The 56401-nt window shown below is 74.0% G+C and carries 47 protein-coding genes, 1 tRNA gene and 2 pseudogenes (2 of these 50 cut by a window edge); 32 read left to right on the top strand and 18 right to left on the bottom strand.

What is annotated here, in order from left to right; all coding sequences use genetic code 11:
• On the bottom strand, nucleotides 1–1107 hold the 5' portion of the coding sequence (locus P9K36_RS08465; RefSeq protein ID WP_278306902.1) for a hypothetical protein. Its footprint begins 117 nt before the window's first position; the window shows 1107 of its 1224 coding nt (coding positions 1–1107); it begins with the start codon at nucleotides 1105–1107; the stop codon falls past the left edge of the window.
• Nucleotides 1108–1160: 53 nt separating this feature from the next.
• Nucleotides 1161–1439 carry a hypothetical protein gene (locus P9K36_RS08460; protein ID WP_043389298.1) on the bottom strand — a complete coding sequence of 93 codons (279 nt, stop codon included), beginning with the start codon at nucleotides 1437–1439 and terminating at the stop codon, nucleotides 1161–1163.
• Between the two features lie 535 nt (nucleotides 1440–1974).
• Between P9K36_RS08460 and P9K36_RS08455 the strand changes: the two genes are divergently transcribed.
• The 4 genes from P9K36_RS08455 to P9K36_RS08440 all read left to right on the top strand — a co-directional run bounded on the left by P9K36_RS08455 (nucleotide 1975) and on the right by P9K36_RS08440 (nucleotide 6870).
• Nucleotides 1975–2181, top strand: coding sequence for a hypothetical protein (locus P9K36_RS08455; protein ID WP_043354144.1), 207 nt, complete (start codon nucleotides 1975–1977; stop codon nucleotides 2179–2181).
• Nucleotides 2182–2194: 13 nt separating this feature from the next.
• Nucleotides 2195–3067 (top strand): serine O-acetyltransferase, encoded by an 873-nt coding sequence (gene cysE, locus P9K36_RS08450; protein WP_043354143.1) that lies wholly within the window; start codon nucleotides 2195–2197, stop codon nucleotides 3065–3067.
• A gap of 433 nt (nucleotides 3068–3500) precedes the next feature.
• Nucleotides 3501–4934: a family 2B encapsulin nanocompartment shell protein gene (locus P9K36_RS08445; protein WP_043389294.1), complete on the top strand. Its 1434-nt coding sequence runs from the start codon at nucleotides 3501–3503 to the stop codon at nucleotides 4932–4934.
• Nucleotides 4921–6870, top strand: coding sequence for a family 2A encapsulin nanocompartment cargo protein cysteine desulfurase (locus tag P9K36_RS08440; protein WP_278306901.1), 1950 nt, complete (start codon nucleotides 4921–4923; stop codon nucleotides 6868–6870). Before P9K36_RS08445 ends, P9K36_RS08440 begins: the two co-directional genes overlap by 14 nt.
• Before the next feature lie 235 nt (nucleotides 6871–7105).
• Here P9K36_RS08440 and serA read toward each other — a convergent pair whose 3' ends face one another.
• Entirely contained in the window at nucleotides 7106–8329 is a 1224-nt protein-coding gene (gene serA / locus P9K36_RS08435) for a phosphoglycerate dehydrogenase (protein ID WP_081948924.1), read from the bottom strand.
• A 271-nt stretch (nucleotides 8330–8600) separates the two neighbouring features.
• Between serA and P9K36_RS08430 the strand changes: the two genes are divergently transcribed.
• Nucleotides 8601–9620, top strand: a complete 1020-nt coding sequence (locus tag P9K36_RS08430) for an NAD(P)-dependent alcohol dehydrogenase (protein WP_179698534.1) — start codon at nucleotides 8601–8603, stop codon at nucleotides 9618–9620.
• A 25-nt stretch (nucleotides 9621–9645) separates the two neighbouring features.
• Here the strand turns inward: P9K36_RS08430 and P9K36_RS08425 are convergent, their stop codons facing one another.
• The 5 genes from P9K36_RS08425 to P9K36_RS08405 all read right to left on the bottom strand — a co-directional run bounded on the left by P9K36_RS08425 (nucleotide 9646) and on the right by P9K36_RS08405 (nucleotide 12776).
• Nucleotides 9646–9873 (bottom strand): DUF1127 domain-containing protein, encoded by a 228-nt coding sequence (locus tag P9K36_RS08425; protein ID WP_278306900.1) that lies wholly within the window; start codon nucleotides 9871–9873, stop codon nucleotides 9646–9648.
• Between the two features lie 223 nt (nucleotides 9874–10096).
• Nucleotides 10097–10789 carry a helix-turn-helix transcriptional regulator gene (locus P9K36_RS08420; RefSeq protein ID WP_043389287.1) on the bottom strand — a complete coding sequence of 231 codons (693 nt, stop codon included), beginning with the start codon at nucleotides 10787–10789 and terminating at the stop codon, nucleotides 10097–10099.
• A gap of 70 nt (nucleotides 10790–10859) precedes the next feature.
• On the bottom strand, nucleotides 10860–11630 hold the full coding sequence (locus tag P9K36_RS08415) for a zf-HC2 domain-containing protein (RefSeq protein ID WP_043354133.1): 771 nt from the start codon (nucleotides 11628–11630) through the stop codon (nucleotides 10860–10862).
• A complete protein-coding gene (locus P9K36_RS08410; protein ID WP_043389281.1) occupies nucleotides 11627–12169 on the bottom strand; it encodes a sigma-70 family RNA polymerase sigma factor in 543 nt (180 codons plus the stop codon). Before P9K36_RS08410 ends, P9K36_RS08415 begins: the two co-directional genes overlap by 4 nt.
• A gap of 337 nt (nucleotides 12170–12506) precedes the next feature.
• Nucleotides 12507–12776: a hypothetical protein gene (locus P9K36_RS08405; RefSeq protein ID WP_043756560.1), complete on the bottom strand. Its 270-nt coding sequence runs from the start codon at nucleotides 12774–12776 to the stop codon at nucleotides 12507–12509.
• Nucleotides 12777–13273: 497 nt separating this feature from the next.
• On the opposite strand from P9K36_RS08405, the gene P9K36_RS08400 reads away from it, so the two are divergent.
• Nucleotides 13274–13834 carry a hypothetical protein gene (locus P9K36_RS08400; RefSeq protein ID WP_043389277.1) on the top strand — a complete coding sequence of 187 codons (561 nt, stop codon included), beginning with the start codon at nucleotides 13274–13276 and terminating at the stop codon, nucleotides 13832–13834.
• Nucleotides 13835–14092: 258 nt separating this feature from the next.
• Here P9K36_RS08400 and P9K36_RS08395 read toward each other — a convergent pair whose 3' ends face one another.
• Complete coding sequence (locus tag P9K36_RS08395) at nucleotides 14093–14923, bottom strand: porin family protein (RefSeq protein WP_083683394.1); 831 nt, start codon at nucleotides 14921–14923, stop codon at nucleotides 14093–14095.
• 1028 nt (nucleotides 14924–15951) lie between these two features.
• Between P9K36_RS08395 and P9K36_RS08390 the strand changes: the two genes are divergently transcribed.
• On the top strand, nucleotides 15952–16434 hold the full coding sequence (locus P9K36_RS08390) for a DUF2721 domain-containing protein (RefSeq protein WP_043355782.1): 483 nt from the start codon (nucleotides 15952–15954) through the stop codon (nucleotides 16432–16434).
• Nucleotides 16435–16680: 246 nt separating this feature from the next.
• Nucleotides 16681–16860: a hypothetical protein gene (locus P9K36_RS08385; RefSeq protein ID WP_043355784.1), complete on the top strand. Its 180-nt coding sequence runs from the start codon at nucleotides 16681–16683 to the stop codon at nucleotides 16858–16860.
• Between the two features lie 17 nt (nucleotides 16861–16877).
• Here P9K36_RS08385 and P9K36_RS08380 read toward each other — a convergent pair whose 3' ends face one another.
• From P9K36_RS08380 to P9K36_RS08370, 3 genes are all read right to left on the bottom strand, one after another.
• Entirely contained in the window at nucleotides 16878–17135 is a 258-nt protein-coding gene (locus P9K36_RS08380; protein ID WP_043756558.1) for a hypothetical protein, read from the bottom strand.
• A 311-nt stretch (nucleotides 17136–17446) separates the two neighbouring features.
• Entirely contained in the window at nucleotides 17447–17800 is a 354-nt protein-coding gene (locus P9K36_RS08375; RefSeq protein WP_278306898.1) for an energy transducer TonB, read from the bottom strand.
• 219 nt (nucleotides 17801–18019) lie between these two features.
• Nucleotides 18020–18226, bottom strand: a complete 207-nt coding sequence (locus tag P9K36_RS08370; RefSeq protein WP_182593020.1) for a hypothetical protein — start codon at nucleotides 18224–18226, stop codon at nucleotides 18020–18022.
• A 141-nt stretch (nucleotides 18227–18367) separates the two neighbouring features.
• Between P9K36_RS08370 and P9K36_RS08365 the strand changes: the two are divergent.
• The 4 genes and pseudogenes from P9K36_RS08365 to P9K36_RS08350 all read left to right on the top strand — a co-directional run.
• Nucleotides 18368–19329: pseudogene (locus tag P9K36_RS08365) on the top strand (catalase family protein); the annotation flags it as partial.
• 158 nt (nucleotides 19330–19487) lie between these two features.
• Nucleotides 19488–19667 carry a hypothetical protein gene (locus P9K36_RS08360; RefSeq protein WP_043355788.1) on the top strand — a complete coding sequence of 60 codons (180 nt, stop codon included), beginning with the start codon at nucleotides 19488–19490 and terminating at the stop codon, nucleotides 19665–19667.
• Nucleotides 19668–19903: 236 nt separating this feature from the next.
• Nucleotides 19904–20944: a helix-turn-helix domain-containing protein gene (locus tag P9K36_RS08355; RefSeq protein WP_278306897.1), complete on the top strand. Its 1041-nt coding sequence runs from the start codon at nucleotides 19904–19906 to the stop codon at nucleotides 20942–20944.
• Nucleotides 20945–21347: 403 nt separating this feature from the next.
• Nucleotides 21348–21392 (top strand): annotated as a pseudogene (locus P9K36_RS08350) (hypothetical protein); the annotation flags it as partial.
• Nucleotides 21393–21473: 81 nt separating this feature from the next.
• Here P9K36_RS08350 and P9K36_RS08345 read toward each other — a convergent pair.
• On the bottom strand, nucleotides 21474–21617 hold the full coding sequence (locus P9K36_RS08345) for a hypothetical protein (RefSeq protein ID WP_278306896.1): 144 nt from the start codon (nucleotides 21615–21617) through the stop codon (nucleotides 21474–21476).
• A 455-nt stretch (nucleotides 21618–22072) separates the two neighbouring features.
• On the bottom strand, nucleotides 22073–22393 hold the full coding sequence (locus P9K36_RS08340) for a hypothetical protein (protein ID WP_278306895.1): 321 nt from the start codon (nucleotides 22391–22393) through the stop codon (nucleotides 22073–22075).
• A gap of 634 nt (nucleotides 22394–23027) precedes the next feature.
• On the opposite strand from P9K36_RS08340, the gene P9K36_RS08335 reads away from it, so the two are divergent.
• From P9K36_RS08335 to P9K36_RS08285, 11 genes are all read left to right on the top strand, one after another.
• Complete coding sequence (locus P9K36_RS08335) at nucleotides 23028–24137, top strand: AAA family ATPase (protein ID WP_043382316.1); 1110 nt, start codon at nucleotides 23028–23030, stop codon at nucleotides 24135–24137.
• Nucleotides 24134–26434 carry a DUF5682 family protein gene (locus tag P9K36_RS08330; protein ID WP_278306894.1) on the top strand — a complete coding sequence of 767 codons (2301 nt, stop codon included), beginning with the start codon at nucleotides 24134–24136 and terminating at the stop codon, nucleotides 26432–26434. The genes P9K36_RS08335 and P9K36_RS08330 overlap by 4 nt, the downstream gene beginning before the upstream one ends.
• A gap of 48 nt (nucleotides 26435–26482) precedes the next feature.
• On the top strand, nucleotides 26483–30319 hold the full coding sequence (locus P9K36_RS08325) for a DUF4132 domain-containing protein (protein WP_278306893.1): 3837 nt from the start codon (nucleotides 26483–26485) through the stop codon (nucleotides 30317–30319).
• Nucleotides 30320–30333: 14 nt separating this feature from the next.
• Nucleotides 30334–34173, top strand: a complete 3840-nt coding sequence (locus P9K36_RS08320) for a DUF4132 domain-containing protein (protein ID WP_278306892.1) — start codon at nucleotides 30334–30336, stop codon at nucleotides 34171–34173.
• The gene (locus P9K36_RS08315) at nucleotides 34170–35300 is read left to right on the top strand and encodes a VWA domain-containing protein (RefSeq protein WP_043350094.1); all 1131 of its coding nucleotides are present in this window, start codon (nucleotides 34170–34172) and stop codon (nucleotides 35298–35300) included. The genes P9K36_RS08320 and P9K36_RS08315 overlap by 4 nt, the downstream gene beginning before the upstream one ends.
• 9 nt (nucleotides 35301–35309) lie before the next feature.
• Complete coding sequence (locus P9K36_RS08310; RefSeq protein ID WP_278306891.1) at nucleotides 35310–37250, top strand: SWIM zinc finger family protein; 1941 nt, start codon at nucleotides 35310–35312, stop codon at nucleotides 37248–37250.
• A gap of 195 nt (nucleotides 37251–37445) precedes the next feature.
• The gene (locus P9K36_RS08305; RefSeq protein ID WP_278306889.1) at nucleotides 37446–40577 is read left to right on the top strand and encodes a hypothetical protein; all 3132 of its coding nucleotides are present in this window, start codon (nucleotides 37446–37448) and stop codon (nucleotides 40575–40577) included.
• The gene (locus P9K36_RS08300; protein WP_278306888.1) at nucleotides 40574–42238 is read left to right on the top strand and encodes an SWIM zinc finger family protein; all 1665 of its coding nucleotides are present in this window, start codon (nucleotides 40574–40576) and stop codon (nucleotides 42236–42238) included. The genes P9K36_RS08305 and P9K36_RS08300 overlap by 4 nt, the downstream gene beginning before the upstream one ends.
• Nucleotides 42239–42566: 328 nt before the next feature.
• A complete protein-coding gene (locus P9K36_RS08295; RefSeq protein WP_278306887.1) occupies nucleotides 42567–44417 on the top strand; it encodes a reverse transcriptase family protein in 1851 nt (616 codons plus the stop codon).
• Nucleotides 44414–45163, top strand: a complete 750-nt coding sequence (locus P9K36_RS08290) for a sel1 repeat family protein (RefSeq protein ID WP_182592951.1) — start codon at nucleotides 44414–44416, stop codon at nucleotides 45161–45163. Before P9K36_RS08295 ends, P9K36_RS08290 begins: the two co-directional genes overlap by 4 nt.
• Nucleotides 45160–45534, top strand: a complete 375-nt coding sequence (locus tag P9K36_RS08285; protein ID WP_278306886.1) for a hypothetical protein — start codon at nucleotides 45160–45162, stop codon at nucleotides 45532–45534. Before P9K36_RS08290 ends, P9K36_RS08285 begins: the two co-directional genes overlap by 4 nt.
• Nucleotides 45535–45599: 65 nt before the next feature.
• Here the strand turns inward: P9K36_RS08285 and P9K36_RS08280 are convergent, their stop codons facing one another.
• The 3 genes from P9K36_RS08280 to P9K36_RS08270 all read right to left on the bottom strand — a co-directional run bounded on the left by P9K36_RS08280 (nucleotide 45600) and on the right by P9K36_RS08270 (nucleotide 47541).
• Complete coding sequence (locus P9K36_RS08280; protein WP_278306885.1) at nucleotides 45600–46703, bottom strand: adenylate/guanylate cyclase domain-containing protein; 1104 nt, start codon at nucleotides 46701–46703, stop codon at nucleotides 45600–45602.
• A gap of 338 nt (nucleotides 46704–47041) precedes the next feature.
• A tRNA-Ile gene (locus tag P9K36_RS08275) sits at nucleotides 47042–47117 on the bottom strand.
• A 37-nt stretch (nucleotides 47118–47154) separates the two neighbouring features.
• The gene (locus tag P9K36_RS08270) at nucleotides 47155–47541 is read right to left on the bottom strand and encodes a hypothetical protein (RefSeq protein WP_236952902.1); all 387 of its coding nucleotides are present in this window, start codon (nucleotides 47539–47541) and stop codon (nucleotides 47155–47157) included.
• Nucleotides 47542–48012: 471 nt separating this feature from the next.
• Here P9K36_RS08270 and P9K36_RS08265 point away from each other — a divergent pair, with 471 nt between their 5' ends.
• From P9K36_RS08265 to P9K36_RS08255, 3 genes are all read left to right on the top strand, one after another.
• Nucleotides 48013–48570 (top strand): metallophosphoesterase, encoded by a 558-nt coding sequence (locus P9K36_RS08265; RefSeq protein ID WP_075379960.1) that lies wholly within the window; start codon nucleotides 48013–48015, stop codon nucleotides 48568–48570.
• Nucleotides 48571–48637: 67 nt separating this feature from the next.
• Nucleotides 48638–48955: a hypothetical protein gene (locus P9K36_RS08260; protein ID WP_278306884.1), complete on the top strand. Its 318-nt coding sequence runs from the start codon at nucleotides 48638–48640 to the stop codon at nucleotides 48953–48955.
• Nucleotides 48956–49028: 73 nt separating this feature from the next.
• On the top strand, nucleotides 49029–49274 hold the full coding sequence (locus P9K36_RS08255; protein ID WP_278306883.1) for a hypothetical protein: 246 nt from the start codon (nucleotides 49029–49031) through the stop codon (nucleotides 49272–49274).
• Between the two features lie 238 nt (nucleotides 49275–49512).
• Here P9K36_RS08255 and P9K36_RS08250 read toward each other — a convergent pair whose 3' ends face one another.
• Entirely contained in the window at nucleotides 49513–50274 is a 762-nt protein-coding gene (locus P9K36_RS08250) for a sigma-70 family RNA polymerase sigma factor (protein WP_043382349.1), read from the bottom strand.
• A 371-nt stretch (nucleotides 50275–50645) separates the two neighbouring features.
• Here P9K36_RS08250 and P9K36_RS08245 point away from each other — a divergent pair, with 371 nt between their 5' ends.
• The 6 genes from P9K36_RS08245 to P9K36_RS08220 form a co-directional block, all read left to right on the top strand.
• The gene (locus P9K36_RS08245) at nucleotides 50646–51827 is read left to right on the top strand and encodes a YihY/virulence factor BrkB family protein (protein WP_091994787.1); all 1182 of its coding nucleotides are present in this window, start codon (nucleotides 50646–50648) and stop codon (nucleotides 51825–51827) included.
• Between the two features lie 407 nt (nucleotides 51828–52234).
• Nucleotides 52235–52945, top strand: a complete 711-nt coding sequence (locus P9K36_RS08240) for a Crp/Fnr family transcriptional regulator (RefSeq protein ID WP_043355518.1) — start codon at nucleotides 52235–52237, stop codon at nucleotides 52943–52945.
• A gap of 111 nt (nucleotides 52946–53056) precedes the next feature.
• Nucleotides 53057–54376: a LarC family nickel insertion protein gene (locus tag P9K36_RS08235; protein ID WP_278306882.1), complete on the top strand. Its 1320-nt coding sequence runs from the start codon at nucleotides 53057–53059 to the stop codon at nucleotides 54374–54376.
• Nucleotides 54373–55194, top strand: coding sequence for an adenine nucleotide alpha hydrolase (locus P9K36_RS08230; RefSeq protein ID WP_278306881.1), 822 nt, complete (start codon nucleotides 54373–54375; stop codon nucleotides 55192–55194). The genes P9K36_RS08235 and P9K36_RS08230 overlap by 4 nt, the downstream gene beginning before the upstream one ends.
• Entirely contained in the window at nucleotides 55191–55871 is a 681-nt protein-coding gene (gene larB / locus P9K36_RS08225; protein ID WP_043355532.1) for a nickel pincer cofactor biosynthesis protein LarB, read from the top strand. The genes P9K36_RS08230 and larB overlap by 4 nt, the downstream gene beginning before the upstream one ends.
• Nucleotides 55872–55926: 55 nt before the next feature.
• On the top strand, nucleotides 55927–56401 hold the start of the coding sequence (locus tag P9K36_RS08220; RefSeq protein ID WP_053609750.1) for an aldo/keto reductase. It continues 635 nt past the right edge of the window; only the first 475 of its 1110 coding nucleotides appear in the window; the start codon lies at nucleotides 55927–55929; its stop codon lies beyond the right edge, outside the window.

Here is a 56401-nt window from a genome sequence, read left to right as displayed (position 1 = left end):
GGCGGCGCAATCCGCCGACCGGGCGGCGTCCGGGGCTGCCGCCTCCGCATCGTCCGGCCGCCCCGCCTGCGTCCGGGCGAGGAGCGGTGCGAGCCCGCGCGACGCCGGCCGCTCGGCCCGCAGCCGCGCATCGAGCGCCACGAGGTCGCCGGCCGCGAGGATGCCGCAGGCGGCCGTATTCTGCGATCCGGCACTTCGCATCATCGCCAGGATCCGGTGTCCCAGGGCCCGGACGACCCCGTCATCGGCCGCCCGGAAGCGCCGCTGCAGGTAGCTGGCGGCCATCCGCCTCAGGCCTGCCGCGGCCTCCGCCTCGGGTCGGCCGGCGGCGTAGCCGTCCCTGTACCACCGGGCGATCGGGTCGAGCCCCGCCGCGTCGGCCTGCTGCAGGATCGGCAGGGTTCGCAGGATCGCGGCCCGGGCCCCGGCCGCGCTCGGATCCGCGTCCAGGGTCGAATCGGGGAAACGGTCCGGCCCGACGACCTCGGTGACGATGCCGGCCGCGCGCAGCTCGGCCGCGGCCGGGATCCAGATCCCGGCCGGAGGCACCGCCAGGGCCCGCGCCACGAAGGCCGCCGGCAGGCCGGCGGCCCGGTAGGCCGCCCGTTCCGGCGCGGAATCCACCGGGCGCATCCGACCCTGCGCCCCGATCTCGTAGGGGGCGTGGAAGCCGAGCCGGCCGCCGGTCGCGAGGTAGCGCGTCCGGCCGCGGACGAAGATCAGCGTGCAGGCCGAGGCGCAGGCGTCGGGGACGTAGGTGGCGAGCCCCCGCGCCGCCACGAGCGCCCCGATCGCCGCCCCCTCCTCCACCAGGCCGCCGTCGCTGGTGAGATGGAGGCGCGCGATCTGCGGGTGCGCGGCGAGGAGGGCCGCGACCCGTGCGGCCACACCCTCGGTGAGATCGCCGGCGAGTCGCAGGTCCCGGCCGCCCGGCCCGACCGTGAGCCGGGCCGGGACGGCCGGCCCATCGGCGGCAGACGCCGCGGAGGCCGCGCCGCGGCCCTTCGGCGGGTGCGCGGCGGCCGGGCCGGCGGCTCCCAGCGCCAGGGCGAGGGCGCAGGCAGCCGTCCCCGTCCGGCGCCTCCACCCGGGGGGGAAGACCGACATGACAGGTGTCCATCGTTCGTGTTCGGGGAGGCCGGCGTGGCCGGACGGCGCGCCTACTGGAGGTAGGCGACGAACATCTCGGACACGGCCCGTGACGCGTAGGCTTCCGGGCTCTCGCCCCGGCGGATCGGGAAGGCCTCGGCCACCCGGCGGCCGGCGAGGATCCGGTCGACCTCGTCGGGCATCAGGCCGTCGTCGAGGGCGCTCGCGAGGGCGGCGCGTTCATGGGAGGGATGGGAGCGGACGCTCCGGGTCAGGATTCGGCCGAGGGAAACGGCCGCTTCGGCGCTCAGGTCGGGCTGGGTGCTCCGGCTCGTGTCATAGGTCAGCATCGGTGTTCGCCTTTCGTGTCTGATGTTGTGCGCTCTCCTCGTCCTGGATGCGGCAACACGGCAGACACGGCGCAGTCGTCCCGGCGATCCGTTTCTTGCTCACGATCACGGCAAACCTCCATTCGGCTCTGCGTCGACTGAGCGCCGACGCCGTCAATCTAGAGGCCGGGGCCGAGAATGTGCTGCCAAATTGGCGAGGACTTGCAGCGCAGGTCGTTCGTCGAAGGCGCATCCTGGAGCAGAAGCTCAGGTCCGGCCCGGGCAGGCCGGCATCGTGGCCGCGATCGAGGACGCCCGTTCCAGCCCGAGGCCGGGCACACGGGGCTTGCCAAGGCAGGGGCGATGCGTAAATATCAATATATAACAAGGGCTTAGCGAAGATGATGCTCCCGTTTCGCCCGCGCACGGTCGAAACCTTCTCCGCCGGACCGGGGTGCCCGGAAAAGACTTCCCGCCAACGCCGCCGGCCCGGTTCCGGCGCCGTTGGCCGCCGAATCAGGCCGCCGCGACCGGCCGTTCAAGGAGAGCCGACACCATGACCCCAGGGCGGATGATGCAGGGCGACGAGGTCGTGTTCGCGCGGATCGACCTCGCGGAGATTCTGGGGATCTGGCGGCATGCCCGGGGCCGTGTGGTGGGCATCCACCCCCCGGGCAATGCCCCGGCCACCGTGGACGTGAAGTTCCAGGGGCACGACACCCTGAAACGTTATCTGCCCGACCTGTTCCGCCCGGTGCGGTGACCGGCGGCGCCCGATGCATCACGCCGCCCTGCCCCCCGCGGGGGCCACGATGGCCGTGGTCCAGCCGCCGCTGCGCGTCACGAGCCGCGGCACGGCTGAGGCCGAGGTCTGGGCGGGCCTGCGCGCCGAGGCCGAGGCGGCCCTGATCGAGGAGCCGCTCTATGCCGGCATCATCCAGGCCACGATCCTCGACCAGCGCTCCCTGGCCCAGGCCTTCGCCTACCGCCTCGCGCACCGGCTCGGGGACGGCGACCTTGCCCGGCTGTCGATGCGCGACCTGTGTCTCTCGGCCTTCGAGGCGGATCCGCAGGCGGGCGCCCACGCGGTGCGCGACCTCGTGGCGATCCGCGAGCGCGACCCGACCTGCCGCCGCTTCCTCGATCCGTTCCTGTTCTACAAGGGGCTGGCGGCGCTGGAGGCCTACCGGGTCGGCCACTGGCTCTGGCACCAGGGCCGGGCGACCCTGGCGCTGCACGTCCAGAGCCGGATCTCGGAGGTGTTCGGCTGCGACATCCACCCGGCGGCCCGGATCGGCTCGGGGGTGTTCATCGACCACGCCACCGGGGTGGTGATCGGCGAGACGGCGGTGATCGCCGACGACGTCTCGATCCTCCAGTCTGTGACGCTCGGCGGCAACGGCAAGGAGAGCGGCGACCGGCATCCCAAGATCGAGCGCGGGGTGCTGCTGAGCGTCGGGGCCAAGGTTTTGGGCAATATCCGGGTCGGCGCGGGTGCCAAGGTGGCGGCCGCCGCGGTGGTGCTGCAGGACGTGCCGCCCCACACGACCGTGGCGGGCGTGCCGGCCCGGGTCGTCTCGCGCCTGCCCGTCGGCGAGGAGCCGGCGCTCAGCATGGACCAGTCCTTCGGTTACGGGGACGGCATCTGAGGCGCGCCGGAAAATCCTTCCCGTGAAACAAAGTCGCCCGGCCTGCGCCGCGCGCCCCGATGGGATGAAACTAAATTCTTCGATCCGGCGATCGCACGATCGCTATGTCCTTTGTGTCGGGTATGCCAAAGGTGCAATTCCTATGAAGCGGCCTAAAATAGGGAAATCATTCCGTTGACCCTTGGGCGAGTCGGGCCTTATCCAGATCCTGTCGGGCCGAACAAGAACTGAGGCCGGATAAGCGGCGGACAAGGATTATCCGATCGCTGGAAAATACATCATTCGACTGGCGGTCATGCGGTCTACCGGCCCGTGATCATCATCAAGTCATGATCAAGACGTCTCGCGCCGACCCCGCATACGCTGCGGGACGAACCGCTGCTTGCGGATGGATGCGGCGCGCCTGCAACCCTGAATGGAGTGAGGACGAACGATGAGCGGACCGGGTCTGAGCGTGAGCGCCACGGCGGCACGCAATCTCGCGACGGCGACCGTCACCTCGGTCCAGAACGCGGCCAACACGCCGCGCTGGCTGCTCCGGCTCCTGCCCTTCGTGGACGTGGCGGGCGGGGTCTACCGCGTCAACCGCCGCGCCGTCGTGCTGGCGCGCCCCGGCCGGATCGATCTCGCCGCCGAGGAGAAGGGAGACGGCAAGGGAGAGGGAGACGGCAAGGGAGACGGCAAGCGCCGGGTGATCCGCCCCGCCTCCCTGCGGGCCGTGCCGTTGTTCAGCCGGCTGGGCGATGCGGAGCTCGCGGCCCTGGCGGCTCAGTTCACCGAGAGCCGGCACAAGGCCGGCGATGTGATCCACGAGGAGGGCGCCTCCGGCCGCAGCCTCACGGTGGTCGCCGACGGCACCGTCGAGCTGACCCTGTCGGGCCCCTACAAGGGCCGCCTGCGGCAGGGCCTGGCCACGAAGGGCGACTATTTCGGCGATGCCGGCTTGGCCGGCGAGCGTGCGCCCGCCCCGGCCGTGAAGGCCCTGTCGGCGGTGACCCTCCTGACGCTGGACGCCGCCGCGGTGGAGAGCGAGGAGATCCGCGCCAGGATCGCCCAGTACCGCGAGGAGCGCGACCGCCTCACGGGCCACACCAACTCCTACGGCGAGCAGGGCATCGAGCTGCTGGCTGTCCATACCGGCGAGCCGCGCCTGCCCACGACCTTCGTGGATTACGAGGTCGATCCGCGCGAGTACCACCTCTCGACCATCCAGACGATCCTCAACACCCATACACGGGTGACCGACCTCTACTCCAACGAGATCGACCAGCTCCGCGAGCAGATCCGTCTCACGGTCGATGCCGTGAAGGAGCGCGAGGAGTGGGAACTCCTGAACAATTCGCAGTTCGGCCTGCTCCACGAGGTCGGTCCGCGCCAGCGCATCCCGACCCGCGGCGGCCCGCCCACCCCGGATGATCTCGACGAGCTGCTGACGCTGGTCTGGAAGAAGCCCGCCTATTTCGTGGCCCATCCCCGCGCCATCGCGGCCTTCGGCCGGGAGGCGACCCGCCGGGGCGTGCCGCCGGTCGTCGTCCACCTGTTCGGCGCGCCGTTCATCACGTGGCGCGGCGTGCCGCTGGTGCCGAGCGACAAGCTGCCCATCGACATCGACCCGGTGACCGGCGCGCAGACCACCTCGATCCTGCTGCTGCGGGTCGGCGAGGGCGAGCAGGGCGTGGTCGGCCTGCAGAAATCCGGGGTGACCGGCGAGATCGAGCCCGGCCTGTCGGTGCGCTACATGGGCACCAACGACCATTCGATCGCCTCGCACCTCGTGACCCGCTACTTCTCGGCCGCCGTGCTGGTTGAGGACGCGATCGCCCGCCTCGATAACGTGCTCCTAGGCAACTACCATGACTACGCCTGAGGCGACGGCCCTCGCGGTGCCCGGAGCGAGCCCGGGCGACCTCGCGCACGCGGATCTCGTCGGGCGCCTCGCCCGCGAGATCTACGGTCAGGGGCAGGCGGCGAGCCAGCCCTTCGCCCCCACCCTCCCCGCGGGCCCGCAGGTCCCGCAGGCGCTCGACAGCGTGCCTCAGGGGTTCGGCGGCGCTCCGCTGCCGAGCGGTGCCGTGGGCGTGCCCTCGGCGATCCAGCCCGACCTGTCCGCCCTCGGGGCCCGCGCCTTCGGCGCGTCGCCGGCCGGCGTCCCGGGCCTCACCGGCCCGGGCCTGCCGAATCTCGCCCCCGCCGGCCCGGCCTTCGCCGGGACCGCCACGATCCCGCCGGTCCACCCGGTGAGCCCGCTTCCGGCCCTCCCGGACATCTCGTTCCCGGGCGGGCCTGAACTGCACCGGCAGGTCGCGGCGGATCACCCCCGCGCCCAGGCCTTCGCGCATGCGCTCGCCCCGCACCTCGTCCCGGCCGACCCGTCGCAGGCGGGCGTGGACGAGGCGCAGGAGAGCTTTCGCAGGACCGGCCGCCTCTCGCGGGCGCCCGAACCGGCCGCCGACAACCTGTCGGACTATTACTTCCTGACCCTCGGCCCCCGCCCGGCCCGGACGGCTCCCGCGACGCCGCGCGTCGAGCCGAGCCGCGCGCCGGGCCCCGCGCCGCGGGCGCTCTCGCACGGGTCGAGCCCGGTCGCGGCGCCCTTCGACGTGGCGTCTATCCGCCGGGACTTCCCGGCCCTGCACCAGAGCGTCAACGGCCATCCGCTGGTGTGGCTCGACAACGCCGCGACGACCCACAAGCCGAAAGCCGTGATCGACGCGACGAACGCGTTCTACGCCCGGCACAATTCCAACATCCACCGCGCCGCCCACACCCTGGCGGCGCGCGCCACCGACCTGTTCGAGGGCGGGCGCGAGGCGGTGCGCCGCTTCCTCAACGCGCCCTCCAAGGACGACATCGTCTTCCTGCGCGGCACCACGGAGGCGATCAACCTCGTCGCCCATTCCTACGGCCGGGCGCAGATCGGCCCGGGCGACGAGATCATCGTCTCGACCATCGAGCACCACGCCAACATCGTGCCCTGGCAGATGCTGGCCCAGCAGACCGGGGCGACGCTCCGGGTGATCCCGGTCAACGACCGGGGCGAGATCATCTTCGAGCAATACGCGGCCTTGCTGTCGGGCCGCACCAAGATCGTCTCGGTGACGCAGGTGGCCAACGCGCTCGGCACCGTGAACCCGGTGCGGGAGATCATCCAGCTCGCCCATGCCTACGGGGTGCCGGTGCTGGTCGATGCGGCGCAATCCGCGCCGCACATGCCGCTCGACGTGCAGGCGCTGGACGCCGACTTCCTGGTCTTCTCCGGCCACAAGGTGTTCGGGCCGACGGGCATCGGCGCGCTCTACGGCAAGGCGCACCTGCTCGCGGCGATGCCCCCCTGGCAGGGCGGCGGCCACATGATCGAGGACGTCACCTTCGCGAAGACGGTGTACAAGGGCGCGCCGGAAAAATTCGAGGCCGGCACGCCCGACATTGCCGGGGCGGTGGGGCTCGGGGCGGCCCTCGACTACCTCGCGCGGATCGGCCTGCCGGCGATCGCCGCCTACGAGCACGACCTGCTGGACTATGCGCAGGCCGGTCTTGCCGACGTGAAGGGCCTGCGCCTGATCGGCACGGCTCGGGAGAAGGCGAGCGTGATGTCCTTCGTGATCGAAGGCCAGGAGAACGAGGCGGTCGCCCACCACCTCGATGCCCGCGGCATCGCGGTCCGTTCGGGCCATCACTGCGCTCTGCCGGCGCTCCGCCGGTTCGGGGTCGACCAGTCGGTGCGGGCGTCGCTGGCCTTCTACAACACCCGCGCGGAGGTCGACGCCTTCCTGACGGCGCTGCACACCCTGCCGCGGCACTGACCCCGGGGGCGATCGGATCCGTGCCGCGCTCGTCCTCTGCAGGGCGGCGACGCGATCTCGGGTCTCGCCCATGGGTCTCAGGACGGGGCGCGGGTCCCCTCGCCCGTGCGGGCTTGCCAGGAACAGATCTCGGGCGAGCCCGAGCTCTGTGGGAGGCGCACGCGCAGCGGTCGCAGTGGTGTGGACCTCGTCGCCCGCACGGGGCGACGAGGTGGGGCAGCCGTCGGCGTCAGCCTCACGCCACCGCCGGCCGGAGGTGCCGCGTCCGCACCGTACCGTCGATGGCCCGCAGCGCGCCGAGTACCGCGTCCGCCTCGCCAGGCCCCACCGACGCGTCCACCACGACGTAGCCGTACTCGCCGTCCGTCTGCAGGTACTGCGCGTCGATGTTGAGCGACCGGCCCGAGAAGACCGCGTTGATCTGCCCGAGCACGCCGGGCACGTTCCGGTGGACGTGGAGGAAGCGGGCGCCGGACCGGCGCGGCGGCAGCTGAACCTGCGGGAAGTTCACCGCGCCGAGCGTCGAGCCGGTCTGGGCGTAGTCGACCAGCTTGCGGGCCACCTCCGCGCCGATCCGATCCTGCGCCTCCTCCGTCGAGCCGCCGATATGCGGGGTGAGGATGACGTTCGGCAGCCCCTGCAGGGGCGAGACGAAGCGCTCCGCGTTGGAGGTGGGCTCGACCGGGAAGACGTCGATCGCGGCTCCGGCGAGATGGCCGTCGCGCAGGGCCGCCGCCAGGGCGTCCAGGTCCACGACCGTGCCCCGGCTGTTGTTGATGAGGTAGGCGCCGGGCTTCATCGCGCGGATGCGCTCCGCGCCCATGAGCCCGTGGGTCAGCGGCGTCTCCGGGACGTGCAGGCTGACCACGTCGCTGGCGGCGAGCAGCGCGTCGAAGCTCTCGGCCGGCTCGGTGTTCCCGTGACGCAGCTTGTCGGTCAGATCGTAGAAGATCACGCGCATGCCCATCGCCTCCGCGAGGTTCGAGAGCTGCGCGCCGATGTTTCCGTAGCCGACGATCCCCAGCGTCTTGCCGCGCACCTCGAAGGCGCCGGAGGCCGACTTGTCCCAGCCGCCGGCATGGGCGGCGATCGAGCGCGGCAGGATGCGCCGGAGCAGCATCACGATCTCGCCGATCGTGAGTTCGGCGACGCTGCGCGTGTTCGAGAACGGCGCGTTGAAGACGGGCACGCCCCGGGCGCGCGCCGTCTCGAGGTCGACCTGATTGGTCCCGACGCTGAAGCAGCCGATGGCGGTGAGATCGGGCAGGGCGTCGAGCAGCGCGGCGGTGACGTGCGTGCGGGAGCGGATGCCGAGGACGGTGACGTCGGCCAGATCCCGGGTATCATCGGGGCTGACGGCACGAGGCAGCTGGCGGATGTCGCCGATCCCGGCCTGCGTGAAGATCCTGGACGCCGTCGGCGCTATGCTTTCGGTCAGAACGACGCGCTCGGTCGACACGGTCTGTGCTCCTTCCACGGACGGGATGCGATCCGCGACCTTGCCGCTGGCGTCGCGGAGCGGCAAGGGCGGGAGGGGCATGCGCCCGGCTCCTGCGCCCGGCTCCTGCGCGCGGCTCCTGGGCGCGCCGGTCCCGGACCGGAGCGCCCTTTGCGGGCCGTCCGCCCCGGCCCCCGCGGCGGACGGTCCCCGTCCGTCGTCTCGACGCCGGGCGTGGGGCCTGCCAGTGTCCGCCTCCCGGCGGCCGCGGCCGCGGAGCGACAGGTGCATCATGACCGGATCGACAGCCCGGGCCGTCATCGTCCAGCCGGGCGGCGGCTTCGACAAGGTGACTTTCGGGGAGCGGCCGGTGCCCGAGCCGGGCCCCGGCGCGATCACCGTCCGCCTGCGGGCGAGTTCCCTCAACTATCACGACTATGCCGTGGTCAGCGGGATGTGGGGGCCGAGCGAGCCGCGCGTCCCGATGTCGGACGGCGCCGGCGAGGTCGAGGCCGTGGGACCCGGCCCGAACGACTTCGCGGTCGGCGACCGGGTGGTCAGCACGTTCTTCCCGACCTGGACCGAGGGCACGCCGCGGGTCGAGGGCTTCGCCACCGTGCCGGGCGACGGGGTCGACGGCTATGCCCGGGAGCGGGTCACCGCGCCGGCCAGCGCCTTCACCCACGCGCCGAAGGGCTGGGACCACGCCGAGGCGGCGACCCTGACCACCGCGGCGCTCACCGCATGGCGCGCGCTCCACGCCGATGCCGGCCTGAAGAGCGGTGACGTCGTGCTGGTGCAGGGGACCGGCGGCGTGTCGCTGTTCGCCCTGCAATTCGCCAAGGCGGCGGGGGCCACGGTGATCGCCACCTCGTCCAGCGACGACAAGCTGGAGCGCCTGCGCGGGCTCGGCGCCGACCACGTCATCAACTACCGCGCCGACCCGGCCTGGGGCGAGACCGCCCGACGGCTGACCGATGGGCGCGGCGTCGACCACGTCGTCGACGTCGGCGGTCCGGCGACGCTGGAGCAGTCCATGGCCGCCGTCCGCGTCGCCGGCCACATCTCGGTGATCGGCATCCTGTCGGGCGTGGCCGGGGAATTGCCCCTGGTGCCGGCGCTCCTGAAGCAGATCCGCCTGCAGGGCGTGCTGGTCGGCAGCCGCCGCCACCAGATCGAGATGGTCCGCGGCATCGACGCCTGCGGCCTGCGGCCGGTGGTCGACAGCCGCTACCCCCTCGACGAGCTCGTGGCGGCGTTCCGCCACCAGGAAAGCAACCGCCACTTCGGCAAGATCTGCATCGCGATCTGAGCGGGCCTGAAGGGGTCTGGCCGGTTCAGCGGACGGCGATCCCGAGCGTCGTGGGCAGCGCGACCGTCCGGGATGCCTCCGGCTGGCTCGGCCGGGCCAGCATGTGCGAACAGCCGTTCTCGCAGAAGGCGCGGAGCGTGCGCCGGTCGAGCCCGATATCGCTCAACATATCGTCGTCGAGGGCCGATAAGATGCGCATGTTTCGCGCGGCGATGCGGTTTTTTCGAATGTATCTAACGAACGAGAGGATCATGATCTGGTCTCCGTTGTGCCGAAAAATCGGTTCTTTATCCAATTTCGGCCGGATCAGTGTCGATGAATCGTCTCTTTCTCGCGTCATCTGTTCAGGTTACTGCGTGTTGTCGAAGTAGACTTGTTTGCCGGGGGCGAGCCTGTTGCGGCCTGCCGCCTGACAGGGCAGGCTCTGCCGGTCCAGACGACGCCCCTCCGTCCCGCACGGGAAACCGAGGACGGCTCTACACACCCGCGATCGGCTGCGGGCAGAGCAGGAGCAGGCGCATCAACTCGGCCTGGCGGCGCGTCCCCGTCTTCTCGAAGAGGTGACGCAGGTGCACGCGTGCCGTGTTCCGGGTGATCTGGCGGCGCGTCGCGCTCGCCGCGAGGTCGTTCCCCGCCAGGATGTCGATGGCCAGGGCCGCCTCCGCGGGGGTAAAACCGAACTGGTCCTGCAGAACGCCGGGATCCGGCAGGCGTGGCGCCGCGGGGTCGATGAGGCGCAGGAGAACCGCGCCCTCGGCGATCGGGCGGAAGGCCCCGGGGATCGCGCAGGCGGCGACCAGGAGTGTCCCGTCGGGGCCGTCCAGGCGCACCGCGGCGCCGCGCTGGCCGGCGGCGCAGCGGTCGATGACGCGGCGGAGCGTCGCGCTGTCCTCCGGCCCCGCGCCGCGCAGGCCGCCGTGCTCGAGGCGCAGAAGGCCCCGGTCGATGAGGGATTGCGCAGCCCGGTTCAGGAAATAGGGCCGACCGCTCCGGTCGGTCACGGCCAGCCCCTGTTCGAGATGCTCCGCCAGGAGGTGGAGCGCGGCCTCCACCACGAACGCGTCCGGGACGGTGGGGGCGCCGCCGGACTGGGACCGCCGCGCGTGCACCGGGCCGGCCTCCGGCATGCCCCCGGTTCTGCGGATGTTCATGTGCGATTGACTGATCACGCCAGGTTCCTCGCCGCATCGACTCCCCGATATCAGTAACAACCCGTCGGAAATGCCGATTATTCCCGTTTCAGCTCGGGCGTCCGCCGGCCCGAGACCGGAACAGGTCGGCGAAGGCGCGCAGGTCGCGCGGGTTGAGGTCCGACACCGCCCAGTAGGTGAGGTCGCCGAGGTGCCAGCGCTCGATCGTGGACCCGTCCCGCCGTCCCTCGCCGTCCGCAGCCCCGTCGGCGGCGGAGACCACCGTGACGCTGATCACGTGCCGGTCGCGGCGATAGACCAGGGTCGGCACGGGGGTGCCGGCGACGATGTCGACCCGGCCGCCGATCAACGGGAAGCCCCGGTCCGACAGGTCCGGAGCCTCGGGCGCGATGGTGGTCCGTCCATTGAACCAGGGTTTCACCACGTGCCGGTCCGAGGAGGCGACGTCGAAGGGCTGGGGCGCCGCGAGGCCGCGGAGGTGGCCGGCGAGCACGGACGCGCCCGTATCGGGGGCGCCGCCGGGGCGGTCGAGATAGACGGCCCCGGCGCCGAGCGCGGCGCCGCCGGCGAGACCGAGGAGCAGCGTCGCGGCCAGCACCTGCCAGGAGCCGAGCCGGGTGCGGGATGGGGGCGGATCGGAGAAGCCGATCTGCTCGATCACGCCCGCCCGCAGGGTCTCCGGGGCCGACGGTCCCGCCAGAGGGCCGCGCAGGGCGCGCGAGAGGTCGCGGAGGCGCTCTGCCATCGCCCGCGCCGCGGGGTCCGCGGCGAGACGGCGCTCCATGGCCAGGACTTCGCCAGGGGACAGTTCGCCGTCCGCGTAGGCGCTGAGGAGCTGAAGGGTCTCGTCGTCGGTCATCGCCCGTCCTTCGCGAGCCGTACAAGCAGATGCTGCCGCGCGCGGCCGAGGCGCGACATCACGGTTCCGATCGGGACGCCGGTCACCGCGGCGATCTCCCGATAGCTGAGGCCGTGGTACTCGCGCAGGATCAGCGCCTCCCGGAAGGCCACCGGCAGGGACCCGACCGCCCGGGCGAGCTGCCCCGCCTCGTCGCGGGCGATGAGGGTCGACTCGGGCGTCTCCGGGGCCTCGGCCAGGGCGCCTCCGGTCTCCAGTTCGGCGCGGGCTTCGGGGGCGAGGTCGTCGGCGAAGACCACCGCCCGCGGCCGGTGCCGCTGCAGCCAGGAATAGCCGGTGTTGCGGACGATCGTCAGGAACCAGGCGCGGGCATTGCCTTCGGCGAACCCCTCGATCGCCCGGTACGCGCGCAGACACGCCTCCTGCATCACGTCCTCGGCGTCGGTGGCATTTCCGGTGAGCCAGTGCGCGAGCCGGTAACCCTCGTCGAGGCGCGGCAGGACGAACTGGCTGAAGCGCGCCCGCGCCAGGGTCGTCATGTCGGCGGCCGGGCCGGGCCCGCCCCGTCGAGAGCCTGCGAAGCCATGGGGTCCCGACCCTCGTGCTCCAGACCGCAGCGTCGTGCCACACGATCAGGAACCGGTGGGCGGCGGGATTTATTCCCGCCCCGCGCCGGGACTTTCGGTCCGACGGCGCGCGGCTCTGCGGCCGGGCCCCGGCCTGCCTGGCGGCACGGGCCGGATGCGCGATCCCGGGCGTCCGCGTCCCTTCCAACGGGAAGGGGCAGGGCCGCCTCCTCGGAGACGGCGCCTGCCCCTGGATCAGCTCGCGGCTCGCGTTACGGTTCGGTGCCGCGATCGATCCCGAGCCGTCGGATCAGTAGCGGCAGACCCGCCGCGGGCCCCAGGGAGTCGGGCGGAAGAAGCAGCGGGGGCCGTAGAAGCGCGGACGACGGTAGATCGGCCGGCAGCGCCCGTACGGGCCGGGCGCCCAGCCGGGTCCACAGCCGAAGGCGACGGTGCTGACAGACGCGGGGCCGGTGATCGCGGCGGCTCCGGCGGGTGCCAGGGGCGCCGCGCTGGCGGAGACGAGGCCGAGGCCGCCGATGACGGCCGCGGTCGCCGCGAACATCTTCACGTGCATCATGATCTGACCTTCTGTTCGATTTGTGCCGGTCGGGACCGACACAAGGCCACGATAGAATGGTCGTCTCGCCTGAATGTGGGCTGACCTCCGCCATAACCGTCCAGAAACAAACATTCCGGAACCCTCCGGCGGCGACCGCCGAGAGCAGACTTCCGGTCCGAACCGGCGTGATCGAAGGTTCCTGAGGCGCTGCGGATGGGGGGCCTCGGCCGCCGACGATGACGCCCTTCGGCTCGCGCAGGGGCTTGCGCAGGGGCTTGCGCCGGATCGGGCTGCTGCGTCTTCCGCTCCCGTTCCCGCGCCTTGAAAGGCGCTCAATCCTGGCCGCCGTCGGGCCGATCCCGCTCCGCTCCGAGACGCGTCCCCTCCCCGGGGATGGCATCGCGGGGTGCCGGGGCGCGGGACCGTACCGGGCGGGGCGCGGGGAGTGAACGCGCCGCAGGAACAGAGCCGCAGGGCTCGTGTTGTCTGCCAAATCTTTTTCACGAGGCGCGACGATGTCGGGTACAGCGAAGAAGACCGACCCCAAGCTGTGGGAGAAGGTCAAGACGCAAGTCACGAAATCGGACAAGGGTGGCAAGCCTGGGCAGTGGTCGGCGCGCAAGGCGCAGATGGCGACCGCCGAATACAAGAAGGAAGGCGGTGGCTATGCCGGCAAGAAGACGGCCGACAACCATCTCCGGCAATGGACCGACGAGGAATGGGGCACGAAATCGGGCGAAGAGAGCGGCAAGACCGGTGAACGATACCTGCCCAAGAAGGCCCGCGAGAGTCTGACGGACAAGGAATATGCCGCCAGCACGGCCAAGAAGCGGGCCGATACCCGCAAGGGCAAGCAGTTCTCGAAGCAGCCGGAGGCCGCCGCCGAAAAGGCCGCCGCAGCGCGCAAGGACGGCAGGAAGGACGGCAGGTCTGCCGGACAGGGCAAGACGTCCGGCAAGGGCTCCAGCCGGTCGGAGCCGACCAAGGCCGAGCTCATGCGCAAGGCCCGCGCTCAGAACGTGCCTGGCCGGTCGCGGATGTCGAAGGCGCAACTGGAACACGCGGTCCACGCCTGAGGCGTGACGCGGAGGGCCATCGCCAGGACGCAAGACGTCCCGGGCAAGACGTCCCGGGCAAGACGTCCCGGGCAAGACGTCCCGGGCAAGACGTCCCGGGAATGACTCCCGGGACGCTCCTCGGCTCAAGCGGCCAGTTTGATCGGGCTGGGGATGCTCAGGTCGAGAAAGGATACGGCCTGCTCAGAGGGCCTCGCGCTGTCCCGGTGGCCGGGACGCAGCCCCCCGCGGCGCGGGGGGCGCGCTCGCGCGAGGATCTCAGTACGAGCCGAACTTGTAGTTCAGGCCGGCGCGGACGACGGCGAACTCGTCATCGCGGCGGCCAATGGTGTTGTACGCCACCGGGAAGTTGTTGGCGGCGTTGATGACGAACGCGCCCTGGTTGCGGGTGTTGCGGTCGAGGTTGACGTACAGGCCTTCGACCTTGAGCGTCACGGCCGACGAGCGGAAGAAGTTCAGGAAGGAGTCGGTGGGCAGGGCATACTCGATGCCGCCGCCGACGGCGTAGCCGGTGCGGAAGCTGTCATTGCCGGCGAAGCCGCCGAAGGAGCGGTCGGCGCTGCCCGAGCCGTAGGCGAAGCCGCCGGTGCCGTAGAACAGCACGCGATCGAAGGCGTAACCGATGCGGCCGCGGACGGTGCCGAAGAAGTCGAGGCTGGAGAGGCCGCGCGGGTCGGTGACGTAGTAGCCGGGAGCCAGCGGGCCGACGACGAAGGCGTTGTTCCGGTTGCGACCGAAGTCGAGGTACTGGGCGTCCGCCTCGATACCGACGACGATGCCGGAGCCGGGGGTGAACTGGAAGTTGTAGCCAACCTGGCCACCGCCGGAGAAGCCTTCCTGGTTGCGCTGGTTGAAGAAGGCGGTGGTGCCGTTGCCGTACGGGAAGGGCACGGCGAAGCTGTTGGTGTTGTTGCTGCTGGCGTCGAAGGCGTAGCCGGCGTTGATACCGAAATAGGCGCCGGTCCAGGTGAAGACCGGGACGGGGGTGAAGACCGGCGGCGGGGCGGCGCGGCGCGGCAGGTCGGCGGCCGAGGCGGCGCCGGTCAGGAGGGCCGTGGCGGCGCTCGCGAGAAGAAGCTTCTTGATCATCTGGTCCTCTGTCTCCCGTTATGCGGGATGTGTGCGGGGCGGACAGAACGACAGGGCGCGCCAGGGCGATAGTGCGTCGCCGCAACAGCCCGGATACGGGCCCTCCCGCCAAGACAGCCAAGTGTGCTGGGGCACATCCCGATCGGGATTGGTCGAAGCGCTCTCGACCATGTGTATCGGAGTGTTTCCGAGAACAAAAAGCCCCGCCGCGCGGTGCGGACGGGGCTGAAGTTCGTTCGTAAACGTTCCCAGGACCAACCAGGAAGCTTCGACATTCACTAGAGCCTACCGGCAGGCGGCCCGCAAGTCCGTCTGCGACCCGAAGAGCGGTTAACATTAATTTACGAACAGCCCAGATCGGGCCCCCGGATTGCCCGCTTGCGCGAGGCGGGAGATCTGCTCCGGTCCGGGAGCGTATCGGATCGTTGCCCGTCGGGTTCGCGCCGGCCCGGCCCTGATCTTCCGGCGTCCGACGGCGGATGCGCCCGCGCGAATAGGGGGCCCGGCCGGATCCGGATCTCGGGCGGACGACCGTGAGTCCGGCCGCGGCCCCATGGACCGATCGATCTCCCGGGACGCCGCAGATCTCGCGCAAGATCCGGCGCCGGCTCCCGGTGCGGACCCGCTCCGCCCGGCCTGTGGGGAAGAACCTGCGGCCGCCGCACGGCCGAACGGCCGCGGCTTTCCCGGCGCATATCAGGCCCTATCTGCCCGGCCTCGTCATCGGTGGAGAGTTCAGGAGACGCGCATGGGACCCGTCGCGCTGCCTTCGATGCCGGTCCTCCCGGCCCGTATCGGGATCGGGCATCTGTGCCCCACGCCCGCCGGGAGGCTTCGGTGACGGACACGCCGGCCCCCTACATCGCGGTCGCGTTCCTCTCGGCGCTGTTCCTGCTGGTGGCCGGGCTGCAGGCGGAGGGGCTCCTATGGTAGGCTGCTCCGCCCGGGACCCGTGCGCACCCGCGCCTCCATCCGCACCGATGCCCGGCCGCGCCGGGACATGACATGTCCGCGAGCGTAGCGCGTCGATGTTCGGCTTCTCCCTCAATGCGACCGAGCCTGACAGCGTCGCGCACATCATCCAGGTGGCGCTCGCGCCCGCCTTCCTGCTGTCGGCCCTGGCGACGCTGCTCAACGTGTTCTCGACCCGACTCGGCCGGATCTCCGACAAGGTCGACAGCCTCTCGGCGGAGACCGCCCGGGCCACGGCCGCCGAGGCTGTCCGCCTCACCCGCCGTCTGACTTTCCTGCGGCGGCGCTCCTTCGTGCTGGACGTGGCGGTGGTCCTGGCCTCGCTCGGAGGCGGGCTGATCGGCCTGGCGGTGCTGACCCTGTTCGTCGGGGCCCTGCGCGACGCGGCGACCGCCTCCGTCCTGTTCGCCTGCTTCGGCGCGGCGCTGATCTGTACGGTGGCGGCGATCGCGGCGTTCATGACCGAGATCCTCATGGCCGGCCGCGGTGTGCGCGACGAGGTCGAGCACCGTCAGGATGCGGTCACGACGCCACGGTGATTCCGCATCCGAATCACCCGGGCCGCGCCGGGGCCGGTCCAATCCTCGAATGCGCCCCGCAACGGTGCGCCAGCGGTGCCCCCGTGGCGCTTCGTGGCGCTTCGGGGCGTTCGGGGCGCCGTTCAGAGTGCAGAACGGTCGATCCGCGGTCGCGCGGACGGCCATGAACGATTGCGGCGTGCGGGAACCGGGCCTTAATCTTCCGACGGCCTGATGCCGCCGTCGGCTTCGCCTGAGTGTTCCGTGATGAGCTTCGCGATTATGATTGCCCTCGTTGCCGGAGCGCTCTGCCTCGGAGTCCTGTCCGCGCTCCTGCCGTTCGGGGGGCGGGAGGCTGAGGAACCGCAGGACCTGCTCCCGTACGAGGATGAGTTCTTCGATCTGGGCGGCCCGGTGATCGATCTCGAGGCGCGCCACACCCCCTGACCCCGCCGGGAGGTGTCCTACGGGATGCCGGATTCCACCGTGCCGGGCGGCGGCGTCTGCCGGGCAGACCAGACGACCCGGCCTGCGGGGTCCCTCAGAGCCGCCGAGCCCGACCGGCCGGAGAGCAGCTGCGTGAAGCGTGCCTTCGCGGTGGCGACCGCCGCTTCGTCGGTGGCGCCGGGAATCTGCTCGTCGTGGATAATGATGCCGCCGGCACTCTCCCGGTGGACGATGCATTGCAGCCGGTAGGGCACCGGGGTCTCGATCGGGGCCATGGCGATCTCCTGGCCGGTCATGGGGGCGGCGCGCCGCCAGAGCCGGCGCGGCGACGCAGGATTCCGGACGGCGGCCCTTTGTCGGTCCGGATGGCGAGGACGCCGCAGGACATCCAGCCGGCCTGGGATCGATGACTGGCTCACCTCCTTACCAGATTCCTTCGGCGCGGGCGGGTCTCCCCGCCGCGGTCTTCGCGCCCGCCCCGGCCGTCGCCGGGGCACCCCGGTGACACGTCTCAAGGCTCTCGAAGCGCGGTTCTCGCCCCTGCTCGCCTGCCGGGTCAGCGGCATCCCGGGCCGGCCATGGGGCCCTAGCCGCGCCGGCGCCCGATGACGCGTGGGCGGTGCGTCGGCCTGTCCGGCAGGCGGGATGGGCTCGATCCGGCCCGGTCGTCGGCCGAGGTCCGGGGCGCGGGCAGCAACAGGGGCGGCGGTCGGGGGCGCTCGACGACGACCGCCTCAAGCAGGACCGGACGTATCGTCCGTGTGGGCCGCGTCACGGGCCCCGGCCGTGTCGCGAGGGTTCCGAGGGCCCAGAGCCCGAGGCAAAGCAGGCCGATGAGGATCCCGTCCCAGGAAGGCTCGGTCCGGCACATCAGGATGCCGGTCCCGGTGAGGGACGCCCCGGCCGCGAGCAGGCGCGGTGTCGGATCGGCGGAGTTCATGCCGTACCCTCCGTGGCGTTCCCTGAAGACGCGTGAACGGCATCGCTACACTTGTCGGCAACCCCCCTGTTCTCCCCGATGCACACAGCGGTCGCTGTGGTCAGTTCCGGCGAGCGCACCTCGATCCGCCGGCCCCGGATGGGATATCGGCGCCGCACGTCCAGCCGCACGTCCAGCCGCACGTCCAGCCGCCTGGCCCGTTGCTCGGCGCGGCGCGGATCAGACCTCCACCTCTTCGACATGGAGGCCTCCGGCCCGCAGGTGGCTCGGGATCCGGGTGCTGTCGCGGAAGCCGGCTGCGCGCGCCATCGCGTCGAGGGCTGCAAGGGGATCGAGCGCGGAGCCGATCCAGAGGATCGCCCCCGTCGCCGCCTGCATGATCCGGAACACCTTCACGCCACGCCCCAGGTCTCGACCTTCGGACAAGCTCGGGGGGCTGCCGGGTGTTCCCGGCGGAAACGGCGCGGCCCGCAGCTCCCGCCGCCCTAAATGCCCGGAACGGCCTGCATCCGAACGGTTTGCGGCTCGGATCCGCTGCCCGGCGCCCCCGAGTCTTCCCCGAGGCCCATGACCGCCTTCATTCGCTACGCGCCCGACCTGGAGGCTCTGCAGCCCGATGAGGCGGTGGTCCATGCGGGCATGGTCGAGCAACTCGCCAAGATCCAGGGCACCACCCTGAAGGATGGCGGCCACGCGGTGCGCGGGGTTCATGCCAAGGCGCACGGCCTGCTGGTCGTCTCCCTGGAGGTGCTGCCCGGACTGTCCCCCGCGTTCGCCCAGGGCGCCTTCGCGGCGCCGGGGCGCCACGATGTGGTTTTGCGCTTCTCGACCAATCCCGGCGACATCCTCGACGACAGCGTGTCGACACCCCGGGGCCTCGCCATCAGGATTCTCGGCGTTGCCGGCGAGCGCCACCGACACCCCGCAGGTGTTCAAGAAGGGCTTCTCGGCCCTGCTGCGCGGCGTCGAGGCGGTGCTTGAGGGACTCGGCACGAAGAGCCCGACAGTCATCGCCCTCGGCGGTCATCCCGAAACCCACATCCTGGGCGAGACCTTCTACAGCCAGGCGCCCCTGCGCTGGGGCGATTACGTCGCGAAGGTCGCGGTGGCGCCGGTCTCGCCCGAACTGACCGCGCTCACGGGCGCCGCCCTGAACGTCAACGGCAAGCCGAACGGCCTGCGCGAGGCGGTCGCGGCCTTCTTCGCCGCGCAGGCGGGCGTCTGGGAAATCCGGACTCAACTCCTCACCAATCGCGAGACGATGCCGGTCGAGGACGCTTCGGTCTCCTGGCCCGAGGCCGAGAGCCCCTATCGTCCTGTGGCGCGCATCACCGTGCCGCGTTAGGAGGCCTGGAGCGACGCGAAGGCGCGGGCGCTCGATGACGGCCTCGCCTTCAGTCCTTGGCACGGCCTCGCCGCCCATCGTCCGCTCGGCGCCCTCATGCGCGCGCCGAGTGGTCTATCCCCGCTCGGCCGGCTTCCGGGCCGAGCACAACGGCTGCCCGATCCACGAGCCGGGCAGCGCGGCCGCATTCCGGGTCTGGATGCTTGCACGGGCATGCCCGAGGTCCGCGGCCGATTCGCGCCGCTCCCGTCCGGGCGGGAACAGGGCGGGCCGGGGGCGGTTCTCGAAGGCAAGCCGGCATGGGCCGGCACGTCGAGAATCCGATCGGGATCCAGGAGAGCCATGACCAGCCGAACCGTTCAATCCGCCCTGCTCGCTCTCGCCCTCGTCGCCGGCAGCGCCGGGATAGCCGCCGCGCAGAGCACGCCCAACGGCAACACCTCGTCCCCCGGCGCCCCTGCGGGCGACAACAGCACCGGCAACGGTGCCACCGGCAGCGGCGCAGCCCCGAGCGGACGGTAACGGGGCTCGACCATCAGGATCGCAGTCCGCGATCCTCACAACCGTGTCCCGTCCCGTCCCGCGGCCGACCGGCCTGCGGGACGTTCCGCATCCGGCACCGGATCCCGCAGGACAGGACGAGCCCGGAGCGCAGAGTCCGGTGTTTGGAACGGAGTGCCACTTTTCTAAGCAGCAGGAATCGCCATACTGGCGGCGGGGCCGATGCCATGTGCGCGGTCCGGACCACAACACGGGCGATGCGACCAAAACCGATCCTGCTGCTCACGGGTGAGAATCCCGGTCATCGTCAAGCCGACGACTGGCGCGACGCCGTCGCGCCGTTCTGGGACTTCACGATCCGCAAGGAAGATCTGTCCGATTTCCGCGGTCAGTCGCGGGTTCGGCACCTCGGCACCGCGATCGTCTGCAGCGCCCGCGCCTCCGGGCTCCGGTTCGTGCGCGAGCGTGGCCTGGTGGCCCGGATGGGCGTCGATCATATCGTCGCCCACATGCGTGTCTCCGGACAATCGAGGGTGGCGGTCAGCGGCAGGGAGCAGGACTGCGCGCCGGGGGACATCTGCCTGTTCGACCTGTCGCGGCCCCTCTCCGCCGCCTCCACGGATTACGAGGCGATCACGGTCGTCCTGCCGCGGCCGCTCTTCGGCGTCCGGCAAAGCGCGCTCGACACCCTGCACGGGGCGGTGATCCGGGGTGCGACGCCGTTCGGCCGGATGCTCACCGACCACCTGCGCTCCCTCAGCACGCACGCGACCGGGTTCTCGGAGCCGGAGGCCGCTGCGGCAGCTGAGGCCACGGCGGCGCTGCTCGGTGTGGCGGCCTTGGGCCTGCCGCAGGAGGATGGGGGCGTCCAGCCACTCGAGCGGGCCCCCCTGCTCGTCGCCATCCGGCGCTTCATCGAGGCCGAGCTTGCGTCCACGGACCTGACCGCCGAGGCGATCGGGCAGCGGTTCGGCGTCTCGCGCAGCGCCCTGTACCGGCTGTTCGTCCCCCTCGGGGGCGTGTCCGGCTATATACGGCAGCGCCGGCTCGCCCGCGCCTATCGGGACCTCGCCGCCGGCGACGGGCGCTTCGCCCGCATCTCCGATGTGGCGTATCGCTGGCGGTTCGAGAGCCCCGCACATTTCACCCAGGCCTTCCGCGCAGAGTTCGGCTGCGCCCCTCGGGATGTCCGCGCGCAGGTCGCGATCGAACCCGGGAAATCGTCGGGCACAGAGCCGCCGGCCCCGTCGGAGACCTGGACCGACTTCTACGATTGGGTTCTCAAGCTGGCGGCCTGAGCGGATTCGGGCCCCGGACCGCGTGCCCCGGCTCCGGCGGGCGCTCTGGAGCCGCGATGACCTCCGGGATTCGGCAGCGGCACCCGCGGGTGTCGATCCCGGCCTCTCAGGGCACCTCCCGTGGCGCTGCCATCGGGCGATCCGCATGGAAGCAGCCGGGATCGCCTCCCCGGCGCCGCGGCTTCAGCCTTGCCCGATCCCGTCCGGTAGCCTGCCGCCGGCCCGGCGGCAGCGTCGTCCAGCCGATGGAGCCGCGCTGCGACGCACTGCCCGCCGGGACCTTCCGGTTCCTGCGGCAGGGGGGCGCCGGTCTGGTGCGGGGGATCGATCCTGGTTCGCTGAATGATGCGGCGTCGCCCCGATCGAGGCCGCCCGCGCCGGTGAGGCGGGCCGTGGCTTCGCCGTGGTCGCCGCGGCGGTGAAGGTGACCGCCGGACAGACCGCCCGGACGACGGACGAGATCGGCGGCTGGATCGCCGCGATCCAGGCGGCGACCGAACGGGCCGGGCCGGGGCGGCGGCGGTCTCGCTCAGGCCGGGAGGATGTGCAGCATCCCGCCGACCATGCCGAGAGCCCCCATGCCGATCAGCCCGACGGTGATGTACAGCCGCATCCGGCTCGCGTCGGCGGCCGACGACGAGGGGATGTCTTCGGGCAGGTCGGACCAATCCATCAGGTGAGTACAGCCGGTCGGGTGGGCGGGAGGCGCCGCCCTAGGCCGGCCCGATGACGGCTGGATGACGGGGCCGCCGCAGCGGCACAGGCCCCGGCCATGCTGCCGCCGCGATGCCGCCGCGGTGCGCCGCCGCGGTGCCGCGACGGCTTCACGAGCAGAACGTTCGCTGCCCGGGCGCGCAGGGGGACGGCGCCGCCGTCCTCGAATCCCGGCGTCTCCGGCAAGTCGACGGCCTTCATCAGGGCCCTGCGACCGGCTCCGCCTCGACCTGGGCCATCGCGGCCCCGCCCTTCGATCACCGCCGCCGTGGCGGGGATATCGTTGCGCGCACCGTGCTCCATGGGGCCGCCGCATTGCGCGGCCCGTCCGGTTGCCGCCCCCGCCTGTCGCGGCTGGGGCTCCGGCTTCAGGGGCGGGATCGTGGGCCGGATCCCGCCCCGGCATGAGGCGAATCAGCGACGGTCCGGGGCTCCGGCCGCGCCGCCGGCCTTGTCGCCGCCCGGCTGGAAGCCGGCCGCATTCGGCGGTCCCTTCATCCGGCCGTCCTGTTGCGGCATCTCCGAGCCCGGTGATCCGATCGTCGTGCCCGTCGTCGTGCCCGTCGTCGTGCCCGTCGTCGTGCCCGTCGTCGCGCCCTTCCCCATCTCGTCCTTGCCCGTATAGCCGGCCGCATTGGGCGAGCCCTGCATGCGGGGGGCGGTATTCTCCGCGGCCGTGGCGGCCGCGCCCGTCGCCAGGAGGCCCGCGACGGTCAGGCTGATCAACGTCTTCATATGTGAATCCTCGGAACGCTTCCCCAGGCTGCCTCTACCGGGCCTGTCGGGAGCAACGCGGCCGGACGGATCCCGTTCACGTCCCCGGGATCGGGGTTGCGCGAGCGCCGGGCCTGCGGGGAAATACTTGCTGCGATGCAATATTTCCGCGTCCGAGAAGGCGCGGCGCGCGTTTCGCGGAGTGATGTATTGATTTATCTTCGGGCTTGGGCGGGTTCGAACAATTGCAATCCACGGCAAAATCTGATTGAATATTCGTATACGTCGCGTCCTATCGTGGTGACTGAATTCGCTTGTGGCCTCTCGGGCTGCGCGAGGAGGTCGAACATGTACGCTTTGGCCAAGACCAAAGAGAGAACCGACTGGGAGCTGGTCGTCGTCTTCGGTGGCTGGATCGTCTTCGAGATCGCGATCCTGACGTTGTGCTTGGTGTCGATGTAGACGCTCTCGGAAAGACATCCGTTCTGGCCCGTCCGGTGCCGTGCGGGCCGGCCGGACGCATGCGCTGGGCCACCAATGCTTGGAGATGCTCGGAGATGCTCGGAGGCGCTTGAGAGACATGCCCGTGCCGGGGCATGCTCTGCCGATCGCAGGACACGCCGACAGGATCGGCGCGACGGCAGGGGACGGGTGCATGGCGAAGGCGGTGCGGGCGGGCGGTGATCGCGAGGCGCGTCAGAGACCCCCCGCCGAGGACGTCCACGCCGCGGAACTCGCGCGCCTGCGCGCCGAGGATTCGGCGCCGCGACCGCCCGGATGGCAGCTCTCGCTCCAGGCCGTCCGGCGCTTCATCTGCGGTGACGGCGCGACGCCCGCCAAGGTGGTCTGCGCGCCCGCGCTGGTGGAGCGGGCCATGGTCACCCTCGCCACCTCCCGGGCCCTCCTGCTGATCGGCGAGCCCGGGACCGCCAAGAGCCTGCTCTCGGAACTCCTCGCGGCGGCGATCAGCGGGTGCTCGACCCTGACGATCCAGGGCGGCGCGTCGCTGACCGAGGACCAGATCCGCTACGGCTGGAACTACGCGCTGCTCGTCGCCGAGGGGCCGAGCCCGCGCGCCCTGGTGCCCGGCGCCCTCCATACCGGCCTCAGCGCGGGGCGGATCGTCCGCTTCGAGGAGCTGACCCGCTGCCCGCTGGAGGTGCAGGACAGCCTGCTCTCGGTCCTGTCCGACCGGGTGCTTGCCGTGCCGGAACTCACCGGCGCGGACGGGATGGTCTACGCGCGCGACGGCTTCAACCTCATCGCCACCGCCAACACCCGCGACCGGGGCGTGAACGAGATGTCGGCGGCCCTCAAGCGCCGGTTCGGCTTCGAGACCGTGTTCCCGATCGCCGATCTTGAGGCCGAACTCGCCCTGGTGCAGCGCGAGGCCACCGCGCTTCTGGCCCGCTCCGGCGTGCCCCGCAGCCCGGATCCGGAGGTGCTCGAACTCCTCGTGACCTGCTTCCGGGAGCTGCGCGAGGCCGTGGATACGGAGGGCACCGGCATGGAGCGGCTCTCCTCCGTGATGAGCACCGCGGAGGCGGTCAGCGTCGCCCACGCCATCGGGGTGAAGGGCCATTTCCTGCGGGGCGATGCCGGCCAGCCGGAGGACATCGTCGCCTGCCTCGCCGGCACCGCCGCCAAGGACGACGCGGAGGATCTCGCCCGCCTGCGCCGCTATCTCGACCAGCGCGTCAGCCGCCGCTCCGGCGCGGCGTGGCGCCAGCTCTACGCGGCGCGGCACCTCCTCACCCCGCAATGAGCGGTCCCGCGCCGGATTCCGGCCGCCTGACCGTCATCGGCGTACGCCACCATTCCCCGGCCTGCGCCGGGCTCGTCCGGCGCAGGATCGCGGCGTTGCGGCCGGCCTTCGTGCTGATCGAGGGTCCGGTGGACTTCAACCCGCACCTGCCCGACCTCGCCCTCGGCCACGACCTGCCGGTGGCGATCTTCTCGTTCCGGGCGGATGCGATCGGCGGCGCCGCCTCCTACACGCCGTTCTGCGCCTTCTCGCCGGAATGGCAGGCGCTGGAGGCGGGCCGGGCGGTGGGTGCGCAGACGCTGTTCTGCGACCTGCCGGCCTGGGACCCGGCCTTCGGACGCCGCGCCAACCGTTACGCCGACCCGCACGGGGCCCGCGCCGAGGCCGCCGAGCGGGCGCTGGCCGCCGCCCTCGGCGTCGCCGACCAGGACGCCCTCTGGGACGTCCTCGCCGAGGCGGCCTCCGAGGCGGAGCTGCCGGCCCGGCTCGACCGCTACTTCGCCCTGCTGCGCCCGCCGGGCACGGACGATCCCGCCGAGGCGGCCCGCGAGCGCTTCATGGGCGCCTACGCGGCCCACGCCCTGCGCGCGGCCGGCGACCGGCCGGTGGTCCTCGTCTGCGGCGGCTGGCACGCGGACGCCGTCCGGCGCCACGCCGCGCAGGCGGACGGGACCCGGCCCGAGCCGGCGCCGCCGGAGCCGGACCTGCGCACCGGCAGCTACGTGGTGCCCTACGCCTATCTCCGGCTCGACCGGTTCTCGGGCTACGCGGCCGGCATGCCGGCGCCGGGCTACTTCGAGCGCGTGGCCGAGGCGGGCCTCGCCCCCGCGGCCGACTGGGCGATGACGGCGATCACCGCGGCCCTGCGTGAGGCCGGGCAGGTCGTCTCCACCGCCGACCGCATCGCCTGGCGGGTCCATGCCGAGGCCCTCGCCCGGCTGCGCGCCCATCCGGCGATCCTGCGCGCCGACCTGATCGACGCGGCTCTCGCCGCCCTGGTGAAGGACGCCCTCGACCGCCCGCCCGCCTGGGCGGCCGGCGGCGCCGCGCCCGGCCACCCCGCGCTCGCCGCGATGCTGCGGGCGCTCACCGGCCGGCGCGAGGGACGCCTCGCTCCCGGCACCCGGCAGCCGCCCCTGGTGGCCGACGTCGCCGAGCGTCTGCGCGCCGCCGATCTGGAGCCGGGGCCGGCGCGCCGCAGCATCGACCTCGACTGGGCCGAGCCGGGCGACCGGGCGCGGGCGCACCTGCTGCACCGGCTGGCGCTGCTCGGGCTGCCGGGGATCGCCCGCGAGGGGCCGGACCGCGCCGAGCCCGGCCTGCCGCGGGAGCGCTTCACGCTCGTGCGCCACCCGCACTGGCTCGGCGCCCTGATCGAGGCCTCGCTCTGGGGCGGCACCCTGGAGATGGCCGCCGCCGCCCGGATCTCCGCCCGGGTCGAGGCGGCGCCGGATTCCCTCGCCGTTCTCACCGGGGCTCTGTCCGACGCGCTGTTCGCCGGGCTGACCCTGGAGGGCGATCTGCTGGCCCGCTTGAGCGCCGGCATCGCGGCGGCACACGACGTGGCCGCTTTGGGCGCCGCCGGGGCCGGGATCGTGCGGCTGTACCGGTTCGGCGACGCCTTCGCGCCTTCGCGGCCCGCCCTCGCCCGCCTCTGCGCCGCTCTGGCGGCCCGGGCGCTCTTCGTCGTCGAAGGCATCCGGGAGCCCCGCGCGGGGCTCGGCGCCATCCCGCTGCTCCTCGCCTGCCGCGACCTGTTCCGCGAGGTCGGCGCCGAGGTTGCGGGCCTCGACGAGCTGCGCGGGCCCTTCGCCGCCATGCTCGGCCGGCGCCTCGCCGACCCGGAGACGCCCCCGGCCCTCGCGGGGGCGGCCCTCGGCTTCCGGGTCGCCTGCGGCGCGGCCGGCTCGGACCCGGAGGCCGCCCTGTCCCGGCTGCGCCGCTTCGGCCTGCCCGCGACGCTGGGCGACTTCCTCGCCGGCCTGTTCGCCCTCGCCCGCGAGGAGATCGCCGCCGACGCCACCCTCGCCTCCGTCGAGGGGCTGGTGGCCGCCTGGGGCGATGAGGATTTCCTGCGGGCGCTGCCGTCCCTGCGGATGGCCTTCGCGTGGTTCCCGCCCCGGGAGCGTGAGCGCATCGCCGTGGCGATCCTGCGCCGGAGCGGCCTCGGCGAGGCCCGGGCCGAGGTCGAGGCCCTGGCCTGGATGCGCCAGCGCGCCCGCCCGGCCGATCAGGCCGAGGCCCTGGCCCGCGAGGCGCGGGTCGCCGCGCGGCTCGCCCGCTACGGGTTGACCTGAGACGCGACAAGGAAAATTTTACCGCCGCGCCACGGGGGAGAGGACTGCATGCAGCGTTACGAGCTGACGGCGGGATCATCGGCGAAGTTCTGGGAGGCCGGGACCGAGGATAGCGTTCTCATCGTGAGATTCGGCCGGCTCGGCACGCAGGGGCAGTCCAAGACCAAGAGCTTCGCGAGCGCGCAGGCGGCTCGGGTCGAGCTCGACCGGCTGGTGCGGGAGAAGACCGCCAAGGGCTATCGCCCCGCCGGCGACGCCGCACCGGCTTCGGCCGCCGGGGCGACAGCCCAGGCCACGGTTGCTCGGGCCGCCGATTCCGAAACCGCCGAGGCCTCGCCCGCCCCCGCCGCCCGGGCGGAGGCGCGCCGCGCCCCGATCTTCTCCGGCACGCCCCTGCCCACGCGCACCCGCCCCGGCCCGCCCCTCGACGCCGCCGCCGACTGGGCGGCCTTCGCGGCGCGGATCCGCCCGCTGCTGGAAACCGCTCCCGACGAGGCCCGCGCGCCGGCCGAGGCCCTCGCCGCCCGGCTCGACGGCGCGCCGCCGGCCCCCGACCACGCCGCGGCCCGGCACTGGCTGGAGCAGCTCGAGGCGGCCTGCCCGGCGCTGAACCAGCGCCTCTGGGGTGCCAAGCCCGGACCGCAGGGGCCGGCGGCCCGGGCGGCGTTCACCCATTTCGCCCGCTGGCTCGTGGCCCGCTCCGGCACCGGGACGCTCGTGGCCCTGTTCGACCGGCTGCAGCCCCGCCCCTCCGGCCGGTACGGCTCCCTGCCGGTCTCGGCCTGGGACATGCCCACCGCCTTCGGCGTCCGGGCCGCCCTGGCCGCCGCCCCCGAGGCGGAATACGCGGAGGCCCTGGAGGCGGCCCTCCGGCTCGCCGCCGCGGAGCCGGAGCCGACCCTCGCCCGCTGGCTCGCGGCGGTCTTCGCGGATGACCGGCCCGGCGCCGACCATGCCCTCTGCGCCCGCGCGGTGCTCGCGCGCTGCGACCCGCCGGATCCCAAGGCCTACGGCAATTCCCACGCCGCCCTGCCGCTGATCGTCGACCTGCCGCCGAGCCAGGCCGCGCCCTGGTACGCCGCGCCGTTCCACCGGGCGACCCTGGCGACCTGCGATGTCGGGGCCGAGGAGGCCGCCGCCACGGTGATCGCCAGCGCCGACGCGGCCGGAGAGCCGGCCACCCCCGCCCTCGTCTGGCTCCTGGAGGGAGCGGTCGGCCCCGAGCGCACGCTCATCGCCCGGGCGCTCCTGGAGACCCGGGCCGCCGACGCCCTCGACGCCCTCCTGCCCTTCGTGGGCACCAAGCTGGTCCGCGACGCCCTCGACGCCGCAGACGCGGCCTTCCCCGACTGGATGCTGCGCGCCTATCTCGGGGCGCTCCATGGCAAGGGGGAGCCCGCCTACGGCCCGCGAGCCGTCACGCTCGCCGAGCGCCACGGACATGAGACCGCCCGCGCCTGGGCGGCGGCCGACGGGGGCCGGGGCGCGGGGCGCCTGGACCGGCTGCTCGCCGCCGGCAGCGGGCCGCAGGCGGCGCCGGAGGCTTTGCCGCCCGTGCTCCGGGACCCGCCCTGGCGGCGGCGCGGGGCCGCGCGCGCCCGGCCGGAACGGGTGGTGGCGCCGATCCCGACGCCCTTCGCGCACGGCTTCGACCCCGAGCAGGCCCTCGACCGCAGCACCTTCTACTTCCAGGCCGGAACGCTTGTGGAGGCCATGACGGACCTCGCGGCGCGGATCCGCGCCACCGAGGCGGAGGCCCTCTACGACATGCCGATCCCGCCGCCGGCCGAGCCCGTGCCCGCCGCCGACGCGGATCCCGCGGCGGCCCTGGCCTGGCTCGACCGCCGGCTCGACCTCACCCGCGAGCAGTTCACAGGCTTCTTCTACTTCAACTACGGGCCCTGGTTCCGGATGGTCGGGTGGCAGCCCGAGCCCCTGGCGCTGATGCTGTGGGAGAAGACCGGGCCGCAGCGCGCCCATTACGTGGCGTGGCGGCGCACCATCGCGGTGATGCTGTCCCGCTTCGGCGAGCGGGCCGTGCCCGGCCTCGTCCGCCTCGTCGCGGCGGATCCGGCGCAGCTCCTGCCGGAGGTCGAGCCGGTGGACGCCGCCGACCTCGCCCCGGTCGCCGCCCGGGTCTTCCACCGCACCCGCAAGCTCCGGCCGGCCGCGGCCGCGTGGCTGCGCGCCCATCCCCGCACCGCGGCGCTGCGGCTCCTGCCCGAGACCCTCGGGCCCGCCGGCCCGGACCGCGACGCCGCCGACGCGGCCCTGCGCTTCCTCGCCGCCGAGCCCGCGGGGCGCGCCGCCCTCGACGCCGCCGTCGCGGCCTATGCGGAGCGGGATCCCGGCGTGACCGAGGCGGTGGCCGCCGGGGTCGACAGCGACCCGCTGGAGCAGGTGCCGGCCAAGCCGCCGAAGCTCCCCGACTGGGTGGTCCCCGCCGCCCTGCCCCGCCCGGTCCTGCGGAGCGGGGGCGCCCTGCCCGACGCCGCCGTCACCGCCCTGTGCGAGATGCTCGCCTTCTCGGACCCACTGACGCCCTACGCGGGCGTCGCGCAGGTCCGCGCCGCCTGCACGCCGGAGAGCCTCGACGCCTTCGCGGTCGCGCTGTTCCAGTCCTGGATCGCCGCCGGCGCCAAGGCGACGGGGGAATGGGCCCTGCAGGCGCTGGCCCTGATCGGCGGCGACCACGCCGCCCGCGACCTCACCCGTCAGATCCGCGCCTGGGGGCAGGCCGGCCTGAAGCCCCGCGGCCGGGCCGGCATCGCCGTGCTCGCCGGGATCGGCACCGACGTGGCGCTGATGAACCTCAGCGCCATCGCCGAGAAGAGCCCGCTGCTGCAACTGCGCGAGGCTGCCCGCGCCGCCATCGTCGACGCCGCCGAGGCGCGCGGCCTCGACGAGGTCGACCTCGCCGACCGGCTCTCCCCCGATCTCGGCCTCGACGCCCGGGGCGGGCTCGACCTGTCCTTCGGGGAGCGCCGGTTCCGGGTCGGCTTCGACGAGACGCTGAAGCCCGTCCTGCGCGACGCCGAGGGCCGGCGGCTCGCCGCCCTGCCCCGCCCGACCAAGGCGGACGATCCCGAGGCCGCCAAGGCGGCGTCCCGGCACTGGGCGGCCCTGCGCAAGGACGCGGAAGCCGCCGCCGGCCTGCAGGTCACCCGGCTCGAGGCCATGCTGGCGTCCCAGCGCCGCGTCGCCCCCGGGGTGTTCTGGCCGTTCTTCGCCGCCCACCCGCTGATCCGCCACCTCGCCGGGCGCCTCGTCTGGGGGCTCTATCCGGACGGTGCGCCCGCGACGCCGCCGGGGCACGTCTTCCGCCTCGCGGAGGATCTCTCGCCGACCGACGCCGCGGACGACGCCCTCGCCCTCGACGTCGCGGCGGCCGAGGGCGTGGTCGGCCTCGTCCATCCCCTGCACCTCGACCCGGAAGCGCTGGCGGCCTGGAGCGGCTTGTTCGCCGATTACGAGATCGCCCAGCCCTTCCCGCAACTCGCCCGCGAGACCTTCGCGTTCACCGAGGCCGAGCGGGGCGGCGCCGAGACCCTGCGCTTCGACGGAATCCGGGTGGGCGGCCGCCGCCTGCGCGGCCTGCGGCCCCAGGGCTGGTCGACCGACACCGGTGGCGAGCACGTCCATGCGGTGCAGCGGCCGGTCGCGCTGCCCGACGGAACCCGCCTCGTCGCGGTCCTGCGCTTCGAGGACGGGTTCTGGCACCGGCCCGGCCCGGAGGGCGACGGGATCCAGACGCTGCGGACCCTGACCCTGTCCGAGGCCGGCTGGCGCGCCGCGGCGACCCACCGGTTCGGCGACCTCGATCCGGTGACCGCCAGCGAGGTCCTGCGCACGCCGAGCCTGCTCGCCGCCGCCGGCGACGCGTGAGAGGGAGACAGCCCATGGAACGCTACGAGCTGGTCGAGGGCAGCGCGGCCAAGTTCTGGGAGGTCGGCGTCTCCGGCCCGACGCTCACCGTCCGCTTCGGGCGCCTCGGCACCCAGGGCCAGAGCAAGGACAAGACCTGCGCCGACGCGGCCGCGGCCGTGAAGGAGAAGGACAAGCTCGTCCGCGAGAAGACCGCCAAGGGCTATGTCCGCGCCGACGGAGCGGCGCCCGCCACGGCGCAGGCGTCCGGGCCGGCCGGCGAGACGGTTGTCGAGCCAGCCGCGGAGCGGGCCGCGGAGCCGGCCGCCCCGCCGCCCGCCGAGCCCCCGCCGGCTGCCCCGGCGGAGCCCGTCCCGCCCCCCGCCCCGGCCGCGGTCTTCGAGGCGGTGCCGCTGCCGACCCGCCTGCGCCCCGGTCCGCGCCCGGACGCGGCGGAGGCTTGGCGGGCGATCGCGGCGCCGTTGGCGGCCGCGCTCGGCGATGCCGAGGCCGCGCGCCTCGCCGGGGCGCCGCCGGACCGGGACGGCCTCGCCGCCTGGCTGGACGCGATCGTCGACGCTGCGGAGGCGCGCCGACAGGGAAATCCGTCCCGGGCCGCCACCGGCGACGCCATCCTGCGGCGGGCGCTGGAGGCGATCCTGCGCTACGCCGTGGCCCGGGGCGGGACGGAGGCCGTCGCCCGGCTGGCCGACCGGCGCCGCCCGACCCCGAAGACGCCGCGCCCCTACCAGCGCCTGTCCTGGGCGGAGCCGCTCCACCTCGCCCTGCGGGCCGCCCTGGTGCACGCCCCGGAGGCCGATTACGACGCCGCGGTCGCGTTCCTGAATGCGCGGATCGCCGAGGATCACGACTGGCCGGCGGCCTGCGCCTGCGCGTTCATCCTGGCCGACGACCGGCCCGCCCCGCACCCGCTCCAGCCCCGCGCCGTGCTCGAAGCCGCCGCTTCCGCCGGGATCGACGTCGCGGCCGACACGGTCTACCTGCCGCTCCTCGCCGACGCGCCGCCGGAGGCGGTCGCGGCCTGGCGCGCCAAGCGCAGCTACCACCTCTACTTCGTCTACTGCGCCCTCGACGCGGCCGAGGCGGCCGCGACCCTGCTGGCGGTGGCCCGCGCCGCCGGTCAGCCGGCCCTGCCGGCCCTCGACTGGCTGCTGCACTACGCCACCGACGACCAGCGCCGGACGGTCGCCCTGGCGATCCTGTCGACGGGGGAGGCCGGCGCGCTGCCGGCCCTGCTGCCCCATCTCCACGAGAAGCCCGTCGCGGCGGCCCTCGACGCGGCGCTGGAGGCGGACCCCGCCGCGATCCTGCCCCGCTGCCTCGCCGCCCTCGCGGGCGGCCGATCGGAGCCGGCCCTGCGCGCCCGGGTGAACCGGGCGCTCGATATCCACGGCCTCGACACGGTCCGCGGCTGGCTCGCGGCGTCGGGCGGGCGCGGGGCCGGCATCCTCGATGCCCTGGCGGAGGCCCGCGCCGTGCCCCTGGCGGAGCCCGCCGCCTGGCCGCGGGTGCTGCGTGATCCGCCCTGGCGGGCCAAGGCCCGGACCCGGGACGACCTCGTCCTCGCCCTCGCGCCGCTGCCGACGCCGTTCGCGCACGCGGTGCCGGAGGTCGCCCCGAGCTACTGGCGGGCGCGGAACGCCGTGACCCTCGACGGCCCGGAGGCGCTGTCGGCCTTCGTGGCGGCCACCGAGCTTTCCCATCCGACTCAGGGCTGGAGCCGGATTCCGCCCCCGCTCTCCGAGCCGCCGCGCGACGACCCGCCGGCCCTGATCGCCTGGGTCGCCGCCCGCGTCGCCCAGATCGACGAGGCCTGCCGCTACTGGGCGAACTCGCCCTATCGCCAACTGGTCGGCAGCCTGGAGCGGCAGCCCGAGCCCCTGGCGCTCGCCCTCTGGGCCCAGTCGCGCGTCGTTGCGGGATGCTTCCACGTCTCGCAATGGCCGGAGATCGTGTGGGCGATGCTGTCGCGGTTCGGCGAGCGGGCGATGCCGGGCCTCGTCGGGCTGGTCGAGGCCGATCCGGTCGGGCTCCTGCCGGCGGTCCTGGCGGTGGACGATGGCCGTCTCGCCGTGCCCGCCGCCCGCGCCCTCACGAAGCTCAAGAAGGCCCGCGAGCCGGCCCTGGCGTGGCTGCGCCGCCATCCCGAGACCGCCCTCATCCGCCTGCTGCCCGACGCCGTGGGCCGGCCCGGGGCGCTGCGCGACGCCGGCGAGCACGCCCTGCGCGTGCTGGCGCAGGACCGGGCGGACGGCCGCGCCATCATCACTTCCGTGGCCGCGCGCTACGCGGACCAGGCACCGGACGTGACGGAGGCGGTCGCGCAGGTGCTCGACCGCGATCCCCTCGCCCGCGTCCCCGCCAAGGTCGGCAAGCCGCCCGCCTGGGTCGTGCCGTCCATGCTGACCCGCCCGCGTCTGCGGGACGGGACCGCCCTGCCGGACGCGGCGATCCTGACCCTCTGCGAGATGCTGTCCTTCACCAACCCGGACGCCGTCTATGCCGGCGTGCCGATGGTCCGCGAGGCCTGCACCGAGGCGAGCCTCGCGGCCTTCGCGTGGGACCTGTTCTCCGCCTGGATCGCCGCCGGGACGCCCTCGAAGGACGGCTGGGCCCTGCGCGCGCTGGGCTGGTTCGGCACCGACGCCACGGCCCGCGACCTGACCCGCCTGATCCGCCGCTGGCCCGGCGAGGCCGCCCACGCCCGCGCGGTCACCGGACTCGACGTGCTGGTCGATATCGGCACCGACGTCGCGCTGATGAACCTAAACGGCATCGCCGAGAAGCTGAAGTTCAAGGGGCTCCAGGAGAAGGCCCGGCAGAAGATCGCCCAGCTCGCCGAGGCCCGCGGCCTCACCCCCGAGGAGCTGGCCGACCGGCTCGCCCCCGACCTCGACCTCGACGAGCGCGGCGGCCTCGACCTCGATTTCGGCCCCCGCGGCTTCCGGGTCGGGTTCGACGAGACCCTGAAGCCCTGGGTCCGGGACGCCGCCGGCCAGAGGCTCAAGGACCTGCCCAAGCCCGCCAAGGCCGACGATGCCGGCAAGGCCGCGGCGGCGGTGGCCCGCTGGGGTGCCCTGAAGAAGGACGCGCGGGCCGTGGCGAGCCTGCAGGTGGCCCGCCTGGAGGCGATGCTCGCCGGCGCCCGCCGGGTCCAGCCGACGGTGTTCGGCCCCTGCTTCGCCGCCCACCCGCTCGTGCGCCACCTCGCCCAGCGCCTCGTCTGGGCCACCTTCGCGGATGCCGACCCGCGGACCGGCCCGGGCCTGACCTTCCGGGTGGCGGAGGACCTGACCTTCACGGATGCCGACGACGCGCCGCTCGACCTCGACCTGACCGGGGCGGCCCCGGGCCTGATCGGCCTCGTCCATCCCCTGCAACTCGACCCCGGGGCCCTGGCCGCCTGGGGGGCGCTGTTCGGCGATTACGAGATCGTCCAGCCCTTCCCGCAGCTCGCCCGCGAGACCTACGCCTTCACGGAGGCCGAGGCGGCCGCATCGACCACGAGCCGCTTCGCCGGGACCGTGGTGGAGGCCAACCGCCTGCGCGGCATGGCCGCGAAGGGCTGGCCCCTCGGGTCACCGCAGGATGGCGGTGTGGTCTGGTGGATCGAGCGCGCCGTCACCTTCCCGGGGGGCGCGGCGGGCCAGGCATCCCTGACCTTCTCGGAGGGCCTGTTCACCGGCGCGGTGGAGTTCGAGGACCGGGAGCAGACCCTCGGCGACCTGACCCTCGGCTCGCCCTGGAGCAACCGGACGGAGCCGGGCCAGCGGACCTTCGGCGCGCTCGCGCCGGTGACGGCGAGCGAGCTCCTGCGCGGACCGAGCCTCCTCGCCGGGACGCGGCTGCGGTGAGCCTCGACCCCGTCACGCGCTGGCGGCTCATCCTGGGCGAGGCGGCGGAGTCCGCCTGCGCGGGGGCCGGCTGCGCCCTGTCGGGGGAGGCCGCCGCCATGGATCAGGCCCTCGACTGGCTCTACGGCCGCGACGCCGAGGGCACGGCGCGGGGGGAGCGGCGCCAGGGCGGCCGCGAGGGCTCGACCCTGACGGTGCCGGGCTGGATCAACGCGGTCCACACGCTCTTCCCCCGCGAGACCATCGAGCGGCTGGAGCGCGACGCGATCGAGCTCTACGCCATCGACGACGTGGTCACGAACCCCGAGGTGCTGGCCCGGGTCGCGCCGAACGAGACGCTGCTGAAGGCGGTCCTGCGCACCAAGCACCTGATGGCGCCCGACGTGCTGGTGATGGCCCGCAAGCTCGTCCAGGAGGTGGTGCGGCAGCTGATGGAGCGGCTGGCCCGGGACCTCGCGGTGGCGTTCTCGGGGGTGCTTGACCGTCGGCGGCACACGCGCCTGCCCGGCGCCCGCGACCTCGACCTGAACCGGACGATCCGCGACAACCTGCGCCACTACGATCCCGAGAGCCGGCGGATCACCGTCGAGCGGCTGCACTTCTTCGCTCGGAACCGGCGGCAGATGCGGCCCTGGCAGGTGATCCTGCTCGTCGACCAGAGCGGGTCGATGCTCGATTCGGTGATCCACGCCTCGGTGATGGCCGCCTGCCTGTGGAAGCTCCCCGGCATCCGCACCCATCTCGTCGCCTTCGACACGGCGGTGGTGGACCTGACCCGCGATTGCGACGACGCCTGCGAGCTGCTCATGAAGGTCCAGCTCGGCGGCGGCACCGATATCGGCGGGGCCCTGCGCTACGCGGCCGGCCTGATCACCGCGCCGGAGCGGGCGATCGTGGTCTTGGTCTCCGACTTCTACGAGGGGGCGAGCGAGGCCGCCCTGGTCGCTCAGGTGCGGGCGCTCTCCGGCCAGCGCACCCGCGTGCTCGGGCTCGCGGCCCTCGATTCGGCGGCCCGGCCCGCCTACGACCGGGCGATGGCCCAGCGGCTCGTGGCGGCCGGTGCCGAGATCGCCGCGATGACGCCCGGCGAACTCGCCGGCTGGCTCGCCGCCGCGATCCGGAGCTGAGCCGCGGCGATGGCCCGCCCCGACCTCCGCGCCCTCACGGATGACGGCCTCGTCCAGCTCGCCAATGCCGGCCTGGTGAAGCGCGCGCTGCGCGAGGTGGCCGCCGGCCAGGGGCCGGCCCTCGCGGAGGCCGAGGACGGCACCGTCGAGGCGCGCTTCGCCGACGGCACGGTCACGCGACTCGGCCCCGGCCGGCCCCCGGGCGAGGCCAGCTGCACCTGCCCGGCGAGCGGGATGTGCCGCCACCGGGTCGCCCTCGTCGTCGCCTACCGGGCCGCGGCGGTCGCGGATGGACCGGCGCAGCCAGCCGCACCCGCGGCGGTCGCCTGGGATCCCGGCAGCCTCGACGGCGCCGCCTTCGAGGCGGGGCTCGGCGGCGCGGCGGCGGCGGAGCTGCGGCGCCTCCTGGCGGGTGGGATCACGGTCGGGCTGGAGCGCGGCGCCGTGCCGGCCGCGCGGCTCCCGACCGCGACGGTGCGCTTCCTCGTGCCCGACGCGGTCGGCTACGCCCGCTGCGACTGCGCGGCGGGGGGCGGCTGCGCCCACGTCGCCCTGGCGATCCGCGCCTTCCGGGCGGCCGGGGGCGCCGCCGAGATCCGCCTGGGCGGGGCGGCGCCGGCCGGAGCGGAGGCGGGGCCGGCGGAGGAGGGCCTCGCGGAGGCCGCCGACCGGGTGGTCGCCGGCCTGCTGGAGGCCGGGGTGGCATCCGGTCCGGAAGCCCACGACGCCGCCCTCGTCCGGCTGCGGCGGGCGGCCGAGAGGCTGGGCGCCACGCAGATCCTGCTGGCCGAGGCGGACCTGGCCGGGCAACTCGCGGCCTATGCCGGGCGTCACGCCGCCTACGACGCGGCCGTGGTCCTGGCGCTCGCCACGGAACTCCTCGGCCGCGTCCGGGGCGGGGAGTCCGCCCTCGGCGTCGGCCAGCCCTACGAGACCGCCATGGGCAGGACGCGCCTGGTTTCCCTGGGCGCCCGGCTCCTCGCCCGCGGCCGGGGGGCCACCGCTCGGGTGGCCCTGGCCGACACCGATACTGGCGCGCTCCTGGCCCTGGAGCGCGATTTCGCGCCGGGCGAGGCCGAGGTGGATTTCGTCGGCAGCCTGCCCGGACGGCTCCTGGGATCGGGCCTGTCCGTCTCGGGCACCGGCCAGGGCCAGATCCTGACCAGCGTCGCCCGGCGCCGGGCGGACGGGCTCCTCGCCCTCGGCCGGGGCGCGCAGGGCCGCACGGCCCTGCTGCCGCGGGACGCCCGCGTGACCGTGCCGGCCCCCCTAGCGGCGCGGGACGTCCCGTCGATCCTGCGCCGTCTGGCCGAGCGGCCGCCGGCCTTCCTGCGGCCGCGCGACCGGCTGGAGGCCTTCCACGTCTTCCCCGTCGACGCGGTCCTGGGACAGGCCTGGGCACCGGGCGCCCAGACGTGGCAGGCCGCCGTCGAACTGCCGGAGGCGGGCGGCACGCTGCATCTCGCCCGCGCCTACGACCCCGCCGCGCCGCACGCCCTGGACGCCCTCTCGGGCGCCTGCTCGGGGCGCTGGGGACCGGTGCGGCAGGTCGCCGGCCCGGTGCGGATCGCCGATGGGTCCCTGGTCTGCGATCCCTGGTCGATGTCGGTCGACCGGCTCGTCGTGCCCGACCTCGCCGCCCCGGACGGCGCCGGCCACCCGATCCCGCCGGCACCGGACCTGGGGCCGGCCACGCTCCTCGACGAGGCGGCGGCACTCCTGGCGAACGCCCTCCATGCCGGGCGGCAGGCCTTCGCGGCGAACGCCCGCGCCGGCGGGGCCGACCTCGTGGCGCGCCTCGCGGCGGCGGGGCATCCCGCCACCGCCGCGCGGCTCTCGGCCTTCCTCGCCGCCGCCCTGGCCCCCCCGGGCGCGGAGCCCGATCCCTTCGCCCGGGCTGCCCTCTGGGTCGCCGCCATGCGGGATGATCCCGGGCCGGCGGAGGGCTGATCACGGAATCGTGGGGACGCGGTTGCCCCATCCGGCGCCCTGGGGCAGCTTGCCGCGGTTTCGGGCGCCATGATTCGCCGGCCGTCCCGTCCCGATCGTTGCGTGAGGAGCCCGAATGCGCGGATCCGTCGATCGTCGCCCAAGCCTGGGCCATCCCGTTCGTCCGGCGCGCGGCCCGCACGCCCACGCGGTGGCATGAGGGTCGTCCGCGCGGCGCGCCTCCACCTGCGGGACGCCACCTCCGACAAGGTCTACGACGTCGATCTGATCGAGAACGAGGCTCTCGGGACGCCCGAGCGCTACTTCGTCAACACACGCTACGGCCGGCGCGGCGCGACCCTGCGCGAGGGCTCCAAGACACCCCAGCCCCTCACCGCCGAGGCGGCGGCCCGGGTGTTCGACAGCGTGATCGTCGCGAAGATCAACGGCGGCTACCGGCGGATCGACGGCCCGGAGCCCTCCGCCGCGTCGGAGCCGTCGGCCGACGGGCGCGCGGCGGTGCTGCGGGCGCGGCTCTCCGCCTGCCTGCACCAGCGCTGGCCCGAGCGGGAGCGCGACCGCCTGCTCTGGCGCATCGGCGAGCTGCGGCTGGCCGCGGCGGCCCCGGACCTGATCGCCCTGGCGCGGGCCCTCGGTCCGGCGCAGGCGAGCTACGCTCTGGTCTGGGCGCTCGCCCGGGCGGCCGGCGCGGAGGCGGGCCCGATCCTGGACGCGATCGCCGCCGACGCCCCCGGAAGCGTCGTCCGGGACCTCGCCCGCTTCGCCCTGGCCGCCCCGCTCACCGGGGCGTACCGCCCGCCGGAGGCCGAGCCGGACCTGCCCGGCATGGTCGCCCGGCCGGCCGAGGCGGGCGACGTCGACGGCCTGTGCGGGGCGCTGGACGGCCTCGCCCGGCATGATCCCGGCCGGGTCGGGCCGGCCCTGGTGGCGCTGGGCCGGCTTGCCCAGGGGCGGCCCGCGCTGCACGCGACGCTCTGCGCCGCCCTCCTCCGGCTGCCGGCGCGGCCACCCTACCTGATCGGCCTGCGGCGCCTGTTCAAGCACGCCGAGATGGCCGACGATGCCGCCCTGTTCGGCGCCGCCGCCCAGCGCTTCGAGACCGCGCAGGCGATGTACCAGGCCGGCCGGAGCCACGCCTACGTCCCCGACCTCCGGCGCTACGTCGCGGTGGACGCGGCGCGCCACGGCCCGGAGGCGCGGCTCGGCCTGTCCACGGCCACCCGCGCCTACATGAAGCGGCGGATCTGGCGCGCCCTGCGCAAGCGCGGCGCCGTCGGCGAACCGGCCTTCACCGCGCTGGCGACGGGCTTCCTGCTGGCCCTCGGGCCGGAGGATCTCGACCCCCCGACCCGCTGGACCGTCTGGGGGCGCAAGCCGGACGGGACCTGGGGCCGGCAGGCGCGGGCACGGGGACCGCTCGGCCGCAACTGGACGGCGAGCCAGCTCCTGTACCGCCACGCCCCGGAGGCCCGGCCGCGGACGGGATCGCTGACCTTCCTGGAGACCGGCGCCGTCGATCCCGACCGGCGCGACGAGGCCTTCCCGGATCTCTGGAGCGCCCGTCCGGACCTGGCGCTCCGCCTCGCCGCCGAGGGGCGGATCGAGCCGGTGGCGCGGCTGGGGCTGCGGGTGCTGCGCGCGGACCCGGGGGCCTGCGCGGCTCTGGACGCCGCCGCGATCGGGCGCCTCCTGGCGGCCCCGCACGACGCCGTGCGGACCTTCGCCTTCCAGATCGCCCAGGCGCGCCTCGCCGCCGGGATCGCCGATTCCGCCGACCTCGCCGCCCTGGTGGCGGCGCTGCTGGCCGCAGCCCTGCCGGAGGCGCGGGCGCTTGCCCTGCGGCGCCTCGAGGCCGGGGCGCCGGTCGTCTGGTCGGATCCGGACCTCGCCGCCGCGCTGCTCACGAGCCCGGAGCCGGATGTCCAGGCGGCGGTCCCGGGGCTCGCCCGGGCGCTGCCCCCAGGGCTCGCGGCGCCCCTGGTCGCGCGGCTGGTGGCGTGGCTGCGGGCGATGCCGCCGGAGCCCGACGCCGCCGCGACGGCCGCGATCCGGGGCCTGCGCGCCGCCCTGCCCCTCCTGTGGCCGGACCACGACCTGCCGGTGCAGCCCGAGACTGCCGCCGCCCTGATCGCGCACCCGGCCGCCGCCATCCGATCGGCCGGCCTCGCGCTCCTGGCGCAGTCTCCTGCCGGAGCCGACGGCCTGCCCCCGGAAAGCTGGGACGCGCTGATCGGCACGGGCTCCGAGGACATCCGGATTGCCGCCCTGGTCCTGCTGGCGCGTCTCGACGACGCGCGGCTCGGACCCTACGCCGAGCGGATCGTCGCCTTCGCCAGCGGGCCCGGCAGCGCCGTCCGGCAGGCCGCCCGGCCCCTGGTGGCGCGCCTCGCGGCGGCGGATCCGGGTCTCGCTCCCCGCCTCGCCCGGGAGCTGATCGGCAGCCTGTTTCGCGCGGCCCCCGACGACGCCTACGCCGCCGACGTCGTGGCCCTGCTGCGCGAGGCCCTGCCGGGGGAATGCGCCGCCCTCGACGACGGTACCCTGTGGCGCCTGCTGCAGGCCCGCGCCGACGGCGCCCGCCGCCTCGGCGCCGCCCTCCTGCCCGACCGGCGCCCCGCGACCTTCAGCGTCCGCCAGATCGCCCGCCTCGGCGGCCACCCGTACCGGGCGGTGCGGGACTGGGCGACGGAGGCCTTCGCGGCCGACCCGGCCCGGTTCCAGGCCGCGGCGGCCGAGGCCGTGCTCCTCGTGGAGAGCGACTGGCCCGACACCCTCGCCTTCGCCCGCAGCTTTTTTGAAACGTGGCCGGAGGCTGCCTGGACGCCCGGGGCGCTCGCCGTGGTCACCGACAGCGTCAAGCCGGAGGTCCTGGCCTTCGCCCGCCATCTCCTGCGCAGCCGGCTCCGGCCCGAGGATGCGGAGGGGCAGGTGCTGCGCCTGCTGGAGCACCCCGCTCCGTCCATGCATCTCCTGCTCACCGAACTCCTGACCGAGCAGGCCGTGGCGAGCGAGGCGGCCTTCGTACGGCTGATCCCCCTCGCCCGCATCGTGATGCTGCAGGTGCTGCGGGGCCGGGTCGCCAAGGACCGGATGGCCGCCTTCCTCCGGGCCGAGGCCCTGCGCAGCCGCGCCCGCGCCGAGGCGCTGCTGCCGCTCTTCGCCGATCTCACCCTGAGCGGCACGGCCCGGGACCGCAGCGCCGCGATCCTGGCGCTGCGCGACATCGCCGAGGCCCATCCCGGCCTCGCCGTGCCCCTCGTCCGGCGGCCGCCGGAGGCGCGGGGGCCCATCTCTCCCTCGGCACCCGTCTCGGAAGGGGCTCGATGAACTTCGTCCATCGCTACCTCGGCGAGAGCCGGGCCGTCTCGGATGCGGACGCGACCCGGCTCGGCTTCGTCCCCGACACCTTGCGCGAGCCGACCTACTTCGCCGGGACGGTGGCGCGACACCTGCCGTTCCGGGAGGCGATCTCGGCCCTGCACCACGTCGTGGTGTCGGACCTGCGCTTCAAGCCGAAGGACCGCACCGCCTATTTCGCTTGGCTCCAGGCCCACGAGCAGGAACTCCTGGCCGAGGCCCTCGCCGAGAAGGACAGCCTGCGCGCCGAGATCGAGGCGCTGCGCGCCGAACACCGGGACATCGCGGCCCGCTCCGACGCGGTGATGCGGCCGTTCTACGACGCGCGGAAGCGGTACTTCGACTACCTCTACCGGGAGAATTTCGACGCCTGGATCGTCCTCGACCCGGTCATCACCGTCCATCCGGACGAGGTCTTCTTCGAAGCGTTCAGCCTCGACGAATCGAGCTACGGGCGCCTGTCCTGCGACCACGACACCTTCGCGCGGATCGGCGACATGGCCTGCGGCACGACCAACATCGACTACAGCCACGCCCTCTACGACGAGTTCCAGAAGATCCGCAGCTACCGCGATACCGAGCTGGCGATCGACCCGACCGGCTTCGCGGTCCAGACCTCCGGCGAGGCCGCCTATCGCGAGGACAAGATCGAGCTGCCGGATTCCTGGATGCGGGGCTTCCTGCAGGTGTCGAGCGCCATGGCGCAGCCCGCCCACGTGGTGGACCTGCACCCGGTCGACATGCACGCGATCCTGACCCGCCTCGCCGCGCGCCGGGAGCGCCACGGCCCGCGCGCCCTGCGGTTCCTGCTCGAGCCCGGCCGGCCGGTCAGCGTGCTGATCGAGCCCTGGAACGAGCGGCTGACCTTCCGGCGCTCGATCTACCGCGGCGGCGAGGCCGCGGAGATCCGCCTGTGGGGCCGGCGGCGCCTCGCCATCCTGGCCCGGACCCTGCCGCTCGCCCGGTCGGTGCGGCTGCACCTCCTCGGCACCGGCCTGCCGAGCTTCGCGGTGGTGGATTTCGGCGGCCTGCGCTTCACCCTCGGCCTGTCGGGCTGGACCGCCAACGACTGGTCCCGGGCCGGGCAGTTCGACCTGCTCGCCCCCCGGGGGGAGGTCGAGGCCGACACCGCCGCCCGCGTCTTCGCGGCGCTCCGGCGCCACCACGCCGCCGGGACCGGGCAACTCGCCGCCGAGACCGGCCTCGACCGGTCGACCGTGGAGGCGGCGCTCGGCGGCTACGTGCAGGCGGGCCGCGCCATGTTCGACCTCGACAAGCGGGTCTACCGCCTGCGGGAGCTGACCCGGGAGCCACTAGCGCCGGGCGCCCTGCGCTTCGCCTCCGAGCAGGAGGCCAAGGCCGACCTGTTCCTGGCGGCCGGGCTCGTCACCCTCGGGCCCGTCGAGCAGGCGGGGGACCGGCGGCGCCTGAGCGGGACCGTGCTGGATGACGGCCGGAGCCTGACGCCCGCGGTGGAGCTCGATTCCGACGACCGCATGGTCGGCGGCTCCTGCCAGTGCGGCTTCTACACCCACAACCGGCTCACCCGCGGCCCCTGCGCGCACATGCTGGCCGTGCGCCGCTTCTTCCACGCCCAGGTCGAGGGCAAGCCGGCGCGGTGGCAGGCGTGAGGCAGACCCGATTGATGCGGCCGCAAGCCTGGCCTATCCTGACCGTGACGAGGGGCGTCGGCCGGGGCGGACCTTGCATTTCGGGCGGCGATTCGCCGTCCCTGCACCCTGCCCGGCAAAGCGTCACTGGCCCGCTCTTCACTGGGCCGGCACTGACCACCGGTGCGCGTTCGCGGTTTGGGTTCGCTGAACCCAAACGCGCACCGGTGGTCGTGCCGGCGTCGAGTGGACCGGGCCAGTCCCGAGACTTGACGAAGGCATCCTGGCCGACGTCCCCCGTCACGCTTCCCCCCGTCATCCCTCCCGCCGCCCGCGCCGGAGGCCGCCGATGAGCCCGCAGCCCGGCAGCCTGACCCGCCAGCAGCTCTACGACCGGATCCGCGAGAGCTCGAAGGACGAGGTCATCCTCGAGGAGATGATCCGGCTCGGATTCTGGCCGGACGGGGCAGAGCAGCCCAACCCGCCGGAGGACCTGATCCGCCGCCGCGGCGAGATCGCCCGCGCCCTCGCCGATCTGCACCGGCGGGAGGCGGCGTGGCGCGACCCCGAGGCCGCCCTCAAGGAGATGCATCGCCGCCGCAAGACGGCGGCGCTGGAGCGGCGGCGCGAGACGAAGCTGCGCAACGCCCGCGACCGCCACGCCCGGGCGCAGGCGTGGCACGCGCGCCGGGAGGCGGAGATCCTCCATCTCGGCGATGGCGTCTCGGCCGGCCTCGCGAACGCGGATGCGCCCGCGCGGGGGCCCGCCCCCGGTCTTCCCGCCCTGGCGAGCCCGAAGGCGCTGGCGGAGGCCATGGGGATCGGCCTCGGCGAGCTGCGCTTCCTCGCCTACGACCGGGCGCTCAGTGCGGTGAGCCATTACCGGTGCTTCACCATCCCCAAGAAGGCGGGCGGCCTGCGCCGCATCTCGGCGCCGATGCCGCGGCTGAAGCGGGCGCAGTACTGGATCCTCGACGCGCTCCTCGCCCACGTTCCCGTGCATGGGGCGGCCCACGGCTTCGTGCCCGGCCGCTCGATCGTCACCAACGCCGCCGCCCATGTCGGGCGGGACGTGGTGGTCAATCTCGACCTCAAGGACTTCTTCCCGAGCCTCGACTACCGGCGGATCAAGGGGAAGTTCCGGGGCCTGGGCTACGCCGAGCCGGTGGCCACCGTGCTGGCGCTGCTCTGCACCGAGCCGGACGTGGACGCAGTCGAGATCGACGGCGCGCGCCTCTACGCCGCCCGGGGCCCCCGCCGGCTGCCGCAGGGCGCGCCGACGAGCCCCGCGCTCACCAACCTCGTCTGCACCCGGCTCGACGCCCGGCTCACCGGCCTCGCCGCCAGCCTCGGCTTCACCTACACGCGCTACGCCGACGACCTGACCTTCTCGGCCTCCGGCGCGGCCGCCGGGAAAGTCGGCGCGCTGCTCAAATACGTCCACGCCATCGTCGCCGGGGAGGGCTTCACCGTCCATCCGGACAAGACCCGGGTGATGCGCCGCGGCCGGCACCAGGAGGTGACCGGGCTGACCGTCAACGAGCGCGTCGGCGTGCCCCGGGAGACCCTGCGCCGCTTCCGCGCGCTGCTGCACGGGCTCGATCGGCACGGGCCGGCCGGGCGGCGCTGGGGCGCGGCCGGCGAGGGCGACGTGCTCCGCGCCGCGGTCGGCTTCGCGCAGTTCGTCCGGATGGTCACGCCGGAGACCGGTGCGCCGCTGGTGGCGCAGGCCCGCGCCCTCGCGGACCGCCACGGGCTGCGGCCTGCGGTGCGGCCGCAGCCGGACTTCCGCGCCCGGTCCGCGCGGGGAGCAATGCCGCTGGCCCGCTGGTGGGCGCCGGCCCCCCGTCCCGCGCCCGAGCCGGACCCGATCCTGGCCGAGGCCGAGGCGGCTGCCGCGCGGGCGGTCGCCGAGGCTGCGGCCCGCGCGGCCGCGCCGGTGCCGGGCCGCAGCGGCGTGCCGGCCTCCGGGCGCCCGCGGTTCGGTACACCCGAGCCGGTCGCCCCCGCGCAGGCCGCGCCCGGCACGGTCGCGGAGGCCGACGACGCCCCCATGAAGCCCTGGAAGGTGGTCCTCGGGGTCTTCGTCCTGTTCCAGGCGGGCGCCCTGCTGCATCCGGCGCTCGGGCTGCTCGTCCTCGTGGTCGCCCTGGTGCTCGGCCTCCGACGCCTGCTGCGCCGCTGGCGCCGGCGCCGGTGAGCCCGCCCCGGCGCCGTCTGGCCGGGCGAATCCTGGCCAGCCTCGCTGCGGCCCTCGCCCTCGCGCGCGGGCCGGCGGCCCGGGCCGAGGAGGCGCCCGGCGCGATCATCTTCAACAAGGCGGAGGCCGCGGGGATCGGGGAGCCGCTGCGGCAGGACCCGGCGCTGCTGCGCAGCTTCCCGGCCTGCCCGGCCGACACCTTCGCGCGGGAGCGCCCGGTCTGGCGGCGGGCCTTCGCGCCCCGGCGGCCCACCGAGCGCCGCTGCGCGCGCGAACCCGCGGCCTGCTTCGTGCTCTGCACCCGGTGGTCGAACGCGCCGGCCTGCTTCGACCTCGCCCTCGCCTTCGAGCACCATTCCCTCGACGTCCCGGATATCCTCGACAAGGAGCGCCTCTACGCCCTCGCCTGCGCGGGCGGGTTTCCGGCGGGCTGCACCAACCGGGCCGCCGGGATCCGCAACGGCGGCTACGCGGCCGATCCCTTCCGCGATGCGCCGCGCGCGGACACGGACGCCTGCCTCGCCCGGAGCTTCCGCCTCGATTGCGACCGGCGCGGCGCCTGGGGCTGCGCCATGCTCGGCCAGGCCTACCGCCTCGGCGAGGGCGTCCCCGCCGAGGCGTCCCGCGCCCGGGCGGCGTTCGACATGGCCTGCGCGATCAACCCGGACTTCGCGGCCTGCGCCTTCGCCAAGCGGCAGGTGGCCGAGATGGACGCGCCGCCGGACAGCGCGGACGACGCGCCGTGAGGTCCGGCGAGGCCGGGGCGGATCCCGAGGCCCTGCGGGCCCTCTACGGGCGGAGCGATCCGTGGCCGGCCGGTCCCCCTGCCCCGGGCCTCAGGCGCGCCTGCCTGTGCGTGGAGGTGGACGAGGCGGACGACGTCGCCGCAGCGGAGCGCTGGATGCTGGCCCATGCCGGCCGGCTCACCTGCGTGCGCAGCACCGGCTGCGGCTGCTGCGTGATCGGCTGGGACATCGAGGGGCCGGCGGCGATCATCGACACCCTGCCGGCGGCACGGGCTGCGGCGTTCGACGGGCCGAGCCTGGCGGCGGCTCCCCGGCGCGCGCCGGTCGCCTGGGGGCGGCGCCTCTGGAACCGCTGCTTCCGCCGCGGCTGAGACGCGATCCCGGACCGGCCACGCCGCGCGCCGGGCGCCGGCCGGGATGCGCGGCATGCGACCTCCTAGCGCCGTTCCGCGACGACCTCCGGGCGATCCGGCGCCTTCGGATCCGGCCTCCGCCCCGGGATCGGCCTCTCCGCCACCGCGGCTCCGCGTTCGAGGGTGGCGACCGCCAGGGGCGCCCCCCGGCCGCGCAGGGCGTGCAGGCCCAGGGGGCGGGCGCGGACGCCGTCGGGCAGCGGGTCCAGCCGTCCGAGGAGATCCTGCGAGATCAGGATGCCGACGCCGAGCGGGCGGCACAGGGCCTCGATCCGCGCCGTCACGTTCACGGCGTCGCCGAAATACGCGATCTTGTGGCGGTCGACTCCGACCTCGGCCGTGACCACCGGGCCGCCATGCAGCGCCGCCCGCAGCCGCGGGACCGTCCCGAACCGGGCGCTCCAGGCCGCGGCATCCGCCTCGATCCGGTCGAGCACCGCGAACAGGCCGGTGACGCAGCGCGCGTCCTTGAGGCCGCGCCTCATCGGCCAGGTGATCATGGCGAGATCGCCGACATAATCGTCCACGGAGCCGCCGTTGCGCCGCACCGGCTCGGCCAGCGTCGCGAACACGGCCCCGAGATACTCCTGGGCGCGCAGATCGCCGTGGGTCTCGGCGAAGGCGGTGGAGCCGACGACGTCGAGGAACAGGAAGATCCGCTCCTCCTGCACCGGCTTGTGGTAGCGGCCGATCATGAAGTTCACGAACACGGCGCCGCCGATCAGGTCGCGCATCCGCATGGCGAAGACGAGGAGGGCCGACACGGCCAGGGAGTAGGCGAGAAACCGCGGCGTGATGCGCACGGCCGTGGACAGGCTGTCGCCGGTGAGGCCGAACCCCCAGACGACCAGGCCGCCGAGGGCGCAGCCGAGGGTGATCAGCACCACGTAGAGCAACTCGGCCGCGAGCATGTAGACCAGCGCCGGCAGGCGGCGGATCCGCGGCTGGAGACCCGACAGGGTCAGGGCGGGGACGAAGGCCAGCACCGTCCCGCCCACTGCCAGGGCGTAGACGAGGCCGGCGAGCATCGAGGCCCCGCCGACGAAGAGCACATTGTAGAGGAGGCCCGCCCCGCCGCAGGCGAGGAGGAGGGTCAGGGCCCAGAGCCAGCGGTAGTGCGGAAGCATGGGCTGTCGGCGGGAGAGAGCGTGGCGGCGGCCGCGGTGCGACCGACGCGATGGCAGGGGAGGAAGGCGAGAGAGCGACGAACGCGGCGAAGACTCGGTCTGATTCGGTGCGTCGCAGACTGCCCGTTCGCGCTTGATCGATCGGGATCAATGCGCACCGTCCACATCACGGTGTCGGGCGGTGTCGCGGCCGTGCCACAGGGCGCGTTCGGCCTCGCCGTCGTGAGCGGCTCCTGGGCGAGGGACCGATCCGGGCTCGGCCCCTGTGGGTCGGCGGAACCGCGTGAATGCGGGATACGGGGGGCCGGCGAGGGTGGTGCGGCTGCCCGCGGCCAGCCTGGTGGGCCCGGCAGGACTCGAACCTGCAACCAGACCGTTATGAGCGGCCGGCTCTAACCATTGAGCTACGGGCCCGGGAGGCGCCGACGGATAGCCGATCCCCGGCCGTCCGTCACCCGGATTTCGCCGCCCCGCGCAGGCGCCGGGTCCGGGGGGCCGGGGCCTGACGGGCTGATTCGTCCCCCGGCAGGGGCGCCCCGTCCTTGATGCGCCACAGGTAGCGCGCCAGGATCGAGCGGTACGGTGCGAAGGCCGACGCCACCGCGCCGGCATCGGCCTGCCCGGTGAGGCGGCGCAGGCACCCCACCGCCGCCACGTCGCCCGCGGGCCAGATGTCGGGGTCGTGGAAATGGAAGATGCCGACCATGTCGGCCGTCCAGGGGCCGACGCCGCGTATGCCGCACAGGATCGCCGCCCGCTCGGGATGCGGCAGGCCGGCGAGGCCGGGGCCGAGCAGGCCCGCCGCCTCGGCCGCCACGATCGCCTGGAGGGCCCGCACCTTGTTGCCCGAGATCCCGCAGGAGGTCCGCGTCGCCGGCCTCGAACAGGCCCCGGGGGCTCGAATCCGCCGCCGCGGCGGCCGCCTCGATCCGGGCCCAGATCGCCCCGGCCGCCCGGGTGGAAAGCTGCTGGTTGACCACCTCGACGAACAGGCGGTCGGCGACGCGCGGATGCGCCGGCGGCTCGATCCGGATCGGACCGGCCTGAACGAGGGCGGCCCGCAGCGCCGGATGGGCGCGCGCCGCGTCCAGGAGATGGGCGTAGATCGCGGGATCGAGCATCGCCTCAGCCCATCCGGCCCGCACGGCGCTCCGCCCCTCGGGGAGCCGGCCGGCCTCGCGCGCCGCACCCGTATCCGAGCCGCGGCCCCGTTTCCAGTCCGGCAGACGGGATGCCGCGCAGCGCCATCTTGTCCGGGCCTCTCCGGCCGGTCTGGACGGAACGCGATGGCGGCCCAGGTCTCGACGGCATGGCGATCTTCTTCACCGCGGACACGCATTTCGGCGACCCGCACATCCTCCGCCACCGCGGGGCGCGGTTCGGCAGCCTCGAGGCCCACGACGAGGCCCTGGTCGCCGGGTGGAACGCCGTGGTCGGCCCGGAGGATGCCGTCTGGCATCTCGGCGACTTCGCCGCCCATGCGAGCCCCGCCCATTGCGCGGCGATCTTCGCGCGGCTGAACGGCACGAAGCGCCTGGTCCGGGGCAATCACGATTCGAACCGCGTCCTCGACCTGCCCTGGGCGGAGCCGCCGGTTGAGAGCGCCCGCCTCTCCGTCGCGGACGCGCAGGGGCGGCCGCACCGCCTGTTCCTGTCGCACTACGCGCATCGGGCCTGGCCGGGGCTGTGGCGGGAGACGCGCCACCTCTATGGGCACAGCCACGGCTGCCTCGCCGACACCACGCGCTCCTGCGATGTCGGCGTGGATGCCTGGAACGACCGTCCGGTCACCCTCGACGCCATCCTGATCCGCCAGGACGCGGCCGCGGGCGTGCCGGAGGAACTCGCGGCCCACGGCCTGCGCTGATGACAGGCCGTCGGCGCGCGCTATCGTCCGCGGGAGACGCGAGATCCCGGCAGGAGGCCGCATCGCCATGACCGACATCCCCGCCCCGCCGTCGGGCTGGACCGCCGCCGCGACGCAGGCCGCGGCCGAACTGGGCCTCGGCACCGATTGGGCCGCCCTCGCCGCGCCGGACTGGACTCGGCTCTGCCGACGGGCCGGCGAGATCCTCGCCGGCCAGGGTCACGCGCCTCCGGCCGGTTGGGACGCCGCCCTGGCGCACGCCCTCGGCCGCCCCGATCCGGCGGCGGCCCGGGACGAACTGGCCCGGGACGAGCTGGCCCAGGACGCCGCGAACACCGTGCTCGCCGAGCGGGGCGAGGTGTTCGCGCCGGAGGACGATGCGTGAGGCGGACGACCCGGGCGCGCCTTCGCGCCGGCAGGTGGTTGCCGTCGCGGGGGTGCGGGCCGATGTAGAAGGCATGCCTTATCCCGAACGCCGGCGCGCCGCCCCGAGACCGACCGAACGCTATGGCCCCGGCCCGGCGCCCTCCGCCCTGCGCGTGGTTCCCCTCTCGGGCGGCCCGGTCCTCGACGCGCAGACGCGCCTGCGCCTCGGCCACCAGATGCGGGCGATGTACGATCCGGTGATCGACGAGGCTCTGGATCCCCGACTGGCGGAGCTGCTGCAGCAGCTCGACTCGGACCGGGGCGGCGGTTCGACCTGAGGTCTGGGCTGGGCCCCACCTCTGCCCGGCACATCCGCCGGAGATGCGGGAAGAGGCCCCCATCGGTGGATCGGGGGGATGTCACACCGATGGGAGCCGAGCCGAGTCGACGGATCGACCCAACCCGCTTCATATCGCCCAGGCGCCGGCCCGGACGCTTTCACCTAAGTCAAATTTCCTGCCGAATACGGCGGTCTGAGTGTCGAATTGGCTTATTCGACCTGGAGAATCGTCCCGATCAGGCCGAGCTGCCGGTCACCGACAGCATGACCCCGTCGCTGCCGATCTCGGCTCCACTGTATCCGAGCATCCGCGCGAGCTGTTCGCGGGCGCGCCAGACGCGGCTCTTCACGGTCCCGATCCGGCAGTTCATCACGGCGGCGGCCTCGTCATAGCTCAGGTTCTCGATCGCCACGAGAACCAGCGCCTCCCGCATCACCGGGGCGAGGCGGTCGAGGGCGGCGCGCACGTCCTGAAGATCGAGATGGCCCCCCTGCTCGGGAATGCTGGTCAGCCGCTCGGCATAGGTGCCGTCGGTGTCGGCGACCTCGCGGCCCTGCTTGCGGTGCTGGCTGTAGAAGACGTTCCGGAGGATCGTGAACAGCCACGCCTCCAGATTGGTGCCGGGGGTGAAGCCGCCGCGGCCGCGCCAGCCGCGCAGCAGGGTGTCCTGGACGAGATCGTCCGCCGCAGCCGGGTCGCGGGTCAGCGAGACCGCGAATCGGTGCAGCGCCGGCACCACCTCCAGCAGACCCGCCCGGAACAGCTTGTCCCGCTCGCCCTCGGCCTGCGCGAGGGCCGTCTCCAGGCGCGCCAGCAGGTCGGCGAAGGGGTCCGAGGCGGGCTCCGACCCGAGGCCGATCCGGTCGTAGGCGCGGCCGAGCAGGGTGCCGAGATGGGCCCGCACGGCCTCCGGCAGGCCGTGGCGGGTCTCCGCCCCGGCCTCCTCTGCACGATCCGTCACGGGATCGAGGAGCGATGAGCCTTCGGTGTCGGGCATACGGTCCGGTCGTCGGCGAGTGGGCCGGTTGCGCCCATGGGACTGTTTGTGGCGTGCCCGGGCCGCCCATGCCGCAACATGGGTTAGCGCTTTTCCCGAAGGGGGCTCGGCCGCGGGGCCGCGCCGGCGCGCAGCGCCGTCGGGACGGGCCGGCCGATGCCGCCCGAGGTGCCGGTCACGACCGCCGACCCGCCGCTCAGGCGCGCCGATCAGGCCCTGCGTCCCGCGTTGCCGTCGTATTGCAACTGGACGGCGAACCCTTGCCCGCGCCGCGGTGTTTGCCTTCGCAGCTGCAGCCGGTCGGGTGCGCCGTCATGTGCGGCCGACCGGCCTGCGCCGACACGTCCGCCCGAACCCCGCCGAGGTCACCGATGCCAGCCCCCGATCCAGCCCGCACCGCGGGTTCCGCTCCGGAGGGGAGCGCCTCGACGGTCTGGACGCTCGCCCTCGCCACCGCGCTGATCGGCCTCGTCGCCCTTCCGCGCCGGACGGGGCCGCCGGCCCCACGCCCCGCCGACCACTCCGGAGACCGCTCCGCCGGGCGGGACGGGGCGCGCCGGACGTCGCCCTCGCACGCGGGCCAGGAGGCGCAGGCTGTCGCCCGGACCCAGGCCGATCGCGGGCGGGGGGCCTCGACGCCGGCCGAGATCCCCGCCAAGGGTTGGAAGGACATCGCGCTGCGGGCCTATCACGACATCGGCGAGAACCGCCTGTCGCTGATCGCGGCCGGCGTCACCTTCTTCACGCTCCTGGCGATCTTCCCCGCGGTGGCGGCCCTGGTCTCCTGCTACGGCCTCGTGGCGGATGCGGCGACCATCAACGACCAGCTCGCCAGCCTCCAGGGTATCCTGCCCCAGGGCGCCCTGGAGATCGTCGGCGACCAGGTGAAGCGGCTGAACGCGGAGGGCAACAGCACCCTCGGGCTCAGCCTGGTGTTCGGCGTCGTCCTGTCGGTGTGGAGCGCCAATGGCGGGGTGAAGCACGTCTTCGACGCCCTCAACCTCGTCTACAACGAGCGCGAGAAGCGCAACTTCTTCGTGCTCAACTTGGTCTCCCTCGCCTTCACGGCGGGCGCGCTGCTGTTCCTCGTCCTGGCGCTGGCCGCGGTGGTGGCGGTGCCGGTGATTCTCGCGTCTGTCGGGCTCGGCGCGGATGCGTGGTGGCTGTCGCTGCTGCGGTGGCCGGTTCTGCTCCTGGCAGTCCTGCTCGGGCTCGCCCTGCTCTACCGCTACGGGCCGAGCCGGGACGCGCCGCGCTGGCGCTGGGTCACGCCCGGGGGCGCCCTGGCGGCTGTGCTGTGGCTCGGCGCATCGGTGCTGTTCTCTTGGTACGTCGCCCATTTCGGCAGCTACAACAAGACCTACGGCTCCCTCGGTGCGGCGGTCGGGTTCATGACATGGATCTGGCTCTCGACCATGATCATGCTGGCCGGCGCCCAGGTGAACGCCGAGATGGAGCACCAGACCGCCGAGGACACCACCGTCGGCGCGCCCCAGCCCCTGGGCACGCGCCGGGCACGCATGGCCGATACGGTGGGCGCCGCCGCGGACTAGCGCCGCACCCGGTCCGGCGCGAACGGTCTTTCCGAGCGACCCGCGCGTACGATCTGCGCGAACAACCTGCGTGGGCGCACCGGATCGACGCGTCCCCCGTCCTCAAGCCCGGGAACGACGACTTAACACAGGTTGGCGCACGTTTTTCTGCTGCAGGCACAAGCCGATCAAGATGATCCGGACTTCGATGTTCGGATGACGGTTTGGTCCCTGCCGATAGAAATATCCTTGTCCCATTATTTCACCGATACCCCCGGCGGCACCGTCGTGCGGGACGCTTCGGACGCGCGCGACGTCCCCCGGTCCCGTGCACTTGGCCGCGATGCGGCCGAATCTCCGGTCGGGCCCGTCTCCCTCCCGAGGGTCGCCGACACGCCGGTGTCGCGGTGATCTGACCGGAGGGGGACGTGGAGAACCCGTTCGTGCGGAAGATGGAGCGGCACGTCCGGCTCGCACCCGAGGACCGCGCGGTCCTCGACGGGCTGGGGCGCCAGCACGTCCGCCATGTCGCGGCCCGTCAGGATATCGAAGGGCAGCAGAGCGACCCGTCCCACACGCACCTCATCCTCGACGGCTGGGCCTGCCGGTACAAGCAGTTTCCGGACGGGCGGCGGGCGATCGTCGCGCTGCTCCTGCCGGGCGACCTGTGCGATCCGTTCGTCTTCCGCCGGGCGCACATGGACCACGCCATCGGTGCGCTGACCTCCGTCACCGTCGCCCGGATCGCGCCGGACCAGCTCGGCGACGCGATCCGCGGCCGGCCGGCCGTGGAGGAATGCCTGTGGCGGGAGATGCTCGCCACCACGGCCCTCCACCGGGAGTGGATCGCCAGCGTCGGCCGGCGCTCGGCGATCGAGCGGCTGGCGCACCTGTTCTGCGAGCTGCACCTGCGGCTGACACGCGTCGGCCTCGCGGACGGGATGACGCTGCCGATGCCGGTGACCCAGCCCGATCTCGCCGATGCCCTCGGCCAGACGAGCGTACACATCAACCGCACCCTGAAGGAGCTGCGCATCAGCGGCCTCGTCGCCCTGCGCAGCCGGCGCCTGACGATCCGCGACCTCGACGGGTTGATGGAGCGGGGGCTGTTCGATCCGGCCTATCTGCAGCTCTCCTGACCGGCGCGGGCGATACGCCGCGGCCCCGCAGGCCGGCCGAACCTTGCCGCGGAACCGCCGCGGCCGATCTGAGGCGGACCTCCCTCCCGGCACGGGCCCGCGCGACACACGATGCACATCCACCTCGACGCGCTCGGCGGCGTGGCCGGCGACATGTTCGCTGCCGCCCTGCTGGACGCCTTCCCTGAGCATCAGGCCGGCGTCTCCGCCAGCATCCGGGCGGTCGACGGGCGCATCGCCTGCGCGGTCCGGGCGCACAATGACGGGATCCTCAGCGGCGCGCGCTTCGCCGTTTCGGCCCCCGGGGTGGAGCCCGGACCCGCGCCGCACCGACACGACCACCCGGCACGCCACGACCATCCGCATCCCCACGATCACGATCACGCCCACGATCACGCCCATGATGACGGCCACGGTCACGGCGATGGCCACGATCAGGGTCACGGTCACGGACACCGGCCCTGGTCGGAGATCCGCGCCGCGCTGGAGGCGGCGGATCTCGCGCCGGCGGTCCGGGCGCAGGCCCTCGCCATCTTCGGCCACCTCGCCGCGGCCGAGGCCCGGGTCCACGGCATCGCGGTCGAGGCGGTGGCGTTCCACGAGGTCGGCGCCTTCGATTCCATCGCCGACATCGTCGCCGCCGCCCACCTGATCGCCGCGCTGGGGGTGCGGAGCTGGAGCGTTTCGGCCCTGCCGCTGGGCTCCGGCCGGGTGCGGACCCAGCACGGTCCCCTCCCCGTCCCGGCCCCCGCCACGACGCTGCTCCTCGAGGGCTTCTCGACCCTCGACGACGGCGTGCCCGGCGAGCGCGTCACCCCCACCGGCGCGGCGATCCTGCGCCATCTCTGCGGCGAAGACCCCGGGCGGGGCCGTCCGCGGGGCATTCTCGGGCGCACCGGCATCGGGTTCGGCACCAAGGTCCTGCCGGGCCTGAGCAACTGCCTGCGCGTCCTGGTGCTGGATGAGGCGGCCGCCCGTCCCGGCCGGCGGGACCTCGCGGTGATCGCCTTCGAGATCGACGACCAGTCCGGCGAGGATCTCGCCATGGGCCTCGACCGGCTGCGGGGTGAGCCCGGAATCCTGGACGTCGTGCAGGCGCCGGTCCTCGGCAAGAAGGGCCGGATGATGGCCCGGATCCAGGTTCTGGTCCGCCCGGAGAGCCTGGAGGCGGCGATCGCGGCCTGCTTCCGGGAGACCACCACGATCGGCCTGCGCTACCATCGGGTCGAGGGGGCGGTGCTCGACCGCGAGGCCCGCACGGTGGATCATGCGGGCCGACCCGTCCGGGTGAAGGTCGTGGACCGCCCCGGCGGGCGCACCGCCAAAGCCGAGGCCGACGATGCCCGCGACCACGCGGGTCACGCCGCACGGGCGCGCTTGCGCCGCGAGGCCGAGCGCCTCGCCCTGACTGTGCCGGAGGAGGAGCGGTGACGCGCCAGAAACTCGAAGCCGTCCTGGCGGGACTCGGCCCCGTCGCCGTGGCGGTGAGCGGCGGGGTCGACAGCCTGACCCTCGCCACCCTCGCCCACCGGCTGGCGCCGGGCACGACCCTGGTGGTGCACGCGGTCTCGCCGGCCGTGCCGGAGGAGGCGACCGCGCGGGTCCGCGCCGAGGGCGCCCGCGAGGGCTGGACCCTGCGGGTGATCGAGGCCGGCGAGTTCGCCGACCCGGCCTACCGGGCCAACCCGGTCAACCGCTGCTTCTTCTGCAAGACCAACCTGTACGGGGCGGTCCGGCGGGTGACCGACCGGCAGATCCTCTCGGGCGCCAACCGCGACGACCTCGGCGAGTACCGCCCCGGCCTCGACGCCGCCCGGGAGCACGGCGTGCGCCACCCCTACGTGGAGGCGGGGTTCGACAAGGCTTCCGTGCGGGCGCTCGCCCGCGACCTCGGCCTCGGCGCCGTGGCGGAGCTGCCGGCGGCCCCGTGCCTGTCGAGCCGGGTCGAGACCGGCATCCCGATCGAGCCGGAGACGCTGGGCTTCATCCACGCCGTCGAGCGGCTGGTGGGGGGCGCCCTCGCTGCGGGGACCGGCGCCAAGCGGGCGGTCCGCTGCCGGGTGCGCGCCGAGGGCGTGGTGGTGGAACTCGATCCCGGGAGCCTGGCGGCCCTCGACGCGGACAGCCGCGCCGAACTCGGGGCCGGGATCCGGGACATCGCACCGGCGCGTCTCGCCGGCCCGGTTCGGTTCGCGCCCTACCGGGTCGGCAGCGCCTTCCTGGTGCAGCAGGGGGAGGCCCGTTCGTGAGCGTCGCGGAAGAATTCACCCTCGACTTCGCCCGGTCGGAGCGGATCGGGCTGGAGGAGGCGATCTTCTGCGCCGGCAAGAGCCCTGAGCAGATCGACGCGATCCTGGAGTCCGCCCGCGCCCGGGGCGCCTCGCTCCTCCTCACCCGCCTCGATCCGGAGAAGCGCGACCGGCTCGATGCGGCGGCCCGCCTCGACTATTGCCCGGTCTCCCGGACGGCGGTGTTCGGCGAGGCGCCCCGGATCACGGGCCCGGCCCGGGTCGCCGTGGTGGCGGCCGGCACCTCGGACGTGCCCGTCGCCCGCGAGGCCCTGCGGGTGCTGGCCTATGCCGGCCGTGCCGCCGCGCTCTTCGCCGATGTCGGCGTCGCCGGCCTGTGGCGGCTGACCACGCGGATCGAGGAGATCCGCGCGCATCCGGTGGTGATCGTCGCCGCCGGCATGGATGCGGCGCTGCCCAGCGTCGTCGGCGGCCTCGTGGCCGGCGCGGTGATCGCGGTCCCGACCTCCGTGGGCTACGGCGTCGCCGCGGGCGGCCGCGCCGCCCTCGACGCGGTGCTGGCGAGCTGCGCCCCCGGCATCACGGTGGTCAACATCGACAACGGCTACGGCGCCGCCTGCGCCGCCCTGCGCCTGCTCCACGCGGCAGGACGCCTCGCCGCGGAGACCGAACGATGAGCCGGCCCGACGCATTACCTCTCCTCACCCGGACACTCACGAACGGAGACAGCCGATGGAACGCCGCAGCTTCCTACAGGGCGCCGTGCTCGGCGCGGGCTTGGCTGGCGCCGGCAGCGCAGGTGCGGCCGTGAACGCCCCCGTGCTCCCGGGCAACCGCCCGCAGGACCCGGCGGACCTGCCCTTCGTCACCGATCCCGGCGAGCGCCGGGGCGAGATGCTCTACCGGACCTTCGGGAAGACGTCGGAGAAGATCTCGGCGATCGGCATGGGCGGGTTCCACCTCGGCAAGAAGGCCGTGACCGACGACGAGGCGACGCGGCTGATCCATGCCGGGATCGACCGCGGCATCACCTTCATGGACAATTGTTGGGACTACAACGACGGGCGCTCCGAGCTGCGCATGGGCGCGGCCCTCGCCCAGGGCGGCTATCGCGACAAGGTCTTCCTGATGTCCAAGATGGACGGGCGGACCAAGGAGGAGGCGATCAAGCAGATCGACCAGTCGCTCCTGCGCCTGCGCACCGACC

Source organism: Methylobacterium sp. 391_Methyba4 (assembly GCF_029691625.1).
GTDB classification, from domain to species: Bacteria; Pseudomonadota; Alphaproteobacteria; order Rhizobiales; family Beijerinckiaceae; genus Methylobacterium; species Methylobacterium fujisawaense.
The sequence above is the reverse complement of the archived record's forward strand: the minus strand, read 5'-3'. Positions and strand labels throughout refer to the sequence as shown.

Bases quoted from the DNA above. Each gene is read 5' to 3' on its own strand.
- P9K36_RS08375 (WP_278306898.1), bottom strand. From the start codon at position 17,800: ATGAACTCCGCCGATCCGACACCGCGCCTGCTCGCGGCCGGGGCGTCC.
- P9K36_RS08405 (WP_043756560.1), bottom strand. From the start codon at position 12,776: ATGATGCACGTGAAGATGTTCGCGGCGACCGCGGCCGTCATCGGCGGC.
- P9K36_RS08330 (WP_278306894.1), top strand. From the start codon at position 24,134: ATGAGCGGTCCCGCGCCGGATTCCGGCCGCCTGACCGTCATCGGCGTA.
- P9K36_RS08430 (WP_179698534.1), top strand. From the start codon at position 8,601: ATGACCGGATCGACAGCCCGGGCCGTCATCGTCCAGCCGGGCGGCGGC.
- P9K36_RS08320 (WP_278306892.1), top strand. From the start codon at position 30,334: ATGGAACGCTACGAGCTGGTCGAGGGCAGCGCGGCCAAGTTCTGGGAG.
- P9K36_RS08255 (WP_278306883.1), top strand. From the start codon at position 49,029: ATGCCTTATCCCGAACGCCGGCGCGCCGCCCCGAGACCGACCGAACGC.
- P9K36_RS08460 (WP_043389298.1), bottom strand. From the start codon at position 1,439: ATGCTGACCTATGACACGAGCCGGAGCACCCAGCCCGACCTGAGCGCC.
- P9K36_RS08440 (WP_278306901.1), top strand. From the start codon at position 4,921: ATGACTACGCCTGAGGCGACGGCCCTCGCGGTGCCCGGAGCGAGCCCG.
- P9K36_RS08345 (WP_278306896.1), bottom strand. From the start codon at position 21,617: ATGGATTGGTCCGACCTGCCCGAAGACATCCCCTCGTCGTCGGCCGCC.
- P9K36_RS08355 (WP_278306897.1), top strand. From the start codon at position 19,904: ATGCGACCAAAACCGATCCTGCTGCTCACGGGTGAGAATCCCGGTCAT.
- P9K36_RS08360 (WP_043355788.1), top strand. From the start codon at position 19,488: ATGACCAGCCGAACCGTTCAATCCGCCCTGCTCGCTCTCGCCCTCGTC.
- P9K36_RS08395 (WP_083683394.1), bottom strand. From the start codon at position 14,923: ATGATCAAGAAGCTTCTTCTCGCGAGCGCCGCCACGGCCCTCCTGACC.
- P9K36_RS08335 (WP_043382316.1), top strand. From the start codon at position 23,028: ATGGCGAAGGCGGTGCGGGCGGGCGGTGATCGCGAGGCGCGTCAGAGA.
- P9K36_RS08325 (WP_278306893.1), top strand. From the start codon at position 26,483: ATGCAGCGTTACGAGCTGACGGCGGGATCATCGGCGAAGTTCTGGGAG.
- P9K36_RS08260 (WP_278306884.1), top strand. From the start codon at position 48,638: ATGACCGACATCCCCGCCCCGCCGTCGGGCTGGACCGCCGCCGCGACG.
- cysE (WP_043354143.1), top strand. From the start codon at position 2,195: ATGCATCACGCCGCCCTGCCCCCCGCGGGGGCCACGATGGCCGTGGTC.
- P9K36_RS08385 (WP_043355784.1), top strand. From the start codon at position 16,681: ATGAGCTTCGCGATTATGATTGCCCTCGTTGCCGGAGCGCTCTGCCTC.
- P9K36_RS08390 (WP_043355782.1), top strand. From the start codon at position 15,952: ATGTTCGGCTTCTCCCTCAATGCGACCGAGCCTGACAGCGTCGCGCAC.
- P9K36_RS08425 (WP_278306900.1), bottom strand. From the start codon at position 9,873: ATGATCCTCTCGTTCGTTAGATACATTCGAAAAAACCGCATCGCCGCG.
- P9K36_RS08380 (WP_043756558.1), bottom strand. From the start codon at position 17,135: ATGGCCCCGATCGAGACCCCGGTGCCCTACCGGCTGCAATGCATCGTC.
- P9K36_RS08340 (WP_278306895.1), bottom strand. From the start codon at position 22,393: ATGAAGACGTTGATCAGCCTGACCGTCGCGGGCCTCCTGGCGACGGGC.
- P9K36_RS08235 (WP_278306882.1), top strand. From the start codon at position 53,057: ATGCACATCCACCTCGACGCGCTCGGCGGCGTGGCCGGCGACATGTTC.
- P9K36_RS08280 (WP_278306885.1), bottom strand. From the start codon at position 46,703: ATGCTTCCGCACTACCGCTGGCTCTGGGCCCTGACCCTCCTCCTCGCC.
- P9K36_RS08455 (WP_043354144.1), top strand. From the start codon at position 1,975: ATGACCCCAGGGCGGATGATGCAGGGCGACGAGGTCGTGTTCGCGCGG.
- P9K36_RS08250 (WP_043382349.1), bottom strand. From the start codon at position 50,274: ATGCCCGACACCGAAGGCTCATCGCTCCTCGATCCCGTGACGGATCGT.
- P9K36_RS08445 (WP_043389294.1), top strand. From the start codon at position 3,501: ATGAGCGGACCGGGTCTGAGCGTGAGCGCCACGGCGGCACGCAATCTC.
- P9K36_RS08400 (WP_043389277.1), top strand. From the start codon at position 13,274: ATGTCGGGTACAGCGAAGAAGACCGACCCCAAGCTGTGGGAGAAGGTC.
- P9K36_RS08245 (WP_091994787.1), top strand. From the start codon at position 50,646: ATGCCAGCCCCCGATCCAGCCCGCACCGCGGGTTCCGCTCCGGAGGGG.
- P9K36_RS08295 (WP_278306887.1), top strand. From the start codon at position 42,567: ATGAGCCCGCAGCCCGGCAGCCTGACCCGCCAGCAGCTCTACGACCGG.
- P9K36_RS08305 (WP_278306889.1), top strand. From the start codon at position 37,446: ATGAGGGTCGTCCGCGCGGCGCGCCTCCACCTGCGGGACGCCACCTCC.
- P9K36_RS08310 (WP_278306891.1), top strand. From the start codon at position 35,310: ATGGCCCGCCCCGACCTCCGCGCCCTCACGGATGACGGCCTCGTCCAG.
- P9K36_RS08300 (WP_278306888.1), top strand. From the start codon at position 40,574: ATGAACTTCGTCCATCGCTACCTCGGCGAGAGCCGGGCCGTCTCGGAT.
- P9K36_RS08265 (WP_075379960.1), top strand. From the start codon at position 48,013: ATGGCGATCTTCTTCACCGCGGACACGCATTTCGGCGACCCGCACATC.
- P9K36_RS08415 (WP_043354133.1), bottom strand. From the start codon at position 11,630: ATGACCGACGACGAGACCCTTCAGCTCCTCAGCGCCTACGCGGACGGC.
- P9K36_RS08410 (WP_043389281.1), bottom strand. From the start codon at position 12,169: ATGACGACCCTGGCGCGGGCGCGCTTCAGCCAGTTCGTCCTGCCGCGC.